Origin of the sequence: Nitrospira sp. (assembly GCA_024760525.1) — a bacterium.
Classification (GTDB): domain Bacteria; phylum Nitrospirota; class Nitrospiria; order Nitrospirales; family Nitrospiraceae; genus Nitrospira_D.
The window spans coordinates 2,190,508-2,248,001 of the sequence record CP060499.1 but is presented as its reverse complement, the minus strand read 5'-3'; the positions used below and the strand labels follow the sequence as shown (position 1 = coordinate 2,248,001).

The following is a 57,494-nucleotide window of genomic DNA, read 5'->3' as shown; positions in this document are numbered from 1 at the left end:
GCAGCGGCTTTCGTGCCGGATCCATTTGGACCGGAGGCGGGAGCGAGGCTGTATCGCACAGGGGACCTTGCCCGCTATCGGCCGGACGGGACGATCGAGTTTATCGGGCGCGTGGATCACCAAGTCAAGATCCGCGGCTACCGCATCGAGCCGGGTGAAATCGAGGCCAGACTGCTGGAGCAGCGGGGCGTTCTAGAAGCCGTGGTGATCCCACGCGAAGACCAGCCTGGACAGCGGCGGCTGGTGGCATACGTAACACCGGATGGTCCGGAGGCGTTGGATATCCAAGACGTTCGGCGCCGACTTCAGGACACCTTGCCGGACTACATGATTCCGAGTTCCTTTGTCGTCCTGGATACCTTGCCGCGGAGCTCGAACGGAAAAATCGACCGAAGAGCGCTGCCGGTGCCGGACCTTGCCGGACAGGTGGAACGTTCCTACACGCCCCCCAGTACTCCTGCGGAGACCGCGCTGGCAAAAATTTGGGAAGAAGTGTTGGGGTTACCGCAAGTCGGCACGCAGGAGAATTTTTTCGAGCTGGGCGGCGATTCCATCGTCAGCTTACAAGTGATTGCCCGGGCTAAACAGGTCGGGCTGCTGCTCAGCCCCCGTCAGATCTTTCAACACCAAACCGTGGCCGAGCTTGCGGCGGTTGCCGGACGAGAAACGGTGGTCGCGCTGGAGGCGGAGCAGGGAGCGGTCATGGGGGAGGCTGCATTGACCCCCATTCAATGCGCGTTCTTCGAATTGCCGCTTGTCAATCCGCATCACTGGAATCAATCGGTCCTGCTGGAAGCAAAAGAACCGCTCGTGGAGTCCGCTCTGGAGACGGCGGTGGCGGCGCTCATTGCTCACCACGATGCACTGCGGCTTCGATTCGAGCAGACGGACGGCGGTTGGCGCCAATCGCACGCGCCGATTCCGCGGGGACCCTTCGTGCGACGCGTGAATCTTGCCGCGCTTTCCGATTCGGAACGCCGCGCGTCGTTCGAAGCACAGGCTACGCAGTGGCAAGGAAGTTTGAATATTTCGGAAGGACCGCTCCTGCACGTGGTCTGGTTCGAGATGGGGGAAGGTTCGTCTGATCGGCTGCTGATCGCGGTACACCATCTCGCGGTGGACGGCGTTTCTTGGAGAATCCTCTTAGAGGACCTGCAGACCGCCTATCGGCAGGCGGTGGAGAGCCGTCCGATCCAATTGCCGCTCAAAACGACTTCGTTTCGCCAATGGGCCGAGCGAGTACGGCGATATGGCGAGACAGAAGTCATGAAAAATCCGTCTTCTGCCGTCTGGCTGACGGTGCAGGGGGAGAGATCGCTTGTGCTGCCTGTGGACGATCCAACCGGCAGTGATCGGGAGGCCGCGGCCGAGACTCTGACCGTGTCAATGGACGAACGGGACACACAGGCGTTGCTACGTGATGTGTCTGCCGCATACGGAACGCAGATCAACGACGCGCTGTTGACGGCCTTGGCGCAGACCCTCGGCCGGTGGACGGGCTTCAATCGTGTGACGATCGATCTTGAAGGGCACGGGCGCGAGGATCTATTCCCCGAACTGGATGTCTCTCGCACGGTTGGGTGGTTCACCAGCGTCTTTCCCGTGACCTTGAACCTGACACGCTCGGCGTCGCCCGGAGAAGCCCTCAAGGCCGTAAAGGAGCAAGTGCGACGGATCCCGGACCGCGGTATCGGCTACGGCATCGTTCGGTATGTGACGAAAGATGGTCTCGACGCAGCTAAGGCGCTTCCTGTGGCACGGGTTCCGGTGGGATTCAACTATCTCGGACAGTTCGACGCGGTCGCCACGGAGGAGTCGGCCTTCATCCTATCCTCGGAATCCGTCGGCAAGGAACATGATCCGCACAATCAGATGGAATACGAGCTGGATATCAATGCATCGGTCATGAATGGACGCTTGGAAGTCATCTGGACGTACAGCCGCGAGCGCTATCGCCTTGAGACCATCACGTCCCTGGCCGAAGCCTATCTAAAAGATTTGCAGGCATTGATCGCGCATTGTTTATCCGCTGACGCAGGCGGCTATACGCCATCCGATTTTCCAAGCGTAGAGCTGGAGCAAGACGCGCTGGACGCGATCCTGGAACAAATGAACTAACCGGACATAGGACTGCCATGAGCAAGAGAAAAGATATCGAGTCAATCCACTATCTCTCTCCGCTTCAGGAGGGACTGCTCTTCCATGCCGTGTCCGACGGGGCCGCGGATCCATATTTCACGCAGACCGGCTTCATCATCGAGGGAGAGCTGGACCTCAACCCCTTCGACCAGGCGTGGCAAAAGATCGTGGTACGTCATCCGATTCTCCGGACCGGCTTCGTCTGGGAAGGCTTCAAGAATCCCATGCAGGTTGCCCGGCGCGACGTGCGGGTTCCGCTGCAACTTCTCGACTGGCGGGCCCATCACAGCCGACAGCGGGAAGAAGCCCTGGCGATGTTTCTGCGCGAAGATCGTCTCAAACCGTTCGATCTGCTGACGCCGCCCATGATGCGGCTCACGCTGATCCGGATCGACGACAATCGCTGGTATTTCATCAATAGCCACCACCATATTCTTTTGGACGGTTGGAGCGTGGCGCTGTTGTTGCGCGAGGTCCTGACCTGTTACGACGCGCTGGCAAACGGACGACAACCGGTGCTCCCGCCTGTCAGGCCCTATGCTGACTATTTGACGTGGCTGAGGAGCCAAAACAATGATGCGGCCGAAAGCTTCTGGCGGTCGAGCCTTGCAGGATTCGAGACGCAGACCGCATTGCCGTTGGAGACGCCACAACGCGTGGCAGCGGAGGACCTGAACTCCTTGCCTTATGCAGAGCAGGAAGTGCGCTTATCGAAGGCGGACGTTGAAACATTGACCGCCTCAGCCAAGCGCCGCCGGCTCACGTTGAACACCTTGGCGCAAGGAGCGTGGTCGATCCTGTTGCACCAGTGTACCGGAGATCGCGAGGTGCTGTTCGGCGCGACGGTCTCGGGCCGACCTGCGGAACTCCCCGAATCGGATGCCATGGTCGGGCTATTCATCAACACGCTGCCGGTTCGTGTCTCCATCCCGCCCGGTGCGAAGTTGGGAGACTGGCTTGCCTCGCTCCAGGAACAGAACAGCCTCTTACGGCAATATGAGTGGACGCCCCTATCCAAGGTCCAGCGCTGGAGCGACGTCCCGGGCGGCCGGCCGTTGTTTGAGAGCATCGTCGTCTTCGAAAGTTACCCGGAAGATGAGAGTGACACGGAGCAGCTCGGGTTGCGGATCAGGCCCATGGCGTCTCACCGGCAGAACGCCGAATACGTCCTGACGGCCGGTCGCAACAACTATCCGTTGTCACTGATGGTCGAGCCGGCTGCGGAGGTGCGGGTGATTCTCTCCTATGCGCGCGAGCGGTTTGCGCATGATGACGTCACGCGTCTGCTCGGTTGGTACCGCACGCTGCTGATGGCGATGGCGGAGCGGCCGGAGATTCGCTTGGCGGAACTGTCGTTGCTCAGCGACGCGGAACAGGGCCGTCTTCTCATGGACTGGAACACCACCGCAGTTCCCGTGGACGGAGCATGCATCCACGAACGGATTGAGCGAGTTACGCGCGAACGACCGGATGCCGTGGCCGTCGTGTATGAGGGGCAGTCCTTGACCTATGGGGAACTGGACGCTCGTGCGGAACTGCTTGCGCGGTACTTGCAGAAACACGGTGTCGGTCCGGACGTGCGGGTCGGCCTGTGTATGGAGCGATCGCTTGACTTGATCGTCGGCTTGCTCGGGGTGCTCAAGGCAGGCGGTACGTATGTGGCGCTCGATCCGAAGCTGCCGAAAGAACGTCTGGCTTTTATGCTGTCGGACAGCGGTGCACGGATGGTCCTCATGCAGGCCGCGTCCGGCGAGCTATCCCACGACACAGCGCTGCACCAAGTCTACCTCGACCGCGATTGGCCGGAAATCTTGGCAGGGGCCGATCAGCCGTTGCGGCGGAATGTGCGGCCGGAGAATTTGGCCTACGTCATCTACACCTCCGGGTCCACCGGACGGCCGAAGGGTGTCGCCGTCGAGCATCGCCAAGTCATCAATTACGTGACTGGGCTGCTGGATCGCCTCGCACTCGACGGCGAGGCCAGTTTCGCGACGGTGTCCACGGTCGCGGCCGATTTGGGCAACACCTCGATCTTTGGGTCCCTCTGTTCCGGTCGCGCGCTTCACGTGCTGTCGGTCGATCGAGGATTCGATCCCGACGCCGTCGCGGAGTACATGGCCGCCAACCGGATCGACGTGTTGAAGATCGTGCCGAGCCACCTGACCGGGTTGCTGGAAGCGGGACGGCCGGAGCAGGTGCTCCCGCGGCGGTGTCTGATTCTCGGCGGTGAAGCCGTTCATAGCAGCCTGGTCGAGCGGATCCGAACGCTCGCGCCTGACTGCGAGATCATCAATCATTACGGGCCCACGGAAACGACGATCGGTGTCCTCACCCATCGAATCGATGTGGCGCTGGACCGGCATGCGGCCATTCCAATTGGGCGACCCTTGGCGAACAGTCAAGTTTTCATTTTGAATTCGGGCGGTCAGCCGACACCGGTGGGAGTCTCCGGCGAATTGTATATCGGCGGGGACGGGCTGGCGAGAGGGTATCTCGATCGACCGGACCTGACTGCCGAACGGTTCGTGCCGAACCCTTTCGGCGGGCGTGCCGGCGGACGGCTGTACCGCACCGGTGATCGTGCACGGTATCGCTCGGACGGCACCGTTGAATTCCACGGCCGCGTGGACAATCAAGTGAAGGTACGAGGGTTTCGGATCGAGTTGGGTGAAATCGAAGCGCAGTTGCGGGCCGACAGCCGAGTGAAGGATGCCGTCGTGATCGTGCGAGAAGCGGCCGACGGCACGAAGCAGCTTGCTGCCTACGTCACCGCCCCGGCCGATCTCGATCTGGATTCGGTGCGATCCCGTCTGGCGAACCATTTGCCGGACTATATGATTCCCTCGACGGTGACTGTGCTGGACGCGCTTCCCCTGACCGCTAACGGCAAGATCGACCGAGCGGTGCTTCCTGATCCGGAACAGGCCCAGCCACCGACGCGTGACGCCTACGTCGCGCCGCGGAACGACGTCGAGACGGCACTTGCACAGATCTGGGCCGACGTTCTTCATCTGGATCGCGTGGGTATTCATGACAACTTCTTTACGATCGGGGGCGATTCGATCCGCAGCCTCCAGGTCGTCGCACGCGCACACAAATCGGGCATCAAGCTGACGCCCAAGCATTTGTTCGAACATCCGACGGTGGCGGCGGTCGCGGCCGTGGCAGCCACTGCGCTCTCGGAGTCGGCCGGCGGCCCCGCAACGCAGGACTTTTCATTGAGCGGGCTTGATTCGGGCGAAATCGATCTCCTCTTCCCGGAGCGGAGCGCGATCGAAGACTTCTATCCGTTGACGCCGATGCAGGAAGGTATGCTGTTCCACACGCTGCTGAATCCCGGCTCCGGCATCTATCTCATGCAACAGCACTATACGTGGAACGGACCTTTGAACCTCGAACGGCTTGTCGAGGCCTGGGGGCGGGTCATCGACCGGCATCCCATTTTGCGCACGGCCTACGTGTGGAAGGATCTGAAGCGGCCGCTCCAGGTCGTGCAGCGCCGAATCGATCTCGCCGAAGCCGTTCACGTGCTGGACTGGCGGGATACTTCCGCTGCCGATCAGAAGGACCGCCTCATCCGCACGCTCGAGACGGAGTTGTCCGAGGGATTCGACATGAGCCGCGCGCCGCTCATGCGGATTCGATTGATCAGGACCGGGGAGGAGTCTTACCACGTCGTCAGAAGCTTCCACCATATCCTGACCGACGACTGGTGCTTCTCGATTCTGATGATGGAAGTGTTGTCGTACTACGAGGCATTGTTGGAAGGCCGTTCGATCGACTTGCCGTCGCCGCGTCCCTATCGTGATTACATCGCCTGGCTCCAGCGTCAAGATCTCGGCTCGGCAGAAGCATTCTGGCGCAAGGAGCTGGAAGGCTTCGGTGCTCCGACCTCCCTTGGCGTCGAGCGTCCGTCGCCGTTGCGTCAGGAGACGGTCTCCGAAGTCGGCGACGAATTCGGTGAACTGTCGGAACAGGTGACCGAGCGGCTGACCACGCTCGCCCAGCAGCAGGGGCTGACGCTGAACACGTTTCTGCAGGGCGCGTGGGCGCTATTGCTCAGCCGGTACAGTGGCTCCGACGATATCGTGATGGGCGTGACTGTTGCCGGACGTCCGACGGAGCTCGAAGGGGTGGAATCCATCGTCGGTCTGTTCATCAATAGCTTGCCGCTGCGGGTTCGACTCACACCGGATGCCTCGGTGCTTGGATGGCTCAAGGGCCTGTTGGCCGACAATTACCGCATCCGGCAATACGAATATCCGCCGCTCGTCCAGATCCAGCAGTGGAGCGAGATTCCCAAAGGACAAGCGCTGTTCAAGAGTCTGGTGGTCTTCGAGAACGCGCCGGTGGATCCGCGGCTTGGGGAGCAAGTCGGGGACGTGAGCCTGGAATTCGACCATGACCGTGTCCACACGAATTACCCGGTGACGGTCGTGGCATATCCCGGTCCGCGATTGGGCATGCGCCTGTCCTACGACCGGCGGTTGTTTGAGCCGGATGCGGTGCGTCGGATGGTACGACACCTCGGCCATCTGCTCGAGGCCATGGCGACACAGCCGGATACGCGTCTTTGTGACCTGTCGCTTTTGAGTGCCGAGGAGCGCCGTCGCTTGCTCGTGGAATGGAATCAGCCGACCGGAACGCGACCGGAGGAAAGAGGATTCGCCGAATTGTTCGAGGCTCAGGTGAGGCGGACTCCGGATGCAATCGCAGCGATCGACGATGAGCGGAGAATGACCTATCTGGACTTGAATCGCGCCGTCAATCGCGCTGCTCACGCATTGCGCCGGCGTGGGATCGGGACGGACCGGATTGTCGGCCTGCTGCATACCCGAGGCATCGACTTATTGATCATGATTCTCGGCGTCCTGAAGGCCGGCGGCGCGTACTTGCCGTTGGATCCTCATCATCCGCCGGCCAGGATGGCGCAGATCCTGGGAACCGGCCGCGCGGCACTGTTGCTGACGGGACGCGAGCACGCAGCATTGGCTGAGGCCGCCATCGCCGGGGCTCCTGAGTCCACGACGCAACTTGTTCTGCTGGATCTCTTGATGAAGGAGACAGGCGCCGACGACGATCCGCCGCGCCTGGGTCCCTCCACCAATCTATCCTATGTGATCTTTACCTCCGGTTCGACCGGCGCTCCGAAGGGTGCGATGGTGGAAGAACGAGGGATGGTCAATCATCTGCTCAGCAAGATTCCCGCGCTGGGCCTGTCCGAATCGGACGTCATCGCGCAGACCGCGTCGCAGTGTTTCGATATCTCGGTGTGGCAGTTTCTGACGGGGCTGCTCTGCGGCGCCTGCATTCGAATCCTGCCTGACGACCTCGTGCGCGATCCACAGCGGCTTCTCCGCGAAATCGAACGTTCCAAGATTACAGTGTGGGAGGCGGTGCCGTCGCTCCTGGTGGCCGGACTCGATGGGCCGGTCGTACCGCTGTCCCCCTTACGATGGCTCCTGGCGACGGGAGAAGCGGTGACGCCGGAGTTATGCCAGCTCTGGTTCAGCCGGTATCCGTCGATTCCGCTGATGAACGCCTACGGACCGGCGGAGTGTTCGGACGATGTCGCGGTGCATGCGGTGACCGGTTCGCTTCCCGAGCGAGCGACTCACGTACCGATCGGCCGACCGATTCCTCATCTCCGGCTCTACGGGTTGGACGGGAACGGAGAACCGGTTCCTCACGACGTGGCGGGTGAACTCTATATCGGCGGAGTGGGCGTCGGGCGGGGTTATCTCAACGATCCCGCGAAGACCGCCGCCGCCTTCGTGCCGGATCCGTTCGCGAACGAACCGGGCCTTCGTCTGTACCGCAGCGGCGATCTCGTGCGGTTCCGCTCCGACGACACGCTGGAGTTTTTGGGACGGCGTGACCATCAGGTCAAAATCCGTGGATATCGCATTGAGTTGGGAGAGATCGAAGCGCGGATGGTACAGCATCCACAGGTACGGGAAGCTGTCGTGGCGGTCAGGGAGGACCGGCCGGGAAACAAGCGTTTGATTGCCTACGTCGTGGGCGAGAGTCCCGCGCGTGATGCCGCAGCCATCCGATCGTTCGCGGCCGACACGCTGCCGGACTACATGGTTCCTACAGCTGTGATGTTTCTGGAGGCGCTGCCGTTGACGCCCAATGGGAAGATCGATCGGAAGGCCTTGCCGGCGCCTGAAGACGATCACCTGTCGTTGCGCGACGGGATTCCCGGTAGCGCAACCCAAGAGATTCTGGCCGGGATCTGGGCCGAGATCCTCGGCCTCAAGCACGTCGGCATCCACGAGAACTTTTTTGAGCTGGGCGGCCATTCGCTCCTCGCGACGCAGGTTGTGTCCAGGATACGGACTTTGTTCCAGATCGAGCTGCCGCTTCGAAGCCTCTTCGAAGCGCCGACAGTCGAGGCTCTGAGTACTGCCATCGAGCAGGCCCGTTCCAGTCGGGAAGAGACACCGTTGGTGCCGCTTGCACCGGCCGAACGGCGCGAACCGCTCCCACTGTCGTTCGCGCAGCAACGGTTGTGGTTCCTGTCGCAGATGGAACCGGAAGGCTGGTCGTACAATCTGCCGTTTGCGCTACGGCTGTCCGGCGCGCTGGATCTCGATGCCTTGTCGCAGAGTTTCGAACTGGTGATCGCCAGACACGAAACGCTGAGGACGACCTTCCACGAGAGCGACGGCGAACCGGTACAAGTTATCGGCTCGGTGGGAGAGTTCGCTTTACCGCTTGATGACCTGAGCGGGTTGCCGGAAGACCGGCACGACGAAGCCGTACGTGAAGCGGCTTCAGTGGAAGTCCGGCGACCGTTCCGGTTGGACGAGGACCGGCCCATTCGCGCAAGGTTACTCCGTCTAGCGGAGCGGGAACATGTCCTGCTCGTCACGCTCCATCATATCGCCGCGGACGCCTGGTCGATGACGCTGTTGGCCAACGAAGTCGGTGTCTTCTATCAGGCCCGGATTGGGCAGTCTGCCGACACCGCCGACGCATTGCCGCCATTGCCGGTGCAGTATGCGGATTTTGCCCATTGGCAGCGGCAGTGGCTGCAGGGACCGGTGTTGGACGCGCATCTGACGTACTGGAAACAGCGGTTGGGCGTCAATCCACCGGTGTTGAAATTGCCGGCGGACCGGCCGCGTCCCACCGTGCAGAGCTTCCGGGGCGCCCGCCACATATTCACGGTTCCTACAGAACATGCCGACCGCCTGCGCGCGTTGAGCCGTAAACAGGGCGTGACGTTGTTCATGACGCTTCTGGCGGCCTTCAACGCGCTGCTCTTCCGCACGACGGGACAGGAAGACATCCTGATCGGCACCGACGTGGCCAACCGCAATCGTGAAGAAACTGAAGGCCTGGTGGGATTCTTCGTCAATCTGCTGCCGCTCCGCAGCGATCTCGGTGGTAATCCCACGTTTCTGGAGTTGCTGGCGCAGGTGCGGCGGACGGCGTTGGAGGCCTATGCGCATCAAGACTTGCCGTTCGAAAAAATCGTGGAGGCATTGAAGCTCAAGCGCGACCTCGGGAGCAACCCGCTGGTGCAGACGCTCCTGGTGCTGCAAAACGTGCCGCCGCCGTCCATGGAATTGCCGGGACTGGAAGTGGGCGTCCTTGAGTTCGAAAGCGAGGTCGCCAGGTTCGACCTCGGGCTGTTCATGGAAGATGCCGAGGAGGGCATGACCGGCCTGTGGAAATACAGCACGGATCTCTTCGACGTCGCCACGATCGCCGCCATGTCGGAACGGTTCGTGACGCTGCTCGGAAGCGTAGCCGCCCATCCGGAGGCAAAACTGTCCGCGCTCGAGATCCTGTCGCATACAGAAAAGGAGTCTGCCATGATCGAATCCAAGCAGCGCGAGGAGAGCAAGTTCAAGCGATTCAAGAGTATTCAGCCAAAAGCTGTCAATATTGCTCAGAGAACGCTGGTCGAAAGAGGGTATCTCGAATCGGATCAGTCTTTGCCGTTTGTCTTGCAGCCTGCGGTTGACGATGTGGATCTGGCCGGGTGGGCGCAAGACAACAGACCGAAGGTCGAACAGGATTTGTTCGCGCACGGAGCCATCCTGTTCCGCGGGTTTGCGCTCAAGAGTCCCGAGGATTTTGAACAGGTCGCTCAGGCGTTATGCCCCGCGCTGTTTGGCGAATACGGCGATTTGCCGCGCGAGAAAGCGGGACGCCACCTTTATGGGTCCACACCTTATCCTGCCGACAAGACCATTCTTTTTCACAACGAAAGCTCACATCTGCATCGATGGCCGTTGAAACAATCTTTTTTCTGCGTGCAGGCGGCGCAGGAGGGCGGCGAGACGCCGATCGTGGACTGTCGGAAAATGTGCGAACGTCTGCGGCCCGAGCTCCGTGAGAAATTTACGAAACGGGCATTGATGTACGTGAGGAATTTCACTCCAGGGTTTGACGTGAGTTGGCAGGAATTTTTTCACACCGAAGACAAGGCCGTGGTGGAAGAGACATGCCGGCAGCACGGTGTCGAATGGGATTGGACGTCGGACGGAGGGTTGCGGACCAGACAGATCTGTCCGGCGATCCTTAAGCACCCGAAGACCGGCGACTTCGTATTCTTCAATCAGATTCAGCTGCATCACATCTCATACTTGGAGCCGGCGGTCCGGAATTCGCTGGTCGATGTGCTGGGCATAGATCGGGTGCCGCGCAACGTCTACTTCGGCGACGGCTCTCCGATCGATGACGAGACGGCGGCGGAAATCGGCGAGCTCTACGAGCGGACATCGGTGCGATTTCCTTGGAGGAACGGAGACCTGCTCATGCTCGATAACATGTTGGTGGCCCACGCCCGTTCACCGTTTGCCGGGCCGCGGAAGATCGTCGTGGCCATGGGAGAGATGATCAATCAACGAGACGTGCAGACGGTGAGCGCCTAGAGGCATCATGCAATCAAGTATAGATGTGCAAGGATTCCGTCTTTCTCCCCAACAAAAACGCCTGTGGGCGCTTCAACAGAAATTCGGAACCTCCTGTGCGCAGGGGATCCTGGTGATTCGGGGCCTGCTGGACGTCGCCCACCTCGAATGGGCTGTGAACGCTACGGTGGCCAGGCACGAAGCGTTTCGGACCATGTTTTGTAAAGAACCAGGCGTAAAAGTACCGCTGCAAGTGATCGTTGAGGACAGCAAACCCGTCTGGGAAACCATCGAGCTGCAGGCTGAGGACGCGGCGACGCAGGCGGCGAAGCGGAAGGAGTTGCTGGAGGACCATCGCCGTCAGACGATCGATTGGGAGCGAGGACCGTTGCTCCGCTGCACCTTGTGCCGGCTGTCGGACCGCGAGCATTGGTTCCTCATGAGTCTGCCGGCCATATGTGCCGATGTCCGTACGCTACACAATCTGGCCGACGGGATCACCGCCGGGTACCGTGAATTTCCACGACAGGAAGCGGATCAGGAATTGGTCCAGTACGCGCAGTTTGCAGAATGGCAGAATGAGTTGCTCGAAGACGAAGATGCGGTCAAAGGCCGGCAGTTCTGGCGAGACATGTTCGCCGACTCGGCTCCGATCATTCTGCCGTTCGAGCATGCGGGAGAAGGAACCGCCGGATGGCTGACTGAGACTCTTGTTTGGGAGCTGGATCAAGAAGTCGTTTCATCGTTGCTGGTTTTGTCTGAACGGCGCGAGACGCCGCTCGCCGCGCTGATATTGGCGGCGTGGCAGACGGTGCTCAGCCGGGTCGGCGGCCGACGGGAATACCTCATGGCCATGCTCGGCGACGGCAGAAAATACGATGAGCTGGAGTCCGGGATGGGACTCTTCGCCAAATGGGTGCCGCTGCGGTGCCGGATCGATCCGGACAAATCGTTTCAGGACCTGGCGGCTGCAGTCGCGTCCGACCAGCACCACGCGCGGGAGTGGCAGGAGTACTTCGTGTGGGGCAGTGGGACGGAAACGGCCGACCCTTCAACGACGGAGTTGGTGGGATTTGAGTTCGAAACGACGAAGCCGCCCGCGGATGTCGCGGATACTGTCTTCTCATTTGAGCCGGAGTCCGTCCGCCTCGAGCCGCTCAAGTTGAGCTTGACCTGTATGAAGCGGAGCCGGTCGATCCAGTTACGTCTGCAGGCAGATGCGGGACTGATTCATGCGGCGATACTTCCGATCCTAAGCGAGGCCTTGACCGCGTTGCTCACCCGCGCTGCGGCGCAGCCGGAAACCAATGTCGGGCTGTTGCCTTTGCTGAGCGATTCCCAACGACACAGAGTGCTGCAAGCAGGCCGTGGTGCCAAGCATCCTGTCTCGGCCGATCGACCCCTTCAGAACCTCTTCGAACGTCAAGCAGAAGCGCGGCCCGATGCGGTTGCCGTCGTGTACGGCGACTGCCGCATGACTTACGCCGAATTGAACGCCAGGGCCAACCAGATTGCGCACGGTCTGAACCGGATGGGAGTCGGACGAGGCGCGCTGGTGGGATTGTGTGTCGAGCGCTCGATCGAAATGGTGGCGGGGTTGTTGGGCGTGCTCAAAGCGGGCGCCGCCTATGTGCCGCTCGATCCGGAGAATTCCCCGGCGCGCCTGACGTTCGAGGTCTCGCAAGCGGGAATCGCAGTGGTCCTGACGCAGGAACAATGGCGGTCGCGGTTGCCTGATTCCGTGGCGCTGCTGCGCTGTCTGGATTTCCATGACTGGACCTTCACGGAGGAGCCGTCAACCAATCCGGATCGGCCGGTTTACCCGATGGAATTGGCCTATGTGATCTATACCTCGGGATCGACCGGCGTCCCGAAAGGGGTGGCCGTCACCCATCTTGGAGTCTTGAACTACACGGATTTCATTTGCCGCGCGGTACGGGCAGAGGCGGATCTGCACTTTGCGACGGTCTCGACACTTGGCGCCGATCTCGGCAACACCGTGATCTTTGCGTCGCTCGCGTCCGGCGGTTGCCTGCATGTGATCGGATACGACACGGCCACGGACGGGCGGAAGTTCGGGGACTATTGCGCGAAGCATCCGATCGACGTGTTGAAAATTGTGCCGGCTCATTTCCAGACGCTGCTCGCCACGTCGGAAGGCGCCAAGGTCTTGCCTCGGCGGCTGCTTGTGCTGGGCGGGGATGTCTTGTCGCACGCGCTTGCCCACCAAGTGACGACTGCCGGCCGCTGCCGCGTGCTGAACCATTACGGACCGACGGAAGCGACGATCGGCTGCCTGACCTTTCCGTTCGAACCACGTCATGAAACGGCAAACCTCTCCGCAACCGTCCCGATCGGCCGTCCGATCGACAACGCGGAAGCCTATATTCTGGACGAGCGGCTCGATCCGATGCCGATCGGTGTACCGGGAGAACTCTACCTCGGCGGGGCGGGGCTGGCGCGCGGGTACCTTGGACGACCTGATCTCACGGCTCAACGATTCGTCCCTCACCCTCTGGCGTCGGAACCGGGAAGCCGTCTCTACAAGTCCGGTGATCTGGCACGAGTTCTACCGGACGGTACGGTTGAGTTTCTCGGGCGAACCGATTTTCAAATCAAGCTCCGCGGGTACCGCATCGAATTGGGCGAGATCGAGGCGCGTCTCACCGAACACTCCGGGATTCAACAAGCGGTCGTGACGGCCCGCGGGAACCAAACCGGCGAGAAGTACTTGGCCGCCTATATTGTGCCCCGTGATTCCTCCGGCGAGCCGGCAGGATGGCGTGAGTTTTTGAAGGAGCGGCTGCCGGACTATATGATTCCCACCGCGCTGGTCTGTCTGCCGGCGCTGCCGTTGAATCAGAACGGAAAAGTCGATCGGGCGCTCCTACCGGATCCTGAGGCGTATCTGGCGTCGAACCGCCGCTACGTAGCGCCGCGCAATCCGACGGAAGAAATGTTGGCGGGCATCTGGGAGACCATTCTGAAGCGGGACCGGATCGGGATTCATGACAACTTCTTCGATCTCGGCGGACATTCGTTGCTGGCGACGCAAGTGATGGCGCGGGTGCGCACGATCTTTCATGTGGAACTGCCGCTACGGACACTCTTCGAGGCGACGTCGGTGTCCCAATTGGCTGAAGCCGTGGAGTCGGCCCGCCTTCAGGCAGGAGGCACGGAAGTGCCGCCCGTTTCCAGAGTGGAGCGTGACGGACCGGTTCCGTTGTCCTTCGCCCAACAGCGTCTCTGGGTGTTGACACAACTGGAGCCGGATGGGGCCTCCTACAACTTGCCGATCGCGCTGCGGCTGTCAGGGACGTTGGATGCGGCGGCTCTGGAACGGAGTGTCAATGAACTGGTCGGTCGGCACGAAGTGCTGCGGACCACGGTCTCGCTGTCGGACGGCCAACCGGTACAAACCGTGACGCTCGCATCGTCGATGTCAGTGCCTCTTCTCGCGCTCGATCATTTGTCTGGATCCGAGCAGGAGGCGGCCGTATTGCGACTCGCAACGGCCGAAGCCCAGCGTCCATTCGAGCTGGCCTATGGCCCCATGCTTCGTGTCACGCTACTGAAACTCGACGCGGAGGAACACGTGCTGCTCTTGACGATGCACCACATCGTGTCCGACGCGTGGTCCTCGCACATTCTGGTGCGGGAAATGACCGAGCTGTATATCGCTCAGGTTCAAGGCAGACCGGCGTCTCTGCCCGAACTGCCGGCTCAATACGCGGATTTTGCGATCTGGCAGCGACAATGGTTGTCCGGCGCGCGATTGGATCGCCAAGTCGAGTACTGGAAAGAACGGCTGGCAAGTGCGCTCGAGCCGCTGAATCTGCCGATGGATCGTGCGCGACCACCGGTTCAGACTTCCCGCGGCGCATCGCTGACTCTCTCGTTGTCTCCTGAATTGTCCGCAGCCATGACCGAGCTCAGCCGGCATGAAGGTGTCACGCTGTTCATGACCCTGCTGACAGGATTCTATGCGTTGTTGTTCAGGTATACGGGTCGGCGGGACCTCATTGTCGGGTCTCCGATCGCCAACCGCACCCGTAGCGAGATCGAAGGGCTCATCGGTTTCTTCGTGAACACGCTGGCGTTGCGGGCTGACCTGTCGGGAACGCAGACGGTCCGCGAGCTCCTCGCGCTGGTTCGGCAGGTATGTCTCGGTGCCTATACACATCAGGACGTGCCGTTCGAAAAACTGGTCGAGGTGCTGCAGCCGGTGCGCGACGTCAGTTACTCGCCGATCTTCCAGGTCATGTTCGAGCTGCAAAACGCCCCCGTATCGGAACTGGACATACCAGGACTTCACATCGATACCGTGGATGTGGAATCGCTGACGGCCAAGTTCGATCTGACCCTGACACTGTGCGAAACCGACAGTGGGCTGACCGCATCGATGGAGTACAACACCGACCTGTTTTCCGCCGACAGCGTCATGCGCATGCTCCAACACTATGAACTGATCCTGCGAGACATGGCCGCGAAACCCGACGCGACAATCGAGGAGTTGCGCCTATTGACCGGTGAGGAAGAGCACCGCTTGTTGACGGACTGGAACGTGGGACCCTGCCTTTCGGTACCGGATCGGTCGTTTGTTCAGTTATTCGAAGCACAAGTGTCGGCGACACCGGACAGCGTGGCGGCCGTCTGGTTGGATCGCCGTGTGACGTATGATGAATTGAATCGCCGGGCCAACCGAGTCGCCCACGCGTTGCTGCTCGAAGGAGTGGGGCCCGAAACGGCCGTGGCGCTCTTGGGCGACCGAGATTTGGATTTTCTCACGATGTTGTTGGGAGTTCTCAAGGCGGGGGGCATTTATGTACCGCTCGACGCAGGGCACCCGGATCTTCGGCTGGTGCATATGCTCGGCGAAAGCCGCGCCCGTGTGCTGTTGGCCACGGAGACCTATCGGCAGCGTGTGAACCCGCTGGTGGAAGAGCTTGCAAAGAACTCAAGGCCGATTCTGCTGACGATGGAGGAGATTCAGTCGTCGGTGAAGCAGGATTGCAATCCCGGTATCCCGTGGCATGCCGCGCAAACCGTCTATGTGATCTATACCTCCGGCTCCACGGGAATGCCCAAGGGCGCGATGGTCGAGCATCGCGGAATGCTCAATCATTTGTGGGGTAAGGTGACGACGCTTCGGTTGACGGCCGCCGACGTGATCGCTCAGACGGCCTCCCAGTGTTTCGACATTTCCGTATGGCAATTTCTCGCGCCGCTCTTGTGCGGGGGACGCGTGTGCATCGTTCCCGACGAGATCGCTCATGACCCGGCGCGGCTCCTGCGCCACGCGGAAGCGGCGGGCGTCACGATCCTCGAAACTGTGCCTGCGCTGCTGCACGGCATGCTCGACATGGAAGCCGATGCGGACAATCGCGAGCCTGAACTCAAACGACTGCGGATGGTGCTGCCGACGGGAGAGGCGCTGTCTGGGCAACTGTGTTGCCGCTGGCTCGCGCGCTATCCGTCGATTCCGCTGGTCAATGCCTATGGCCCGGCGGAATGTGCGGACGATGTGGCTCTGCATCAGATCTTCGAAAGTCCAAACGGGGAGGCCGCCTTTATGCCGGTCGGCAGACCCGTGCCCAACCTCGAGCTCTATGTGCTGTCATCGTCTCTCAAGCCGCTGCCGGTTGGTGTCGCGGGAGAATTATGTGTGGCGGGAGCAGGTGTCGGCAGGGGCTACCTGTTGAATCCGGCCAAGACGGCCGAAGTATTTGTGCCTCACCCCTTCGCGAAAGAGCCAGGCGCCCGCCTGTATCGCACCGGCGACATGGCCCATCATCTGCCGAACGGTGTCATTCAGTTCATCGGCCGGATGGATCATCAGGTCAAAGTGCGTGGGTTTAGAATCGAGCTGGGTGAAATCGAGTCGCAACTCCTTGCGCACCCGGACGTGCATGAGGCTGCAGTCGTGACGAGTGAAGATGCCAGGGGAGACAAACGGCTCGTCGCGTATGCGGCGGGACGCGCGTCCAGCGAAGCCCTGCGCGAGTTTTTACGCGGGCGATTGCCGGAGTATATGGTGCCGTCCGTTATCGTCGTGTTGGAGTCGCTGCCCCGCAACGCCAATGGCAAGCTGGATCGCCGCGCATTGCCGGTCCCGGCTGGCCGGGATCCGCAACAGGCGTTCGTGGCACCCCGCACGGATATGGAAGCAAGGTTTGCACGCGAGTGGGCGGAGGTGCTCGGTCTGCCGCACGTGGGCATTCATGACAACTTTTTCGATCTCGGTGGCCACTCATTGACTGCGGTACAGCTGGTGTCCCGTATCCAACGGATGATCGGGAACCCGATCGCCCTGCTGGATCTGTTCCAAGCTCCAACAGTCGCGGGCTTGGCGCAACGGATCTCCGGTCAAGCCGAAGCGGCGTCTTCTCCGTTCGTGGTGTTTCAAGCCGGACGTGGTGGCGCGCCGCTGTTCTGTTTCGATCCGACGGGGACGCACGTCTCCGCTTATCAACCACTCGCCTATGCGTTGGGTGAAGACCGGCCCGTCTACGGATTGGCCTTGAGCTGGATCTTCTCGGAACCGTGGAATGCCCTGTCGATGGACCTGATCGCGGCGCGCTACACCGCCATCATCCGCGAGCGACAACCGGACGGGCCGTATCATCTTCTCGGATGGTCCAATGGAGGGGCCGTCGCCTTGGCTGTGGGGCGTTTACTCGAGCAGCAGGGGCAGTCCCTCGCATTTCTGGGCATTCTGGATACACAACCACAGGCGGCATCCGAGTCTACGGCCTCGGTTAGTGAGGAGCTGGACCATTATATCCAGGGCGACCGCAGGGAGGCCTTCCTGGTGCTGCCAGAGGCCGAACGGCAGGCGTTGAAGGACGAGCTGGCGCGGTTGAGCGAGGAAGAGCGGGTGGAACATGCGATTCGATGGGCTCAAGACCGCAAGCTGCTGTCCCGGGAAGAGTCCGACGCGTCCATCGACGCGCTGAAGGTCGGCTACGCCTTGGACCGGGAGACAGTCAGAATTCTGAACGCTGTTGTGCAGGATCCCTTACGGGCGCCGATCCATGCCTGGTGGACCAGCGCAACCCTGAGCAAATTCGGAGCAGCGCCGGTCGACTGGTCACGGTGTACCAACGGTCTTGTAGAAATAGGAACGGTTCTCGGCGAACACACGGATGCGGTCCGGAGCGTTCAGGTCCATCAGCAGATCGGTGAAATTCTATCGCGATTCGATGGAGTCCCGCAGCGTCGCTGACGGCAGGTCCGTTGCGTAACGAGGAGCCGCCCGCGAAGATACGATGGCGCCGCGGGCGCACGAAAGGAGCCACATGGAGTACGAGCCCGATACCAACGAGAAATTCAAGATTGTGATGAACACCTACCGGGTATTTGGATTCTATGAAACAGTCAAGGAAGTCATTCTATACCTTCTGAGCCAAAAGCCAGCCGATGATTTTGACCGGAAGTATGGAGTTGCGACCTCGGGGGTTACTGAGTCCTCCGAGGCCGGTATCACCGATGAAACGGCGAGGAGCTTGGCGGTCGGGTATGTGCCGACGAGAGAGGTCGTGATCCGGCATATTCTGGAAAACACGACGAAGGGACTCGATCTCCAGCAGTATTCCTTCGTGGATCTGGGATGCGGGAAAGGCCGCGCGTTGATCGTCGCCGCTCAATTGCCGTTTAAGGAGGTGATCGGCGTCGAGCTGTCTCCATTGCACTGCGAAGTGGCGACGGCCAATGTCGAGGGCTATCTGTCGAACGGGCGACATCCTGTGCAGTGCAGGAATGTCAGGGTGGACTGCATCAATGCGGCGGACTTTAAGTTTCCCGACACCGATCTGCTCATTTACATGTACCGGCCCTTCCTCGGACCCGTGTTCAAAGAGGTCGCCGAGAACATGCGCCGGTTCCAAGCCGTGACGGGGCACCGTGTTCTGATCGCTTACTCCTGTCCGGTCGAAGAACTGATGCTCCAGGAATACGCCGGCTTCGTAAAACGAACCGAGTACCAAGTGATCTCAATGGACTACTCATGGAGTCTGTGGGAGTGCCAAGCCGAAGAGACGCCGGTGCTTTCATTGAGTGAGGCGCATTGATCATTCCTTGCAGGTGAGCGAACTCTAGACCGGGTGCCCGAGCGACGTCCTATCAGGCGACGTCCTTGCGCTTCAGCAAGTTTGCGAGATGGGCGAAGGGTGTGAAGGTCGAAGGCCGTTCCTGCTCACGGCTCGGCGGTGTCTCACCAGGTGTGTCAGCGACCAAATATCGCTGGTGCTCGTTGTCATGACAGTAGAGACACAGCAGCTCCCAGTTGCTGCCGTCGAGCGGATTGTTGTCGTGATTGTGATCCTTGTGATGGACGGTGAGCTGGCTCAGCTTTTTGCCGTCAAATTCTCGTCCGCAGTGCGCGCAAATCCATGGAAAGAGTTTGAGCGCTCGGGCCCGATACGTGTCTTCGTGATGCGGTGAGTGCTTCCGTCCCATGAGAGCCTCCGTAAGAAGGGCGACTCGTCACAGAGGTATTGTACACCAAGGCTGCGAAACCTCGCCATGCCCTGCGGAATCGATTCCTGGCACGGTTTCTTCGTCTCACGTCAAGGTTCAAGGCTCCCCATGGGCCGGGAACCATTTCACTCATTTCAGTGCGGCAACCTGCCTGATGGTGAAGATCCCCACACCTCTCGTAATAGTGATTTGGCCCATTCGGCTCAAGCGGGAGATTTCGGAAAACAGTTCGTTCCAGGTAAATTGCGGCAGGCGAGTCACCAAGGTCTCGAACTCGCATTCAGAGGAACCTTGGAGCGATTCGAGAATCCGGCCGGTAATAGGCTTCTGCTCTCCCATCGCGACTCCTTCCTGTTTGAGTTGACCGATCTAAGACTATCTTGCCGAAGATGCACGGGACGATTCTGACGTTGGAGCAGCGGGGCTTGAACGATCGTTCGCCTAAACGAGGCAGAGATGCGCGAAGATGAACCGACGGCGTAGCAGAAACGCCTTACGTGTATGCTACGCGCCAGTAGGTAACGCCGTCAAGCCGCCAGGAACTGTTGCTCGAGACTGGTTTCCGCAGGAAAGATATCCATAGATATTCCAGAGCCTCTTATCCGTCATATGCAAGGCCGTCCAACCTGTTTCGATCTTGACCTTGGGAGAGACCATAAAAGAAGGTTGGAAACCATTGCCCTGATCGAGTTCCTGAGAGATACTAGCGCCCAATCGAGGAGAGACGGATTTCTCGGGAATGGTCGGAAGCAATGCGGAGGAGCTATGAGAGAGAAGAGAGGGAAGGGAAAGGGAGAAGAAGACGTAGATATGACGGCTGAAGTACATGGGGGAAGCGATCCCTTTCAACGCCTGCTCAGACTGATGTTCAAGGCGCATCCGTGGCACGGCGTATCCATCGGGCAAGAAGCCCCGGATGTAGTCACCGCCTACATCGAAATCGTCCCGACCGACACGGTCAAATATGAAGTGGACAAGAGCAGCGGCTTCCTCAAGGTGGATCGGCCGCAGCGGTTTTCCAACTTCTGCCCGGTCTATTATGGACTGATTCCGCAGACCTATTCCGGAGAGCAGGTGGCCGCCATCTTCGCCAGGCGAGCCCGCCGCAAGGACATGGTGGGAGACGGCGATCCGCTCGATATCTGCGTGTTGTCGGAGAAGAGCATTCCGCACAGCGACATCCTGCTGACGGCGCTCCCGATCGGCGGATTGAGCCTGGCCGACGGCGGCGACGCAGACGACAAGATCATCGCCGTGATGCGGGACGATGCCGTGTACGGCAACTTTACGGACATTTCACAATGTCCGGCGGCGCTCATGGATCGCTTGCAACACTATTTTCTGACGTATAAAAGCGCTCCCGGAACGACACATCACAAGGTGGAAATCACCAGCGTGTACGGACGTGAAGAAGCGTTGAAGGTCATCCGTGCCAGCCACGCCGACTACAGGGCGAAGTATCCTGAACTGAGTTCCTTGTGGCCGAAGAAGTTGTAGTGTGGGAGGATTTCAATGACGCAGCCGTGTGGAGCGTCCCGCTGCATGTGGACTAGCCCGCACTGAATGTGAAAGTCTCGGTCACTCCGGAAGAATCTTGCTCCGGCTGGCGGAAAACGTCGATACCTGTCAATGTGACAACCGCTCGCGGCGCACCAAGCTTGCCAAGCGAAGGTGCATATCGTTGCGCGATTGCAACGGTGCCGCTGTGAAACCGGTTTCTTCTTTGCAAATCAATGCCTGGTTATCCTTGACGGATCAGCATGATCTCGTTGCGACGCGACGGGTCTGAAACTCTTGTCCTCATCCGAGGTTGTGTTCTGCCAAGAGGCACCCATGGTAGACTCATGGTTGCTGTCTCAACGGCATCGATGGCGAGCTGAGAGGCAAGGCCATCGTGAAAAGATGCATCGACATCGCCGTTGAGTCGTCCTCGCAGGCAAGCATCCACAAAACTTCGCATCATGATGTTCAGAGAACTGGGAGCGTCATTACAAGCCTCGCTCGGCAAAGGCAAAACTTCCCAGTGCGGGCTCGAAGGACGTGCCACGCGCAAAATGTCAATGCTGCCCCTGCTGAGCGAGGCCCGTAGCGCTCCTTCATGCCCAATGACCTCGATATGAGACTTCTCTCCACACCATGGCATGACACGGCTGGCGAACCATTGGCCATTGATGCCGTGCTCGTGGGTAAACCATGCCGCCGCAAGATCGTCTGTTTCTATAACCGGAGATTCGCTACGACTGCCCACCTTCCTGCGCGGGACATGCTCGAAAAACCCCATAGCTGACTTGATGGGACCAAACAGGTACCGTGCAAGGTCAAAAAGATGCGGTCCCATATCATAGAGTACTCCGCCACCACCCAGAGCGCGCACACCTCGAAATCCGAGAGAAGAAGCGGAGTGGAGACCGTCCCAGCTGTTATGGTGAGCCCGTAGGTGGTACGGCACGCCGATGTCTCCCCGGTGTATCCGACGCCGCAACTCTTGCACTCCATAGAGATATCGATAGGTGAATCCTACCTGATGAACCTTTCCACTCTTCTCTGCGGTGCGAACCATCTGCTGTGCCTGGGCGACATTCATAGCTATCGGTTTTTCACAGAAGACATGTTTCCCTGAAGCAAATGCAGCTCTCGCTTGTTCGGCATGTTCGCTGTTGGGCGTAACGATCGTTATCGCGTCAAGATCTGGTCGGGCGCACAATTCATGATAATCGGTGTACACTGCGGGAATATTGAACTGGTTTGCGAGGAATCGTAGTCGTTCCTTTCGACGCCCGCAAATTGCCACTACTCTGGCCTGAGGGTGGGATTGAAGCCCTGGGACATGGCACTGCTCAGCAAATGCCCCGGTTCCGATCACACCGATGCGGAGTATTCTTTCTCTTCCTGCCATCATCCATTCGCTATTCTGTGCATTTCGCCATATCCTCAATTAAGCCCATAAGCGCTGCTTCCATCCTGGATGGTGGTGGGAGCACAACCCATACCAGCGCAACATGACAGCGCGGGGATGTTCGCTTCACTAAGTGGTTGATATATTGTCATCAGAATAAAAAAATTGAGTGGTTTTTAGGTAGTAGGATGTAGTCGTCCGTAGTGCATTCCATACACCTTCATCTTCCACTCCAACACTGGCAACAAGGTTGCAACCAGACAGCTTTTCAAACGCCTACAATTGGTTTAGAGATAGTCGATGATGATACGAACTTACAGCCGATCCAGGGCATGACAACAAGAATGGATTGTACGCGCTATGAGAGAGTTGGAAACCTGGGAAGTCTCCTAGTCTCATCTGTTATGCGGGGACATGAGAACAAGCTCCGACTGTTTGTGATTCTGGGTAACAAAAAGGACACTCCGCCGTGCTGACTGCATGCTCGTTTCTCCCGCTATCGGGTTGTGTATGCTCATAAAGGAGGACTTCATGAATCGATGGGTGAAGATGGTGGTCTGTGTTATGGCACTGATTGTTAGTTTCGGGCTTGCCGGAATGCCGACGATGGTGTCGGCGGATGAACCGACCGTGGACTTGAACAGCCCCGATGCCATCAAGTCGGCGCTTGAGCAACAGGTCGGAAAGCGGGTGAAGGTCAAGTTGGAATCAGGCCATGACCTGGACGGTAAAGTCGCGAAGGTCGGCTCCCACGCGGTTCAACTGACGGAGCTGGCGGGGATGGAATTCTTCGACGCCACGGTCAAGCTGGAGGAAATTGCCGCGGTCATCGTGAAGGTCCGCACGAAGTGAGAGAGTAAGTGAAGACGAGCCGTTAAACGGATCGGTCACGGCTGTCGCTAAGCGCTACGCGTCTCTAATTCCCGATTCTTGCGAGCGCTCAGGAACTGGATGAGGGGGATACGCAATGTGCGATTGAGGCGCTGGCGCGATTGCAGCGGCAGCTGCACGAATTCAATCCCGCATTCATTTCCCTGCACCCAGGTTACCCGGCCGAGTTCAATAGGTAATGCGGAGGTCTCATCGGGCAAGAGCAGGCTCACTCTCACGTTGCTGCCGAGGGGCAATTTCCGATCGCATTCCATCGCACAACCGTGCATCGAGAGGTTCCGGACCGTGCCCTCATCGACGAACGACTCGCCGCCGATAATCAGTGAAGCATGGAAGGGATACCGTTGGTAGGTTCTCTTATGAGAAAAGCGCGCCATCATCATCTCCCTATGATGACGCCGATTGTATCCCGTCACGACTCGTCGCGGTATCCTACATTGGGAGGGCGCGGGGCGATAACGATGGAGCACCATGGTCCCGTCGTGTCGGAGCCGTCACCATTCACAATGTGCACGTGAGTATGGTACACTCACCCCAGATAAATTCTAATCCTCGCGCTCTTCCCTCCTGGTTCCGTCCCTGCGCGATTGAAGTGATCGGTGTGCAGTAAGGTCGTCGGGCAAAGGCCTTTGTTGTCAGCCATCACGCCCCGGACCGGTGCGTCGTGTGCGCTCGAGGCTAAGGAGAAAAACCGTGATGAAGCAGAACCCATCTACATCTGAGAACCGTTGGGTCCGAATCCCGGACGGCACGAAAGTGCGTCATCGATCCGAAGCCTATGAAGGCATCATTGACGGGTTGACTGAAATCGTGTCCAATTCGGAGCGCAACCCTGACGGGAAGACGCAGTATCGCGTGAATGTGGGTGACAGCACGCGATTGCTCGTATCGGAGAACCATCTCAATATCCTGCTCGATCAGGATAATTTGATTCTGGTCGGCCGCGAATCCGAAGTGTATCGTCGGTCCGTCACCGACCGGCTGCGGGCGGTCTTCGCGGAAGATCGGTTTGTAAGAATCGGCAGAAAGGGTTCCGTATTACCCAGCGAGTAACGCGATCCCAAAACCTGATCGCGCATTTTCTGCGATTGAGATTGTTGGAATCGGAGAGGAGTCAAGAATATGTCCTGGGGGACCAAAGCCTCACCTAGACGAAAACGGGCCATTCGTAGAACAAGGGTTCACTGGGATCTGCTGGGACTTCAAGACCCGGCGCGCATATCGTCCGCACCCTCGATCGAAGACATTCGCCGTCAGATTATCTCAGCGTCAAGCCACGGTTTAAGTCCCGATACGCTCTCTCGTTCTCATGTGAACGGTCCATCCCGTAAAAAGGTTGTCAAGGCATCCGGATCAACTCGAAAAGGCGGGGCCCTTTCGTAGGTCACTCGCGCGCAGCTACGCCATAGCTGAAGGAGGGCATCATCGGAGGACCAGGTAAAGTTACGCTTGCAAAACGAGACCGTGAAAAAGCCCGTGTTCAGAAGCAGCGTGAAAAAGAAGAGCGCCGCGCGCTGCGCAAAGCCAATAAACGCGACCGACCCGATCAAGAGGGGGAAGACCCGGATCTCGCCGGTTTGCGATGGGGTCCTCAACCTCCGCTTTATTGAAGGTCTCCGGCCGCCGAGAAGGTTGCGTCGGCGTGTGATCCAACGCGAACCGTTCGACAGCAAGTCGATACGAAGCCAATAAGGGTGCCGCTCTCGGTTTGCCGATGGGCATGACGCTCTGTTGTGCCGACAATCTCGACCGCTTCCATTCTTAGAACCCTATTCCAAACAACGCTCCAGCGCCGGCCGTGACGGCCATGGCCAAGGCACCCCAGAGAGTAACTCGCGCGGCACCCCTCATGACCGGCGCGCCGCCTGCCTTTGCGGCCAGCGAGCCGAGTAATGCGAGAAAGAGGAGTGAGCTGCCTGACACGGCCCACAGCATCATCGATCTCGGCGCCGCCGCGACAATCAGGAGAGGAAGGAGTGCGCCAACTGAAAACGTGCCGGCCGACGCGAGCGCCGCTTGAACCGGTCGAGCAGCCGCTGTGTCAGTAAGACCCAGCTCTTCACGGCTATGTGCGCCCAGTGCATCATGGGCCATCAATTGGGTTGTGACAGCGGAAGCGAGGCTGGGATCAAGTCCGCGCGCGACATACATAGCGGCCATTTCCGCGTGTTCCCGCTCTGGATCAGCGGCCAATTCCGTCTGTTCCCGATTCAGATCGGCCCGTTCGGTATCGGCTTGCGAACTGACCGAAATATACTCCCCGGCCGCCATGGACATGGCGCCGGCAACAAGTCCGGCCACACCGGCAATGACGATGCTCTGTGAACTTGCTCCTGCCGCCGCTACGCCCAATACGAGACTGGCTGTGGACACAATGCCGTCATTCGCGCCAAGCACCGCTGCGCGCAGCCAGCCGGCGCGATGAATCCTGTGCGGCTCGAAGTGTTTCACCATGCCGGTTTCTTGGCGTGAAAACATTGGAAAGAGTGCTTTCGGATCAGCACGTGGCCGAGGTTATGGTTTCATGGCAGAAAACCGTAGGCGAATGTAATCTGCATGCCAATCGCCGTCGGCATCGCGGAGCATGGGCATTAATACGGCGGTGACTTCGGAAATGAACTCCGGTCTTTCGTCGATGGGCAATGCCGATACGTAGGGCTGCGCAAATGTCTCAAGCCAGGCGCGAATCCCCTTGGGAAGGTGAGTGCGGCGGGGAATGAGGGCAAGGCTCATGACGACAAAACCCTTCGCTGTAAGCAGTGCTCCGTATTCTTCCGGGCGAGGGAAATACCAAGGATTGAGCGCCTCGATGTTTCGCGAATGGAGCGCAGACTCGAGTGCATTCACAATGGCATTGACGTTGCCGTATCCACCGAACTCACCGACAAAACGCCCACCGCCTTTGAGCGCCTCCCAGGCGCCGCTGATAGCCAGATCGGGTTGTTGCACCCAGTGGAGTGCGGCGTTCGAAAACACGGCGTCAAATTCATTCCTGAAGGACATCATGCGCGCGTCCATCACCTGAGCATCTAGTCCCAGCGATCGGGCCGCAGCGACCATATCCGGGCTTGCATCGATCCCGACCACCGCGCACCCACATTCCACGAATCTACGGGTCAGCACACCATCACCACAGCCGAGATCAAGGACGCGCTCTCCCGGTTTCGGGGACAGTAGCTCCAGCACGGGCATGCCGAGATCCGAGACAAACCGGGCGTTCGCGGCGTATTGAGCGGGATGCCAATCTTGCATATGTGATGAAGGCATGAAACCTCCGAGAAGAATCGGCCTCAGTCAACCATGATCGATCAGTCTACTGAAAAGCCCGAGGTATAGCCATTCAGAAGGCATGATCTTGGTCAAGAAAAGGGTTAGCCCGACCCACAAACCTCTCTTGGTGGTCTCGTACGAGGTCAGCAACACCATCACCATTTTCGAGATTCAAAAGGATGGCGGTGACGACGACAACGACGAGGATGACGAGGACAACGTAGACTAAGACGTCATGTGAGGCTGGGAGGCCTGCGGCGCGAATTGCCGCAGGAATTGGAAATTCCGGCACCTTTATCTTGGCATTAAGCAGTTATGAATGCGGTTCGTCAGCGTCAGCGGCCGGCCAGTAATAGGTGTCGGGTGTAGACCGTGCGCCATAGATCGCCTGACCCACTCGCACGATCGTGGCGCCTTCTTCGAGGGCGATCTCGTAGTCACCGGACATGCCCATCGAGAGTTCGTCCAGCACGATCCCATCCGGCGCTTCCTGGCGTAGCCGGTCGCGCAGTTCGCGCAACAGCACGAAGCATCGGCGCACCCGCACGGCATCGGCGGACAGGAGTGCCAGCGTCATGAAACCGCGTACACGCAGCGACGAGAATGCCGGCAGAGCCTGCAGGAAGGCAGCCACCTCGTCAGGAGGTAGGCCATACTTGCTGGACTCGTCTGAGGTATTGACCTGCACGAACACATCCAGCGCGCGGCCTTCGGCCTGCAATCGCCGATCTAGTGCCTCGGCCACACGTAGGCTGTCGAGTGCCTGAAATTCGGCAGCGAAACGTGCCACCAACTTGGCCTTATTGGTCTGTAAATGACCGATCACCGACCAGCGCAGGTCAGCGAGGTCGGCCATGGCGTTCCATTTGCGATGCGCCTCTTGAACCTTGTTTTCGCCGAGCAGGCGGCAGCCTGCAGCATAGGACATGCGAATGCGCTCCTCATCCACGGTCTTGCTCACGGGCAGCAACCGCACACTCGCAGGATCGCGCCCGGCTCGCTGGCATGCCGCTGCGATGCGTGCATGGACGGCCGCGAGATTGCGACGGAAGTCTTCCACGGATTCAGCCCTCGGCCAGCGGCCGTGTTGTTCGTGTAAGGTCGGCTTGGAGTCGGCATGACCTGCGTTCATAGTATGGGCCTCGCTACGAGATAATTGAGGGCACTCAGAAAATCCAAGGATGTCTGGATTGATGTAACATTGTCTTAACGAGAAAAAAAGAGGACAGCCTGGGCTGTCCTCTTTTTTCTCCCGCCTTTGGTTCGCTCGCAGCCTGGCCGGAGAACGTATTCCAGCAAGAAGTGAAGAGGAGTCTGCTAGAACCTCGATGCCGTCAGCGTCACGTCGGTGTCCGGCCATGCCCGGCGGAAGCGCGCTTCCGCTGTGGCCGCTTCGGCGTCCTTCCCTTGCTTACGGAGCGCCTGCGCGAGGCCGAACAGAGACCAGCCGTTCTCGGGGAAGCGGCGAAGGTCCTCGCGATACACCTTTTCGGCCTCGGCATGTTGGCCCGCCTTGATCAGCGCGACCCCGAGCGAGTGCCGAATCGGGTAGTACCACTTGGGCGGCTCGAAGTACAGTCCTCCGTCCTCGATCCTGGCCGCTTCACGGAAGTGGCTGATGCCGGTATCGAGGTCGCCTCGGCGTGTCGCAATCTCGCCGGACAGCGCATGCACGGCGATCGAAAGCGCAGTCTTGCCTTCGGCGCCTTCGGCCGTCGCGGCATCGGCCGCCGTCACCGTATCGAGCGCGGCTTGCGCCTCGGGCCACTCTCCTTTGGCGGCGTGCGCCACGCCGCGGGCATAAGAGGCCATGGCATATGAAAAGCGGATGTCTTCTGGCGGTAGGGGCGCGGCGAGCACCTCGTCCCATCTCCCGAACGTCGTGAGCGTGAGCGCATGGTACGGCAGCATCTCTTGCAGCATCCCGACCTGGCGCGCAGCGTCGAGGTTCACCTTGGAAGTGAGCGTATTGGACGCCTCAAGCGCCTGCGCACTGCGCCCCGCCATCGTGGAGGCAAAAGCGAGGAAGTGAATGTTATGCGGGTAGTAGGCGAGCGGATAGACGCCCATCGGATGCTGTCCGTCGATGAACACCTCGTCGCTGTGAATGGCATGGTGATTGGCCTGCACGGCGTCGTTCCATCGTCCGACGCGGATATAAATATGCGCGGGCATGTGGACCATGTGTCCTTCACCCGGCATGAGCCGAGCGAGCCGTTCGGCGCACGGCACCGCGGCCTTCGGATTCACGGCTTCGACTGCGTGGATGTAGTAATGACAGGCGCCGGGGTGATTGGGGTTGCCTGAGATCACTCTCTCGAGCTGGCGGACGATTTCCTTCGTGCCGGGGTGGGGAGTCCCGTCGGGTTGCCAGTAGTTCCATGGGCGAAGGTCCATCAGCGATTCCGCATACAGGGTCGCGGCGTCGAGGTCTTTGGGGTAGGTCTTGGTGATCTGCCCCATCGCATGCGAATACGAGGTATCCAACCGGGCGCGATCGGCCGGTGGGTCCGCCTCGTAGCGTTGCGCGAGCGCCTCGATGTATGCGCGCTCAGGCGCTGTTGCGTGGGATTTGAGCGCCAGCGCTTTCTGCACCGCCGCATAGGCGGCGATTCCGCTCGCCGAATCCATGGGTGCGTTGACGTGCGGCCCATAGGCGAGCGCAATCCCCCAGTAGCACATGGCACAGGTGGGATCGAGCTCTGCGGCGCGAGTGAAGGAGCGGATGGCTTCAGCATGATTGAACCCGTACACGAATCGCAGGCCCTGGTCGAAATACTTCTGCGTGGCCGGCACTCGAGTGGAGATACGTTTGTGATGAGAGCCGAGGTCCGTATAAAGGGGGACCGTGCCGGAAGGGTTCGGGGGCGCGGATGCCTCCGTCGGCTCTGTGGCCAAGCTGAGGGCGGCGCCGGCAAGCAAAGTTGCCGCGGCGAATCCACTGATGCAGGCGGACTTCATGACATGCCACCTTCCGCTCCCGGGCGCGGAACGCAATGGGTCGGACCGTCGGATGGCACTTGTGAGATGAGCTATCCTATCGCGGACAGACCCGCAGGTGAAGCCCGACATTCGCTTCATACGCGTCTTCGAATGGTGCACATCGGTTAATGGCTGAGTGGTCGTCATCTTCGTTCTCCTTTGTAGGTTTGATCGCTTCGTTCAGTTCACCACGACAGTTTCCACTATAAAGCGTGTTAGTGTTGCTGTCTTATCCGGGAGTCTGGTTCTCTTAACAGGTGTGCCAGCTTGTTTCCCTTGCTTTAGTGTAGGAACGTGTTTCTCGAAACGCCTGAATGACCCCGGCTGAGTTTCTACAGCAGCATAAAACCGGAACGAGGGAACTATTGAACGTTCAACAACGTAGAATCAGGTGAGCGGAAAGGAATGGCGGAATCACTCGCAGGAGAATAGCTGCTTGCAGCTCGCTTCGCACGTGCTCTTGTGCTCGTCGCACTGAGTCAGGCAGGCGTCGTCACCCAGACACCGACTCCGGCATCTCAGATTATCGGCTGCACATGTGCCCCGGCACTGCCGGCATCGCATGTCCTCTGCGACCATCACGCCGTCGTGGGAGAGCCGTTGCGCGCTCATTCCCTCAACACATTGCTCCACGGACCTTATGACCTGAGACGGGCCTTCGAGGGAGACGATGATCTCCGCATTCTGCTGCGCCCACGCCGCTCCCGCATGACTCACGATCAACAACGCGAGGAGGCAGCCAAAGCGTCCACTAGTCAGTTGCTTCATGATTCGACAGGGGGGTCCAAGTTGGTGATGCTCCATGACGCACAAGTCTGGCGATGTGCCGAGGCCAAATGCTTCCTGGACGTTTAAATATTGAACCAGCCTGAGTATGTCCGCAATAACGCATTGGGATGCGCATTCATGACGTCGAACATGTCGGTCTGCAAACATGCGGTCGAATCATAGCAACACAGCGCAATGAAGGGGTATTCAGCGATGAGGTCCGTGGCTTGGTGCTCATAGACCATAAAAGTCCGGCGTGATGCTTCAGTGAGAAATGGCCCCGGCCCGCCGACAGCACGCACACTCGAAAACCCAAGCTTCCGCGCCATAGGGGATAGGGCGATGAGCCGCCATAAGGAATCGGCCACATCGAATGCGCCATGGGAAAACCAACAGTCTTTCGCGGACAGGATCTGTAACTGCGCAGCGGCTTGCAGCACCCGGCCGTTCAAACCATGATGCCGCAGTTCATCGAGGGCTAACGGAATGGTCAACGGAGGCGGGAGAACCCAAATGCAGAACTCGTTCTCGGTCAAGCCTGCTTTCAGAAAGGAAGCGGTCACTTGTAAAAACTCGTCGGGCCGCCGATAGAATAAACAGAGATGGGATCCTAGGGGAATTTCATGAGTGCCACGAATACCACTGGCAGGCATGGAGGCTACCTCCATATGTCATCGTTCACGACCATCGCACATCTGAGCGCCGACCTTGTCGTTCCTCAATCCTACAGAGAAATGCTATCGGATTTATTCTTCTGATACAAGCAACCGTTTCGAGAGAAACAGTCTCTCGACGGTGATGCGTATTGTGCTCTCACTGCATTTCCGGACAACCGGACGGTATGAATCCGATCGATACATCCTAGGATCATTTTGTATTCACTGAATCAAAGTTGATTCTGCCGATGCCGATGGAACTCCGCGACAATACTGCATTGTCTTTCAGGCGCATTACTTGCCTCTGTGAACGTCAGCACCATATCCGCATTAAGATCCTTTCTGGAACCATGAGAGTTTCTTCAATAATGAAAGCCGCGGGGTGAAGGCCGCCTGTTGGGATACGACCAGCCGGGACAGACGTCATCATCGTCAAGACCTCACTGCAGCGTTACACCATTTCACACTGAAATCGCACATGAGTACGTGTGCGTGCTGCCTCCTTGGAGAGCAGTGTATGAGACCGTTTGATCTGAACTATTGGGTGAACCGATGCTTATCCCTGTAACAACCAGCGCCGAAGTCCATTGGTTTTGCGAAGGGCCGATTCCTGAGAACCTGATGATCTGGTTCAAGCGAAGCAAATTGATGTTCGAGGATTCCAAACACGACCACCTCTATTTGGCATTCAATCACGCAACCCCTGTCGGCTTTGCGCTCCGGGAAGGATCGCTCGATGTGGAGTCGCTTCAGAAATCATCGGATCTTCATCGTTTTACCGAGCGCACCCACGCACGCATACACCTTTGGCTGAAGTGGTCGCATGAGGCCTCGAAGCTGGATGAGGATGTCCGTGCTCTATTCGAAAACGATCGGTGGGTGAAGGTTCGCACGCAACGCCGTCTCAGGAAGTTTTCTCTCGACCAGGGAACGCTGAGTGAAGTGCGTGGAAATGACTCCAGCCCGCAGACGGCCTGTCATATTGAACTCACAAATGTGGAATTGGGCGCCAGAAAGTTTTGGAGCCTCGGATTCGAGTCGTTCGGGCATGCCAACCAGGTTGAAGAAACATTGAGGACCGTTTCTGCCTATTGTTTCTCAGAACGAGATTCACCCCTGAAGCGTTCGTTGAACGGGGCTCAGTCGCTCCCATACCCGGAATGGATTCTCAGTGTACGTCCCAGGCCTTCTCAGCCTTCCAGCAACAGGGATGGAGGTGAGATCAGCACTGGTACCCGGCTTGTCGGCAACGCTCGAAGACAACTGAACGAAATACGAAGCGAATTGCTGGAAGATCTCCCCCACAAGTACGACCGTTCTCTCAGCAAAGAGGAGTTGGGAGCAATAATAGGACGGAAAATTTAGAGGTCGGCCCACTTGTCCCCTCTGCCCGGCGCGAGCCTCATCTTAGATTTGTGCCAGACTTTTACGTGACCCCTTCGACTCGGTGGCAGATTTCGAATCGATTGCCGCTGGGATCCTCGAAGAAGACCGCATAGTATCCCGGACCTTCATCATGGCCCGGCCCTTCGACATTTTGAGCGCCCGCCTGGACCGCGATCTTGGCGAGCCGGTCCACGTCGCCCTTGTTCTCCGTCCAGAACGCAATCCGGCACTCATTCGGCACATGCTGTGCGGATTCGGTGACGCCAAAGAATTCCCCGGTATCAGGAGCTACAAACTGCAACCAGCCTTTGATATCGATCCGGCGAGTGAATCCCAACGCCGGCAAGAGAGTCGTATAAAATTCCCGCACCTCGGTCAGGCTGCGCGCCCGCACATCCATATGATCGTATCGCCGTCCCACAGAGGGACAGTATAACAAAGGAAAGTAGGGTAGAGGGTGAGCGAGCGACGAAGCGGAACCCCATGATGCTTGACTATTGATGAACCAACCCCGAATATCTCACCCCGGTGTGCGTATAAGGTCGATCGGTTATTCCATTGTCATGCGTAAAGGGGATGAATATGGATCCAAGTTTTTGGCACCAACGGTGGGAAAAGAATGAAATCGGCTTCCACGAAAGCAAAGCGAACCCGCTTCTGATCAGACATTTCCATGAGCTGACGTCGGCCAAAGGCCGCCGGGTCTTCGTGCCCTTGTGCGGGAAGACGCTGGATATTTCATGGCTGTTGTCCCGTGGCTGCCGCGTGGCCGGCGTCGAGTTGAGTCAACTCGCGATCGAGCAACTGTTCATCGATCTTGGGATGCAACCGGAGATCGCGACCGTGGGCAACGTCGAGCAGTGGAGCGCGAACAACCTCGATATCTTTGTCGGCGATATCTTTGCGGTGTCTAACAATATGCTCGGCCCAGTCGATGCCGTGTATGACCGGGCGGCGTTGGTGGCGTTCCCTGAAGACATGCGAAAGCGTTATGCCCCCCACCTCACGGAACTCACCGGTAAGGCGCCACACTTACTGATTTCCTACGACTACGATCAGAGTCTCATGGCGGGCCCCCCGTTTGCCGTGAGCAACGAGGAAGTCCACCGGCACTACGCCACGACCTATGATCTCAGCCTGCTTGCGAGCACAGAGGTGGCGGGTGGGTTGAAGGGGAAAGGACCGGCCAAGGAGAATGTCTGGCTGCTGAAAAGAAGATGAGCCTCGAGCGTTCCTTCAACCTGCTCATCTCGAATACGAGCACCAATCGCGGATGGCATGGAATTGATCCATCATACCCATCGGCGAACCGAGCGCGTGTACGCTGTAAAGGCCTCTGGAAATTTGGCACCCAGGGCTCGTTCCTCGGGTAGGATTTGAAAACGATTCAGGTACCATACGAAAAGCGGTAGACCTGCGAAGGCCAGCCAGTTAGAGAGATAAATCGCCCACCCCATCAGAACCAAAAAGAAGCCCAGATACATCGGATTGCGGGTGTAGCGGTAGATGCCCGAGATGACCATCGTCGTAGTCGCCTCCGGCGTAAGTGGATTGACGGTGGTTTTCATCCGGCGAAACGTCAAGACGCCGGCCGCTACGATCGCCGATCCGACTGCAAAACAAAAACATGCAAACGCTGAACGCCATGGCGGTGCGATGGTGAACGTAGGACCGGCGGAAACGAGCCACATCAACGCGCCGAACACGAAAACGAGCGCAAGCGGGGGCACTTTTAGTTCTAAGGCATTCAACATGTGAATCGGGAACGAGCAGGATGGGGCTCAACCGGGGGTTGCGGTCGCCCCGCAGGCCACTTCCCATAGTGCCTGGTTGATACTGCCTGGTTCCACGGGCTGCCCATAGCCTTGCTCGACCGCCACCGCATTTTGAATTCCAGTGCCCATATGCCGGGAGAATTCCGAGGACGCCAATATCCGAACACGGTTGCGCGCGCAATCAAATTCCTTATACGTCTTCGTCGACAAAAACCGATGCGGGCCCATCATGAACGACCCAAACGGCGCATTTCCTTGCATCCATTTATAGTCCGTCAACTGCCACAGCGTCACGCGATCCCCGTCTCGGCGAATCGTCTTGGGATCGTAGTAGACCATTTCTCGAGATGAAGACTGGTATGCCTGATCGACGGCTACCCAAGTTTCGCCGGGGGGCATCACGCCATATCCACCGGATTGACGCGCCTGATGAGTGGGGTCCGCACACGATGCAAGGAGGAGCAGGAGGGCACAGTAAGAAAGGCTGATGCCGATAACGTTTGGCATAGACGCCTCGCTAGAGGTTGCATTCCGGCAAAGAGGCAGAAGGAAGGTGCAAGAGCGGTCCGCTGCATGTTTCTCAGAGGTCTAAGTCATTCAGCAGCGCATCGGCCGCGCGTGCACCGCTGACCATGGCTCCGGCCATTGAGGGCCAGCGTCCGTACCGGTCCCCGCAGAGGTACATGCCATCTGAAACCTTATCAAACTTCTTGCTGATGCCGCCGCAAGGAAGGCCATACTCCCAACGTCTGATACTGGGCGATCCAACCCACTTGTTCGCAACGCCAAGGTTGGTCAACACTTTTCTGCAGCGCTCGATAATTTGGCTGTCGCGCCACTGTGCAAAACGTTGTGCGTCTGGAGTCAGTATCCGGAGCACCCAGGTGTGCTTCTTGCGCTCAACTTCAAGATAGTTCAACAAGGGGTCATCTGTATACAGCCCGTCACTGAGATCAACGTGGGGGTTGTCCGTCAGCGTCGGCTTCGTATGAAAGCCGATGAGAGTGTTAAGGTAGGAATGAAAATGACGCTTGGCCGAAGGACGCCCGACCAAGGCGTCGCCGTTCGGTGAGGCAACGATCACACCTTGGAAATATGACGTGTGAACACCTGTTGCCGTTCTATAGCGGACGGCCACTCCCTTTCTCGGGCTCTTCCGAATCTTCAGGCAATCATGCTCCCGCTGAATACTCTTGGCGACAGGCTTTGATAGCGCCGCGATGAGACATTCTGAGCCATCCCGTATGATGAACCACTTCTCTTTGCCATTCACCGCGGACGCCAGGCACTCAAGGGCATATTGGGCTGAAAGATGTGTCCACGGAGCGCAGGTCTCGCCGGCAAGAACCATCTTAATCATCTTGAGAGAATCTCGAACTTCACGCTGATTCATGCCGGTCGAAAGGTTCTGCTTCACCCAATCTGGAAAGGTGCCCCTCGCGGCCTGTGATGAATTCTGAAGTTGTCGAATGACCCTTGCAGCTCCAGGACAATTCTTCCGCAAATCAAGCCCGGTAGGCGTCAACTTCCTAAATGTACGTGTGCTTAGAATGCAGCAATGCGGCCATTTCTCCCATGTAGAGAGTGCTACCCGACAATCGTCGAAGAGTTCACCGATCGTTGTTCCGTCAGGGAGTGAGTAATCTCGACTGTAATCACCGCCTGGATTGAGATGCAACTCACTGCCCAACACATATCTCGCTCCGTGTTCTCCTGAAGGTCTTCGAGCGGTATAGAGGCGGCCACCCTCGCGTTCCGTTGCTTCAAACAGAGTGATGGGCAGCGTCCTTCTCCATTTCCGGATAAAGTAGGCAGCGGTCAGACCAGCGAGCCCCGCTCCTACAATGGCAATACCCTTTTTGTCCCGCTGCATCAGTTGTTCTCCAGCGCTATGGTAAGGGTAGACCGCCTGCGCTGAGCTGGTTCATGTCTGCCCACACATGTCATGGTGCGACGGAACGCCGACTGACACGTGGGCGGGAGTGTACTCCAAGGGGTGAGGCGCATGCATCGGTCAGGTGCTAGCCTCCGGCGAAGACTGGACGAAATCCTGCCTCGGTGAGAATGCGGGCGACAATGTCGCGTTGATCTCCTTGAATCTCGATTCGTCCCTCTTTAACCGTGCCTCCCGCTCCACAGACCTTCTGCATCTGCTTAGCGAGCTGCTCTTTTTCCGACTGGCCGATCCCCACAAACCCTGTGACCACCGTGACCGTCTTGCCGCCACGATGCGCTGTCTGGCGAATGATATCCACCCGGCCACGATGCTTCTTGGCTGCAACGGGCACCGGGTTCGTTTGATCAGAAACAGGTGGTGTGTATGAAGGCGAGGGGAGGTCCGCCGGCGTCAGTGAGGCGAACGGGCTGGTCCACTTGATCGGTCCACCATCCGTGGGAAGGCGGTTCTTCTTTTTCATGGGGCGGCTGTTCCGGGAACAGGCTACACCGGAACGCCAGATTGAACAAGGGGTCTGCGAACCCAACACAATGTGTTGCCCTGTTAGGATCGTCTTACCCCGCAGCAACCGTCTGGGCTTCCCGGGCAGCCAGGCTCTTCCGGCGATTATTCGAAATGGTGCGGTCGATGATGGCGCCGCAATTGAGGCATTTCCATGCGTAGAAGACCAGAAAGAAATCCGAAAACCGCTCCAGCAGCATCATCCCCCTGCACTTTGGACAATCCATCGATCCCTCCCAGGTGGTCACGTTCACAGCTGATGGCAAAGGGAAGCAAGAGTTGCACCAACATGTGCAATTGCAGAATTGCAATGATTTGGTGGGTACGTAGTTACACGTGGGTAGTGAATGTCCAAAACATTGACGGTGCAAGGAGGATGAACCCGTCAATGTTTTGTCGGTGTGTGTGAAAGAGAAGGGCGGAGCCTTCGTGGTCAGCCCTTCACTCGCTGTAATTCGAGATGGAGGGTCCGGGTACCATCTGCGATCCAGAGATGCCCGTCTTGGATGGTGCATTGTAACTGCATGCTGGGTTTCGCCATCGACGCCAGGGCATGGATGCCCTCCATCGGGAGCAGGGTCACGGAGAGATTCTTCAGCCGGTCGAGCGACGAACTCTGGTTCGCCCACCATATCTCCGCGCTGCGGGCTCCATAGACATAGACGATGACTTGTTTGGAGCGGCCGCTCGCCTGCCGAAGAGTCTTTTCATCCGGCTGACCGATCTCGATCCAGAGATCGATCGAGCCGGTGACATCCCGTTGCCACAGGGCCGGTTCATCTTCGGCGCTCACCCCGCGGCCGAATGACAAGGCCTCGCCTGCGTGGAGCGCGAAGGCAAGCACGCGTACCATCATGCGCTCCTCCGTCTCGGACGGATGGCGCGCCAGCGTCAGCGCATGATCCTGGAAGTACCGGCGATCCAGATCTGCAATCTGCAGCGCGGCTTTGTAGATGGTCGCGTTGGATGCCATTGTGCCAGGAACGTGTTAGGGGAGTTCGGCAATAAACATCTGTTCAACCCGCTTGCGCGCCCACGGCGTCTTGCGCAGAAACGTCAGACTCGAGTTGATCGTGGGGTGATGACGAAAACAGCGGATGGGCACTCGTGCGCCAAGTTTCACCCATCCGTGCCGTGCGACCAAGGTTGTGACAATGGTTTCCAAGGTGATGCCGTGCAAGGGATCGCGGGGATGTGCCATGGAGGGCGGTTGATTCATACCGGGCGCCTAATCGCACTCTTTGAACTGTGACTGCTGACAATGCCGCGCCATTTCGTGCGCCTCCTCGATCTGCGCAGCGGTCATTTGTGAGGTCAAATGGTCTCGACGCTTCAGAGCTGTCTCCTTCTCCTCGCCGGTCAACATGGCGGCGGCGACGGTGTACCACATAAATGCGCGAAGGACGTCTTTCCGGACGCCTCGTCCCCGCTCATACATCAGACCCAAATTGTTTTGGGGGCCGGCGTAGCCCTGCGCCGCTGCCTTGCGAAACCACGCCAGTGCCGTGGAGTGGTCCTGCCGGACGCCGCGTCCCTTTTCATACATCAGACCCAGATAGAACTGGGCCGAGGCCACTCCTTGCTCGGCCAGAGGACTGAAGAGACGGCCTGCTTGTGTATAATCGCCGCGCTCATACGAAAATTCCGCTTCTTCAATGGACTGTGCTGCAACAACGCGTTCGGGGTTCGGCCCTGACGCGCAGGCCAACATCACAAGCATGGCAAACACACAACGCCGCATCGACATCATCCTTTCACCAAGACCAATCGAAACAGAAAAGTATCGCCTCAGGGCCTGGAAGAGAAACAGATCATTGTACTTTGTGGAATCCGGCAGGTCTATGGCTTCATCTCGAAAGACAATGCGTGGCCTTATTCATGTAAGTTGGGAGGCGCCGGCTCTAACTTACGATGCTGAACGAGCACATCACCATACCGGCGCAGCCAGTCGGCAGAAGTCCCTGCTTCACTGACTAACGTGGTCATGCGAAACCACGCCTCCTTGCCGTCCGTGCTTACTGCCATGGTAACGGTGGCAGGGCGCGCCGGCGCAATGGATTTCATGTCCGAATCCGTGGACACGCATCGCAACTCGTAGGGCAACTGCCGCCCATTTACGGCAAAGGCACTCAGCTCACCGAGTTGGGCTGAACTGCAGCGATAGAATCCATCTACCTGAGCCTGTTGAGTCAATTCATACGAGATCATGCGAAGATCCCGTTGACTTCGTTCAAGGGCAATCTGAATCGGTCGCCCGGCCATAGGATGTATGGCACGATGGAAGAACCATCCGTCAGTCAGCAGTGGGGCCATCACGAAATACAGCAAGGTGAGAGCGGGCAACCATAGCCAATGCAGGGTCCTTGAGCGATTCGACAGAATGGCTGCGCTGCCCCATATTCCCACGATTCCCAAGAACACCCACGGAAGACCATCGGAGAGATAAGAATAGGCGACATAGAATTGGTCTGGTTGCCGGGTTTCCCACCACATCACGAGTCTGGCTGTACCGATCAGTAGCTCCAGTAGACAGAGATACAGAAGGAATAGGGCGGATGCCGCGAGCACGGCGCGCTTCAACCATGGCAGCATGCCCCAAGCGTAGCAAGAGGCAGTGGCCTGTCAAGCCGGGATGGTTCAAGAATGTGAGTGCTGAGCTCAATGAAACAGGCCGAGACGAGTCAATACTCATGAGTGCCCTCCATCCGACCTCCGTTGAGATGCATGGTCTTCTGCCCTTATTGAGTTGGCCAGGATTGGATCGGCACGGTGGAGATGGCATTCTGTGGCGAGCCCTCGATCACACGATCGCTATAGGCGAGATACACATAGGTCCGGCGTTTCTTGTCGAAGAATCGGACAACTTGGAGCTTCTTGAAAATCAGGGACCGGCTCTCACTGAAGACCCTTTCCCCTTCTTTCGGCTCGCCCACCACGCGAATAGGACCGACTTGACGACAGGCCAATGAGGCATCCGAGGTTTCCTCCGCCAATCCGACCATCCCTTTCAAGCCGCCTTTTTTGGATCGACTCAGATAACAGGTGATGCCTTCAATCTTTGGGTCGTCAAACGCTTCAACCACGATTTTGTGATCCGGCCCCAACATTTTGAATTCCGTGTCGACACTCCCAATTTCCTCGGCATAACTTGCCGCAACGATCGTCGTGCAACAGAGCAACATGGTCACAAAAATCTTCGCCTTCATCTATGCCTTCTCCTGTCATAGGTGAGCTGTATAGGTAAGGTATAGGTCGGGATAGGCTCAACGCAAGGGCATCGGACTGCCGGCACCGAGGTCTCAGGGGATTGAAGGGAGGAGCATCAATATCACTTACGGAGATCTAAAAAGGGGTCGGATGGTACAAAGAGGTCTGGGTGAACGTTGTTCTTATCCCAGGTTTGATTGACAACCTGAGCCTCGTTGCTACTCTACCCATGAACACTTGGGGGAGGGAGTCATGAAGGCGTAAGGTTCGTACAATTGCGGACTGCGGTCGTAATCCTGATACTTATTCTTAGCTCGGCCTGCAGCAGCGTTTCCTGCAGGCAGCCTCCAGAGGTTCCGCGGGGTTCTGCCGGGCTGCACGGTCGGGGGCAGGTCTATTTCGTTCCGATCGGGTCGTTTCCTCCCGGGATCGTACAGGAACTCGTGGCGTATTATGAGAAGAAATATGGACTCCGCATTTCGGTTCTTCCCGCACCGCTAGAACAGATTGTCGCCCAAGCCTTTAATGAGAAGAGGGGACAGTATGCCGCCGAGGAGATCGCCAAAATTCTCGGGCAGGCAGCCGTGGCGTTCGAGCCCGATTCGACGCTCATCGCCTTGATGGAGGATGATCTCTACATCCGCGAGTACAACTGGCAATATGCACTCGGCTATCGATCGGGTGGGCGAGCCGTCATCTCTTCCGCCCGCATGAGCGACACGCCGGGCGACGATGAACGACGGAAAATGCGGCTACGCAGGATGGTGACGAAGTATATCGGCGTTCTGCACTATCGCTTGCCCATGAGCTCGAATTGCCGGAGCCCCGTATTTAGCCAGATCGGAGGACCGCAGGCATTGGATTTCATGGAAGAGGATCTCTGATTCCTCACATCATCTCCATCCTGTCAAATTCCAAAACAATCGTCTCCATGAGGATGCCGCTATCCATGGCTCGCAAGGGCGAGTACGAGAGACTCACCGGACGAACATTGTCGAAGCGCCAGGTCAGCACCACGGTTGACTGGTCCTCCCCCAGCAGGTCAACCTTCACGGTACGTGGTCGAGGCGCTCTTCCCTTTCGAGCTTCATCCCACCAGGCATAGAGATCCATCGATCCCATCACCCCTCGCTTGAGGACAAGACGATTGGCAGCCGCAGCTTCAGCTCGTTCGACAGGCTGAGGCACCGTGTGAGGACGCTGAGGACCCTCGCGCTGATCAACGATGAAATCCGGGAAGATCACCTCGGCAAAACCGGCAATCAGAGACCTGCTGTCTCCTCGTCCAACATCCACGAGAAAATTCGAATTCCTGTAGGGTCGTTCACTGATGACAGCCATACTGTCCTCACTCCAGGAGAAACACCTGGACGCTACTCCATTTCGAGGCGTTCGTAGGCTAACACCAGTTCTTCCATCGCGACGTCGGTCCCCTTTGCGTTGAGTGGACCGCTCGTGTGCTTGATGATGCGTGCGCGTAAGAGCTTCCAGGTCTGTACCACGTCGGTGCGATTTTCATTCTGCAGCTGGATGGTCACGGTTCTCACGGCGTTCTGGTCGCCGTTGCGGATCTGGTCGAGCCATGCATAGAGATCCAGCGAGCCGATGATCCCGCGTTTCAGTGTGACATCGCTGGTCTTGTTCATGCCCGTCAGCTTCATCACATTGTTTTCCTTGGAGTTGCCGGTGCGGTATTCGACCACCACGGCTTCCATGCCGATGGTGCTCACCTCCTGGAAGCCTGCCTGCGGCCCCTGGGTGTTTCCGTTGCCAAGGTCGATCAGAAAGTTGAACTGGCCATAGGGACGATCGCGCAAAATCGCCATACGTATCTCCTCTCCTTTAGAGCTGCACGTCGGTGCCAATTCCTACGCCGAGCGCAACGGAAAATCAACAGGACAAACCGAAAATGTCAGTAAAAGTTCCGGTAAAATGAATAGTTGAGCCCGCACGTTGCTGCGCGCCGGCAACGTCCTGTGGGTTCCTACGCCCTGACACGAAAACCAAGAAACAGCACAGCGGGTAATTTGCAATCGCTCAACAAAGCCGGTAAGTGTTGCAGTAGTCCCACGCATACTTGTTGTACAGCAAACCCCACTGAAAGGAGACCGACCCCGATATGCCGATCCCGAAGATTCCAATGGCCACGTGTCTCTGGTTCGACAAGAATGCCGAAGAGGCGGCGAAGTTCTACGCCACGACGTTCCCCAACAGCCACGTCACCGCAGTCAACAAGTCCCCAGCCGACTACCACAACGGCAAGGCGGGCGATGTGCTGACGGTGGAGTTCACCGTATTGGGTCAGCCGTTCGTCGGCTTGAACGGTGGTCCCGACTGTGCCTTTAATCAGGCTGTGTCGTTTCAGGTATTTACTGACACCCAGGAGGAGACGGACCGCTACTGGGACGCGATCGTCAACAACGATGGACAAGCCATCGCCTGCAGCTGGTGCAAAGACAAATTTGGGCTCAGCTGGCAAATCGTACCGCGCGTACTCATAGAGGCCATGACCGGCGCGGACAAGGCCGCAGCCAAGCGCGTGATGGAGGCGATGATGGAGATGGTCAAGATCGACATCGCTCAGATCGAGGCCGCCCGGCGCGGATAACGTAGGGGCTTACGCGCGAACGGCGCCGAGCCCACATCCTTTTCTGCGATCAGAAGGGTTTCGGCCTGTACCCGTGATCGTGGCCTGACTCGTCCGCATGGCGGCTCCGCTCGCGCAGTTCCCGTTCGGCCTCCACACGGCGCCGCTCTGCCACAATCATTCGGTCGAGCTCGGCAATGTGCTGCTCGGCGAACGCTTGGACAGTCTGTCGTTCGTCTGTGAGCCAGCGCGTCAGCGACTCCTTCCTAACCCGCCAGGCTTCCGCCAGTCCGAATTCACCGGAGACCACGCCGGTGCTATTGATGCTGGCTCGGACTCCGCTCATTGTGCGATCGTCATCTGAAAAGCGCGACACAATCTCTTTCAGGACGCCGTCGGTGGATGTCGAACCAAGATAATTCTGGAGAAGCGCCAGAGCGAACTCTGCCTCCGTGTCGCCGCCGGCTTTGACCACCTCGCCGAGCGCGGCCGCGAACTCGGGCGTGCAGGTGGGGAACGCTCTGTTGAGCAGGCTCCCGCCTCGAAAGCGGAATTCCGCCCGGTCTTGAGCAAACCACGCCAGTCCCTTGTTGACGGCGAGCGCCGGGTCTTTTGACAGCACGGCTTCCAGCCCTTGGAACTCAAACGGCGCCGGCTCGGCCTGTTCGCCGTCGCCGTCCTCCGACTTCCTTGCGAGCCGAGCGGTCATCACGTCGTCGAGTCGCTGCCGTTCAGTCTCTCTCATTCGCACAAAAGCCAGTCCGGCGGTGTCCTCGTTCGCCCACTGCACATCAGCCCCATCAATCATCAGCGCCCACTCCAAGCCGGGTACCGCGATGCGCAGTTCTAGCGAGAGGCCAGGCAACATCAGGAGCGGGCTCTCCAGCCGGCACCCGCTCGTTGAGAGATCGAGAATGGTGCCTGTCCCTTCGGACTGTACGGAGCCCGACACCATGGCGAGAAAATGCACACCAACCCGGGGCGCAGTCCGCTGATCCTCTGCCTTCAGATTCATAACTGATCGATCCTCCGCTTTCTCACCAATGAGACCCATCACTCACCCCTCAGAAAGAAATAGGGGAGAGGGAACTTGTTCTTGTATCCTGATTGATCCCGTGCGCGTTGTTCGTTCAGGGACACATTATCCCGCGTCGGTAGGTTAACCGGCAACAGCCCTTCGAACGAAATAAGGACGAGGCATGCCGGAGCTTCTCACGAAGTCGATGCATCGCTGTTAAGAAAAGACTCCCGACCCCTTCTCATAAGTCTATAAAATCTCATCAATTTCCATTTTGGTCTGTTCTGGGTCCCAGTGGACCACACAGCAGACGATTGTATGAGTCTGAGGATGACCGCTTGATTACGGATACTCCCTGCTGTAGCTTTGTCGCAAATGCCAGGTGCCCTTACTGCGGCAGATAGGGTTATCATCGACGTACGCGGTCACGGTAAGGAATCAATTACAGATACGGTTGGACAACACGATAAAAAGCTGAAGGTGATCATCAAAGGGCAGTAATCATTATCGACTGGTAACAACAGCTGCGTCTGTGGTGGTTTGAAGACCAACAGAAGGTGTGTGAGTCGCTCAGGAGGCTCGATGGGAAGGCGCATCTTCGTTCTCCGTCCCCTCCGTAGCAGGCGTCCGATAGCGACCCACACTGCCATCCTTTTTCTGCTCACCGCGTCAATACTTCTTGTCAACCTGAGTGAGGCCTCGGCCGGCAGTCTCTTCGAACAGTGCCGTGACAAATTGGCCCAGGCACGACACCTCGGGCTCCTCGCCGATTTTGAGTGGAAGCCCCCCAGAACTCCGAAGGTCGTCGTTGGTAGGGAATTCTTTAGGATTCCGTTCGAGGCAAAGAAAGAACTAGTGGAGACAGTCAACTGTTATGTGGTGAAGGGAAGACGCGGTTACGTCAATTTTCCCATTCTCGAATGGATGAATCACCGCACGATCGGCGAATGGAGAGACGGCCATCTAAGGATTTCGTGACTGCGCGGGAGGCGGGCACGTCACTTTGCCTTCGTTAAAAGTTCTTTCAGTTTGCTATACCCAGGGGCTTCCGGATGGCAATAATATTCGGTCAGAGATCCGTTCCCGTTCCGGATCGAAATGCGGAAGCTCTTGCCGTGGGCCTCGATTCTGACCGCTTCTGAGATGTTCAGGTACAGATCCTGATTCACCTGGACGATGTTATCCACCTACGACATTCCTCTGTAAGAGTTACCGCAAAGCGACACGACGCTTGCGCGTACCGCCCGGCGACTTCGTTCTCCATTTGCGCTGTCCGTTTTTCTCCTGGGAGCGAGCGAGAGTCGCGGAGCTAAAGCCGCAGTTTGAGGCTTCGATGATGAGACGGCGAACCTGCTCAATCGAGAGTGTGGCCGAGGTCATTGCCGGATCGCGCAGTCCCAGAACATCCCAGCGGAGGGTCTTTTTACCATGAACCTTTCTGCGTCTGGGCGAGGCCTTCGTCCACCAGGGTATGCTCATCGGGATTCTCCTTTGCAAAAGGGTTTGATCCGAGCAATGCGCGGCAGCTTAGATACTATATGGACGCTTGGTTACGGGGGAGTTGCGGCAGGGTAAATTCTCGTTCATGTGTATATATAAAAGGTGTCAGGAACCTTTTATTGACACGAGGCGATCAGTCGGCGTACAGTGCTCCATCATGGGCCGTCCGTTACGAGCTGCCGTCGGGGGCATGATCTATCATGTTCTGAATCGAGCGAATGGCCGGCTGCCGCTGTTCGAAAAGCCCGCCGACTATGTGGCCTTCGAGAAGGTGCTTGGGGAAGCGCAGGATCGTTTCCCCATGCGGATGTTGGCCTACTGTCTGATGCCCAACCACTGGCATCTGGTGCTGTGGCCGCGGCGAGACGAAGAGCTTTCACGCTTTATGGCGTGGGTGACGCTGACGCACACCCAGCGCTGGCATGCCCACCGGCATTCTGCTGGCGCAGGCCATGTCTATCAAGGGCGGTTCAAATCCTTTCCTGTGCAGGCGGATGAGCACTTCCTATCGGTGTGTCGGTATGTCGAGCGGAACGCCTTACGAGGCAACCTTGTGACTCGCGTGGAAGAGTGGCGCTGGTCCAGTTTGTGGCAGAGAGGACAGCACAGGGCCAATGCAACAGCCTTCTTGTCCGAATGGCCGGTGGCTCGACCTCGAAGCTGGGTGAAGTGGGTGAATGAGGCGCAGACGGATACGGAACTCGAAGCGCTGCGTCGGTCTGTCTGTCGGGGGCAACCCTTCGGCGCGGAGGATTGGGTGCGACGTACCGCGAACCGGCTGGACTTGGAGGGAACCCTCAGACCGCGCGGGCGGCCAAAGCTCACAAAAGGTTCCTGACACCTTTTAGGCTTTTCCTGACACCTTTTAGGCTTTCCTTTTAGGCTTTTTAGGCTTTCGTGTTGCCTCCAAGCATGGCATCGCAGCAGTTCGCACCCGCGGGCCAGTTCTTCTCGATGACCTTTCCACCGCTCATCCGCAATCGTCCAGTCCAGGAGTTCCGCGGTACGGTCTAAAGCCTGTTCGCCGCGTTGCCGATCTTTTTCATACCAACAGGTGACGTCTGGCACGTCGGTGCCGACATTGGCCAGTTGGTCCACGAGTGAAAGCGTGTGCCATCGTTCCACAGCTAATTGCTTGTGAAGAGGTGTTATCCTGTTTCGCAACCTTGTACCAATTGACCGTGTCAAAGTAAGCGGGTACGGCTCGCAAGATTGCGGTTTGGGCGGGCTTCTGTCAATCCCAAATTTGACCGAATGATGGTTGAGGACGCACGATGCGCTCTCAATCGCGACATAATAAAGACGAGGCTATCTGAGGGATGTATCTAAAGGAGACTCGGCCAGGCTTTGGCCAGGACGAGTGCCGCTGCGGCGGCTAGATGCTCAACGCCAGTTTTTTCTTCCGCGGTAGGGGTGCGGTGGTCGCGGAAATAGGTGCCAAAGGTACCGAGAATGGTTCCAGCCACGGATTTGATCGGCATGCTCCAGGCACCCATGAAGCCCAGCGCCATCGGCAGGTGACGCAGTTCGGCCCACTTGTCATCGGCCCGGAAGTCCGGGGTTTCGATGACGCTTCCCGTCGCCGCTGCGGCCGCGCACGTGCCGACTCCGATGTCAGGTTTCAACCGATCGATTGCGGTGAGATAGTCTGCCGGAAGGCTGGGTGACGCGCCGTTCCGGAGCAAGCCGTCCTTATCAATCACCAAAATCGACACCGACGATCCGGGACCAGCCAAGACTTCTCCGGCCTTCGCGAGACGGGTCAGTATCTCCTGGCTCGGGGTGCCGGCATCCAACATCTGCTGCACCTCTTCGCAGGCCGCCAAGATGAAGGAATTATTTTGCGTTTCGGTGAGGGGAGTAACCATAGATGATTCTTGTGTGGATATCGACTGTCTTCCATCAAACCTGAGTGGACAGGGACATCATTCTACCGCGTGCCCTCCGCGTCCGCAATGGTGAGTATTCAGGCACTTCGGACGAACTGCCAGGCCGCGGCTATCGTGTATTTCAATGGTGAAGACAGGATTCGCAGCCAGCCGAGGGAGCCGGGTTGACTCGTCTTTTCTAGAAATTTATTATTTGCCGTCCATTTCATGCAGACCCGTCTAACCTTCTATAAGAGAGGAGCTCATGATCACTCATCTCACTCAGGCCGCGCGTCGTCCGTTCGCGGAAACCGGCTTTCCCGGCGTGACGTGTTCCACTATCTGGAGCGAAAACGGGAACGGCTCAGACTTTATCGCATTCAAGGCTGGTGCTCGCTTTCCACTTCACGACCATGAGGGTCCGGAAGAGATCGTCATACTATCGGGCAAGATTCGTTTTGGGGACAAGGTGGTTTCGGCAGGGGACTACCTGAAGGCCGGGCCGGGCGATGTACACGATGCCGAAGCGCTCGAGGATTCAGTCTTCTTCATCGCCCATGTGGGCGGTGCAGTAGTCAAAGACTGACTCGATCCCAGCGAAGCAGGCGGCCTCTGCACTGGTATAGCGGATGCATGAGGGCCGTGACTTTTCCGACCCGCTCATCGGCCGGCTCTGGCTGCCATCGCGAAGTGGAAAAAATAGCGGTCGAGGGAGGCTAAGTCACTGCCGTACGTATGCCCTCCAAACATCGCATCGCAGAGCAGTTCGCGCGCGCGGGTTAACTCTTTCCGCCGACCTTTCCACCGCTCATCCGCAATCGTCAAGTCCAGCAGTTCTACGGCACGGTCGAAAGCCTGTTCGCAGTGTTGCCGATCCTTTTCATACCAACGGGCAGCGCGTGCCACGTCGCTCCCGACATTGGCCAGTTGCTCCATGAGTGAAAGCGTGTGCCATCGTCCCGCGGCTAATTGCTCATGAAGTGGTGACATAGTGGCCAGCTAGCCTTGTACTAATCGATTGACGATGGCCGTGACCGCGTCACGGATCTCAGCACGCTCGACGTATCGAGAACGGTTTCCTCCGGATGGACGTACATTGATCATCGAATCGAATTCAATCCACTCTGAAGGCGGCCGTTCAGGATAGAGATTGATGCCCCACAGGTTTCTTTGCAGCGAGCCTTGCTCTAGGAGCATGGCTTCCTCGTCGGAATGCAGTTCCCCACCGATGGCCATAATGCCTTGTTCTACATCCACCACGGCCTTCACCATGTCACCGAACTGTTGTTGCGCCATCGTGCTCAGGTCGGCCTTGGTCACACTTGTGCGGATGACGATAATTTCCATAATGCTCGCAGCATGAATGTATGTGGGTACGGCCCGCAAGATTGCGGATTACGCAGGCTTCTGTCAATCGCAAACTCGACTGACGGAATGCTGAGGACCATACTGCTGGTCCGACAAAGCCAATTTGATTCCGCAGATCTTCTTCTCCGCCTTTCTAGTGGGGTAGTCAGGTGCTTTCCTTCTTGCGCGCATTGAGGGACCACAGTTTCACCGTGAGGCCTCAGCGAGCACAAGGACTATCTGGCCGCTCCGTTCCCACTCTTGCATATCAATCTCGAGCCCCCGTACAATGTATTTTTCGGGCCTAACTCATTGGCTTTCCAGTCTTTTGAGCAATTTGACGAGGGCAGATAGGCCGGGATGAAAGTCGAGTATTCCAAGGGGAACCGGGCGTCGAAGGAGCTGATACAGCTCCACCGCCGGAGCTCTTTCGAGGCCAGCGGACGGAAGATGAAGGTCATGCTGATCTTCCCACCGGACTGGTATCCCTCGGAACCCTATCTCAGCCTTCCCTCGCTCACCTCCGTCCTCCGCCAAGCCGGCCATACGGTCATCCAAAAAGACATCAATTGCGAGATGTGGGACTGGTACTTCAGCGAGGATTTTCTGAAGAAGGTCCTGCGCAAAGTGCCGCAGCAGTTGGATCGGCTCCGCAAGCTGGCGAAAAAGCGCGATCTCGCCGAGTGGGAGATGGATGTGCAGCTCGCGCTCTGCGATGTGACGCGTCCGCGGATGGAAAAGTTGATCCGTGATGCGGCGGAAGCGAAGCACATCGTAAGGAATGATAAGTTCTATGATATTGACAAGTTGGAATGGTCACTTCAAGTCTTTCGAGAAGTTACATCGATCGCATCTTTGGTCTATGCTCCTGCGCGAATCTGCATGCCGCCGATGGAAACGGATCTCTCGTACAAACCGTACGTCTCGGCCGAGGTGATGGATGCGGTGCAGGATGAACAGGTCAACGTGTACCGGGACGTGTTCGACCATTTGGTCAAGCCGGTGATCCAGGCCGAGCAGCCGGACGTGGTCGGCATCTCGATCGTGTTGCAGCAGCAAATGTTTTCGTCGATGACCTTCTGCGCCCTCATCAAACAGCACTTCCCTCACATCCACATCACGATCGGCGGCAATACGGTGACGCGCCTGCGCGATGTGCTGCCGCAGTCACCTCTCTTTCACTATTTCGACAGCGCCGTGGTCTATGAAGGGGAGACGGCGTTCACGCAACTGGTCGAAGCGGTCGGCGCCAAGCAGAGGTTGGCCGATGTGCCGAACGCGATCTATAAAGACGAGACGGGTGTTCATGTGTCCCCGATGAGCTATGCGGAGGATATGGCCGCGCTGCCGCCGCCGGACTTCGACGGATTGCCGCTCGAGAAGTATTTCGTTCCCACCCGTGTGTTGCCCTATCTGGCGACGCGGGGGTGTTACTGGGGCCGTTGCGAGTTCTGCGACCATGGCGAGGGCTACACCGCCGGCTACCGATCGAAGAAGATCCAGGACATTCTCGCCGACATCACCTATCTGCGCGACAAGTACGGCGTCAAACATTTTCATTTTACCGATGAGTCCTATCCGCCCGCGCTGTTTCGCAAGCTCTCGCGAGGATTGGTCGAGAGCAAAATGGACATCTTCTGGACGACGCACATGCGGTTCGAGAAGAGTCTGTTGGAAGACGCTGTCTGGCAGGATGCGAAAGAGTCGGGCTGCCGCTATCTGCACTTCGGCTATGAGTCGGGAGTCGAGCGGGTCTTGCAGCTAATGGACAAGGCGACGACGGCAGAGGTCATGACGAAGCACCTCAAGCTCACGGCGGAGGCGGGGATCTGGAACCACTGCATGGGCTTCTTTGGTTTTCCCGGCGAGACGAAGGAGGAAGCGTGGCAGTCGGTGCAATTCCTCGAACAGAACAAAGACCATGTTCATTCGCTGGGGTTCGGGACGTTCGATCTCGGCCGGCATAATCCGGTGGCCAAGCATCCGGAGAAGTGGGGCGTGACGGCGTACAAGAATCCGGATTGGGATCTCGCGCTGGATTACTACTACACGGTGAAGAACGGGATGAGCATCGAAGAGGCGGAGCGGGTGTTCGAGCAGTTCGAGCGCAACCACAATCCTGGCTGGGATTTGCGCCTCTATATTCGGGAGTACATCTTTCTCTATATCTCAAGGTTTGGTTTAGGAAAGCTCAATGATCTTCAGTATCGAGCGGTCAAGACGATTGGGGTAATACATACGTTAGCGGGGAAGATGTAGGGGCGTGGGCTACACAATGACTGACCTGCTTCAAATAGATAGCCTCGTCCCGTTGGCTAAGGCTGACCAGAAGAAATCCAAGGTCATGCTCATTTTTCCGCCCGAATGGGTGCCGACGGCGCCGTATCTCGCCCTGCCTTCGCTCACCGCTGTTTTGCGCGAGGCCGGGCATACGGTCATCCAACGCGATATCAATATCGGGATGTGGGATCACTTCTTCAGCATGGAGTTTCTGATCTGGGTGAAGGCTCGATTGGGCATGCAACTGAAGGCTCTGCAAGAGAAAGAGAAGGCGGGCGTCCTGGCCGAACGGGACATCAGTCAGATGGCGGTCGTCGAGCAGGCCAATACTATCGACGTTTTTGATCTGGCGGATCGAGCCGAGGATGCCAAGCGAATCGTACGCGGCGAGCGTTTCTATGAGGCCGAGACGCTGGAAGGGGCGCTGAATACGTTCCGCGAGACGATGGCCTATATCTCCGCGGCCTACTATCCCGCCTCGCTCGTGTTTTATCCGATGGAAAGCAATCTCGGCTATCGCCCCGGAGTTTCGAAGGAAGTGTTTGCCTGTTTGGAAGACGAGCAGGTGAACGTCTATCGGGATCTCTGCAATCAGCTGGTCATGCCGGACGTAGCGAGAGAGCAGCCTGATGTGATCGGGATTTCCATCGGAACGCAGATGCAGCTGTTGGCCGGTCTGACCTTCGGCAAGATGATCAAAGAAACCTTTCCGCACGTCCACGTGGTGGTCGGCGGCAACATCATCACCCGGCTGCATGAAGACCTCGTCAATCACGAGAGATTTTTCACTGAAGTCTTTGACTCAGCTATTCTTTATGAAGGTGAGCATGCATTGTTGTGGCTCATCGAAGCGTTGAACGGTCAGCGGCTGCTCGCTTCCGTCCCCAACTTGATCTATCGCGATGCATCGGGTCTCCACCGCAATCCGGAAATCTACACTGAGAAGACGGCTGCGCTTCCCTTGCCGGATTTTGAGGGGATGCCATTGGATCGCTACTTCGTTCCTGAACTCATCATTCCCTACTTGGCGACGCGCGGCTGCTATTGGGGCCGCTGTACGTTCTGCGACCATGGCCAGGGGTATTTCGATCAGTACCGGGGCATGCCGGCCCAACTGGTGATCGATCAGATCAAGGCGCTGCGCGATAAGTACCGTTGCCGGCACTTTTTGTTCAGCGATGAGTCCTATCCGCCGGCCTTGTTCAAGAAGGTCTCACAGCTGTTAGTCGACCAAGACGTCGGAATCAAGTGGACGACGCTCATTCGCTTTGAAGAAACACTTCAAGATCAAGCGACCTGGGACCTCGCGGCCAAGGCCGGTTGCTGCACGCTGTATTATGGGATGGAATCGGCGAACGAGCGGGTCTTGAACCTCATGGACAAGCATGCCAAGAAGAGTGTCATCCAGCGTAATCTCGTGATGGCGGCGCAGGCCGGAATTTGGAACCATGTGATGGCCTTCTATGGATTCCCTGGTGAAACGCTCGAGGAGGCGATGGAAACCCGCGGGTTCGTCCTAGAGAACCAGCCGGTGATCCACTCCCTGGAACTGTTTTACTTCGTCGCCTATCGCCACACGCCGATGGTGCGGCGCCCGGAACAATTCGGCATGACGATTCACAAGCAGGAAGAGTACGATCTCCCGTTGGACTACTACTATACGTTGAATGACCCGAGCACGCTGTCGTGCCTCGACGCGATGCAGCTCTGTGAGGAATTCTATAAGCACGATTTTCATCCCTGGGCCGTGCGCGTGAACTCCCGCGAGCACGTGTTTCTCTATATCTCGAAGTTCGGGACGAACCGGTTGCCGCAAATCTATGCGCGGCAGGCACAACCGGTCGGTTCGCCCGAAGGGGTGTCAGGGTTGATTACTTGGCCGGTGGCCCATTCGCAAGGGGACGAAGGGATGTCGCGCGTCACAAGTCACGAGGTCGGCGGCTGAAGGCTACTGGGCGGTGGGTTCGTCATCCGGGACGAGGACAGCCGAGAGCAACGCGTAGGCGGCTTCAATGGTCCGAGTCATGGCTTCGGCTTTCTGAAACATCTGCATGTAGGTCTTAGGATTGTTGGTGAGGCCGGCATAGCGCGAAGGATTCCAGGTATACAGCTGCACACGTCTCGCCCGCTCCAGGTCTTCGGAGGTGATGGGGAAGGCGAGGTCCAGAACCTCCATGGCGTGGGCGATGTCTTGTTCGGTCATGTGGTCCACGGCGCCGAGTCTGACAAAATTGGATTCGACCTGTCAAATCAGGCCGATGGTTTTTTTGTGTCGTCAGGATATCCGAAATGAACACCAAGGAGGGGAAACAGTGAACGGCTCCCGAAATAATCATGGCTGAAGAGCGGTCTCTCAAATTCTATCAAGCAGACGTCTTTACCGCTCAGCCGTTTGGGGGCAATCCTGTCGCCGTGTTTCCCGATGCGGACGGTCTCACCGACGATGAGCTGCAACAGATCGCACGGGAGATGAACTTGTCGGAAACGGTGTTCGTCTTCCCGCCGACCGACCCTGCCGCGGTTGCGCGGTTGCGCATTTTCACCCCGACGCAGGAGATTCCGTTTGCCGGTCATCCGGTGTTGGGCACGTTTTACGTATTGGCCCAATTAAAACGAATCCCAACGCAAGACGGCATCACGCGCGTGATGCAGGAGTGTAACATCGGGCTGTTTCCCCTCGAATTGCACTCGGAGCAAGGCCGTGTGGTGCGAGTCGTCATGTCGCAACCCAAGCCGGAATTTCTCGACCCCATCGATGCGATCGACGACGTGTATCTGGTCGGAAGAGCCCTTGGCTTACCGAAGCACGTGATTGTCGATACCAAATGGCCGCTCCAAGTCGTATCGACTGGTTTGCCGGTCTTGATCGTGCCGGTGCGGACGTTGACGGCCGTACGGTCGATCAATCCTGACGCGTCGGCCATCATCAACGTCTGCGAGCGCTTCGGCGCCAACGGCATCATGGTCTTCACGACGGTGACGGTCGAATCGTTCGCCTCCGTCCACGCGAGAATGTTTGCCCCGAAGATCGGAATCCTGGAGGACCCCGCCACCGGGAGCGCCGGCGGGGCGCTCGGCGCCTATCTGGTTCAGAACGGCGTGGTGGAGGTCGGACCCACCACGGACCTGCTCATCGAGCAAGGGTACGAGATCGATCGGCCATCCAGGATACTTGTCCAGGTGGAGTCGGATGACGAGGTCATCCAGGGCGTGAGGGTCGGCGGCCAGTGTGTGATGGTGGTGGAGGGGACCTTGAAGTTTTGAAACCGCAGGCCGTGCCTATTTAGAGAGGCCGGTATGGTTGTCCTCCTGCTCGCCGCACGGGGCACACAAGTTCCATTTATATATGTAAGTCAAGGGCGGTGCTCGTTCAACGCGCGCAATCGAGGATCAACCATACCGTCCTCGGTGCGTTCGACCGTCCCGTGGTTTCAAAACTTCATGTACGAGGAGGGTGTGGAGAGATGAAGGCTGTGGTGTTTCGCGAGCATGGTGGAGCGGACAAGCTTGCGTATGACGAGCTGCCGATGCCGCAGGTCGGGCCGCAAGAAGTTTTGGTTCGGGTACAGGCCTGCGCGCTGAATCATCTCGACATCTGGGTGAGACAGGGAAGCCCTGCCTATACCGTTCCCTTCCCACATGTCCTTGGTTCCGATGTCTCCGGAACGGTCGAAGAAATAGGGGCTCAAGTCGAAGGCGTCACTCGCGGGGCGCGGGTTTTTGTGTCACCCGGCGTCAGTTGCTGGAGATGCGAGTATTGCCTGGCAGGCCGTGACAATATGTGCCGGACATATGGGCTTCTTGGAGCCGTGCGGCATGGCGGGTATGCCGAGTATGTCGCGGTTCCGTTCCAGAATGTCCTGCCGATACCTGAGAATCTGTCGTTCCAGCAGGCCGCCGCGTTCCCGCTGGTCTCGGTCACGGCCTCGCATATGCTGTTCGCATTGGCGGGACTTCAGCATGGGGAAACCATTCTCGTGATGGGAGCGGGGAGCGGCGTCGGCATGATGGCCGTGCAGCTGGCGAAGCTGGCGGGGGCGCGCGTACTGACGACGGTCGGGAGCGACGACAAGATTCCCAAGGCCGTCATTTTGGGAGCCGATGCCGTCATCCATCACGGCAAGGAGAATGTAGCGGAGCGAGTCCGGTTGTTGACGGAAGGCCGTGGCGTTGATGTCGTCGTCGAACACATCGGACCGGAGGTCTGGAACACCTGCGTCGAATCCCTCGCCAAAGGCGGGCGATTGGTTACGTGCGGCGCAACGACCGGTGGCGAGGTCTCGTTGAATCTGCGCTATGTCTATTCCCGCCAGTTGACGATCAAGGGCTCCTATATGGGCACGCGGGCGGAGCTGGTGAAAGCCACGGAACTCATGGGGCAAGGGCGGTTGATTTCCGTGATCGATCGAACGTTTCCGCTCCGGGAAGCCCGGGCCGCGCAAGAGCTCATGATCAGCCGGAAGTTTTTCGGCAAGATCGTACTGGTCTGCTAAGTTGGGATGTGGCTTGCTGTGCCTGTCCGTCCGGCGACCGTGCCAGAGTGTGACGAACATTCTGCTATGCGTGTAAACAGCCTCGCAGGTGTCTGACCATTCGTGATAATCTACGTCCGGCCGAACGATGCCGGTGTTCGCACGTCGGCAATCTATCGCGATACTGATACGATGAATCTAATGAGGGAGGAATGAATGGCTACCGTGAGTCAGATTACGAACAAGCGTCCAAAGTCCATCGGGCCGAAGACCTCGATTGCCAGCGCGGCCAAGACGATGCGCCAGGCGCGCGTGGGATCGCTCCTGGTCAAGAAGGGCAAGAAATTGGTGGGGATCGTGACGGATACCGATATCGTGCGGAGGGCCGTCGCGTCAGGAAAGCCGCTCGGAAAATTCACCGTCGAGAAGATCATGACGGCTCCGATTTGCACGATCGAGGGAAGCCAGTCGGTCGATGATGCGCAGGATATGATGGCGGACTTGGGTGTGCGCCATCTCGGCGTCACCAAGAACGGCGAGATCGCCGGCGTGGTCTCCGTGCGGGATCTGCTGCTGCACTACAAGCGCTACGCGCAATCGAAGATTTCGACGGATGTAACGTATGACGAACCGAAGATTACGCAGGACTAGGTAAACGTAAGGCGTGAAGCGTTAGGCGTACGGAGCAAAATTCCGGTGAAGCCGCGCCTCACGTCTTATCCCTTACGTCTCACGGTTATTTCGCGAGTTGCTGGAGCAGGTGGCCCAGTTCCGGTAGGATGAGCTTTTCCATCGCCAGGCGGACGGCATTTTCCGAGCCGGGGACGGAGAAGAGCACGCGGCCCTTGACGATGCCGGCGACGGCTCGGGTCATGATCGCCGGCGAACCGATCTCCTGATACGTCAGATAGCGAAAGATTTCACCGAATCCATCCAACCGCTTCTCCAACATTTCGGCGGCCGCTTCGTAGGTCGAATCACGCCGTGAGATTCCCGTACCGCCGTTGATGATGATCGCCTGGACTGCATCATTCACCGTCCCTTGGGCGATCCGAAACTGAATCTGTCCCGGCTCGTCCTTGACGATGTGATAGGCGACGACGGTATGGCCGTGTCCTTCGAGCAGTTTGTGAATCAGCCGGCCGCTGGTGTCGGTGTCCGGCGTGCGGGTATCGCTGCTCGTGATCACCATGGCCCCGATGGATCCAGGTGCTTGGGCTTTGTGTTCGTGATGGGTGGGTTCACTCATATCGTGTGCTCTCTGATGAACATGCAGGAATGCCGGGTGATAAATCAACCGTCAGTTCCACGAACAAATAGTCTCCTCTGCGCACACTGTCCGATTTAAGGCGTGACTGGTCCCTCCTGCAGTGATTACTTCCACGCCGCGTCGGGATTCAGTCGAGCAACCGGGGTTCCCTTCGCCACATGTTCATCGAGGATCGCGGCGACGTCGGCTTCGGTCACCTTGGAATACCAGGTGTTGTCCGGGTATACGACGACCGTCGGGCCTTGTTCGCAGGGGCCGAGGCAGCCTGTCGCGCTCACCAACACTTGGCCCGGTGGAACCGACCGCTGCATCAGCCCCATATTGAAGGCCATGAGCAGCTGCGCGGCACCCGCCGACCCGCATGATGGCTTGGGATGGCCCGGTGGCCTGGAATTGGTGCAGACGAGAATATGATATTGGGGCTTTGGCATGAGTTCTCCTTCAGCTAATCGAGCGACCGGCTGTCGGCATCAGCCGTCGGCTCAAACGTGAAATTGGTTCGCGAGTCATCGCTGAACGCGATCCTCCGTGCGATCGCGCATCACCGTGGCCGATAGCACTCCCATTGCTGGATCACTTCCTCCGGAAACTTCCACTGCTTGAGGCCCTTGATCACCCAGTCCAGATAGTGATCCTTCGGTTTGAACTTGCCGATCGGATTCGCTGCATAGGTGGTGACCAGTTCTTTTTCTCCGGTCTCGGTCGCAATGGTGACCTGCAGATGCCGGTAGGCGCCCTGAGGAACGTCTTGCTCAAATTGATCCATGATCTTCACGTCTTCATCCGTCAGTTCAAACAGCCCCCCCCAGGTCCTTTCACCTTGGGACGGCACGATACTGGCGAGCCCACATCGCCATTGCGCCGACCAGCGGCAAAATTTGACGGTATGGTCCGGCAGAGTCGCGAGGCCCAGAAATCTGTGTTCCGGGGCCCGCCGTTTAAGTTGTGAGGGATTGAGGAGATCGCCGTACAAGAAAAACTTCATGCATTCGACTCATCTGCCGCCGGCTGTGACAACGTGTGTTGGTACTTGTAACACACCGGCTTTTCACCAAACAAGCGGCCTTCGCCCCGTGCGTCGGGCGCGCATTGACATGATGTCCGAGCCTTCCTAAGATGCTTCAACCTGAGCGCTTCCGAACATGAATCATTTCGACGGAGACAATGCCCGTCATGACTGAGAGTGCCACCATCTCCCGATCGCTCGGCGCGCGTGTCGTCAACTATGCGGTCGTCGTTCTTCTGCTGCTGGCCGGACTGTACTATGCGTGGACCACGTTGCCGTCGGCGGCTCCACCGAGAGGGCAACAAGAGGCTGAAGCCTTGACCTTGGTCCAGAACCATCCTGCGATCGGACATCCCACGATCTTGCAAGC

Annotated in this window: 54 protein-coding genes (2 of these 54 only partly in view); 22 read left to right on the top strand and 32 right to left on the bottom strand. The window is 58.1% G+C overall.

Annotated elements, in window-relative coordinates:
* The 4 genes from H8K04_10570 to H8K04_10555 all read left to right on the top strand — a co-directional run.
* Positions 1 to 2,118: the final stretch of an amino acid adenylation domain-containing protein gene (locus H8K04_10570; protein ID UVT14306.1), read on the top strand. Its footprint begins 5,754 nt before the window's first position; 2,118 of the gene's 7,872 nt are visible here — the last part of the coding sequence; its start codon lies beyond the left edge, outside the window; the stop codon is at positions 2,116 to 2,118.
* Between the two features lie 17 nt (positions 2,119 to 2,135).
* Positions 2,136 to 11,030 carry an amino acid adenylation domain-containing protein gene (locus H8K04_10565; GenBank protein UVT14305.1) on the top strand — a complete coding sequence of 2,965 codons (8,895 nt, stop codon included), beginning with the start codon at positions 2,136 to 2,138 and terminating at the stop codon, positions 11,028 to 11,030.
* 7 nt (positions 11,031 to 11,037) lie between these two features.
* Positions 11,038 to 18,234 (top strand): amino acid adenylation domain-containing protein, encoded by a 7,197-nt coding sequence (locus tag H8K04_10560; GenBank protein UVT14304.1) that lies wholly within the window; start codon positions 11,038 to 11,040, stop codon positions 18,232 to 18,234.
* A gap of 73 nt (positions 18,235 to 18,307) precedes the next feature.
* A complete protein-coding gene (locus H8K04_10555; protein UVT14303.1) occupies positions 18,308 to 19,078 on the top strand; it encodes a class I SAM-dependent methyltransferase in 771 nt (256 codons plus the stop codon).
* A 52-nt stretch (positions 19,079 to 19,130) separates the two neighbouring features.
* Here the strand turns inward: H8K04_10555 and H8K04_10550 are convergent, their stop codons facing one another.
* Positions 19,131 to 19,466 carry an HNH nuclease family protein gene (locus H8K04_10550; GenBank protein UVT14302.1) on the bottom strand — a complete coding sequence of 112 codons (336 nt, stop codon included), beginning with the start codon at positions 19,464 to 19,466 and terminating at the stop codon, positions 19,131 to 19,133.
* Positions 19,467 to 19,616: 150 nt separating this feature from the next.
* On the bottom strand, positions 19,617 to 19,826 hold the full coding sequence (locus tag H8K04_10545; protein ID UVT14301.1) for a hypothetical protein: 210 nt from the start codon (positions 19,824 to 19,826) through the stop codon (positions 19,617 to 19,619).
* A gap of 471 nt (positions 19,827 to 20,297) precedes the next feature.
* Here H8K04_10545 and H8K04_10540 point away from each other — a divergent pair, with 471 nt between their 5' ends.
* Entirely contained in the window at positions 20,298 to 20,984 is a 687-nt protein-coding gene (locus H8K04_10540; protein UVT17948.1) for an inorganic pyrophosphatase, read from the top strand.
* A 244-nt stretch (positions 20,985 to 21,228) separates the two neighbouring features.
* Here the strand turns inward: H8K04_10540 and H8K04_10535 are convergent, their stop codons facing one another.
* On the bottom strand, positions 21,229 to 22,386 hold the full coding sequence (locus H8K04_10535) for a Gfo/Idh/MocA family oxidoreductase (protein UVT14300.1): 1,158 nt from the start codon (positions 22,384 to 22,386) through the stop codon (positions 21,229 to 21,231).
* Positions 22,387 to 22,914: 528 nt separating this feature from the next.
* On the opposite strand from H8K04_10535, the gene H8K04_10530 reads away from it, so the two are divergent.
* Entirely contained in the window at positions 22,915 to 23,235 is a 321-nt protein-coding gene (locus tag H8K04_10530) for a hypothetical protein (protein UVT14299.1), read from the top strand.
* A gap of 47 nt (positions 23,236 to 23,282) precedes the next feature.
* Here the strand turns inward: H8K04_10530 and H8K04_10525 are convergent, their stop codons facing one another.
* Positions 23,283 to 23,690, bottom strand: a complete 408-nt coding sequence (locus H8K04_10525; GenBank protein UVT14298.1) for a PilZ domain-containing protein — start codon at positions 23,688 to 23,690, stop codon at positions 23,283 to 23,285.
* Between the two features lie 280 nt (positions 23,691 to 23,970).
* Here H8K04_10525 and H8K04_10520 point away from each other — a divergent pair, with 280 nt between their 5' ends.
* Positions 23,971 to 24,327: a hypothetical protein gene (locus H8K04_10520; GenBank protein UVT17947.1), complete on the top strand. Its 357-nt coding sequence runs from the start codon at positions 23,971 to 23,973 to the stop codon at positions 24,325 to 24,327.
* A 708-nt stretch (positions 24,328 to 25,035) separates the two neighbouring features.
* Here H8K04_10520 and H8K04_10515 read toward each other — a convergent pair.
* On the bottom strand, positions 25,036 to 25,725 hold the full coding sequence (locus tag H8K04_10515; GenBank protein ID UVT17946.1) for a VIT family protein: 690 nt from the start codon (positions 25,723 to 25,725) through the stop codon (positions 25,036 to 25,038).
* Between the two features lie 63 nt (positions 25,726 to 25,788).
* Entirely contained in the window at positions 25,789 to 26,541 is a 753-nt protein-coding gene (locus H8K04_10510) for a methyltransferase domain-containing protein (protein UVT14297.1), read from the bottom strand.
* An 88-nt stretch (positions 26,542 to 26,629) separates the two neighbouring features.
* On the opposite strand from H8K04_10510, the gene H8K04_10505 reads away from it, so the two are divergent.
* On the top strand, positions 26,630 to 26,773 hold the full coding sequence (locus H8K04_10505) for a hypothetical protein (protein ID UVT14296.1): 144 nt from the start codon (positions 26,630 to 26,632) through the stop codon (positions 26,771 to 26,773).
* A gap of 84 nt (positions 26,774 to 26,857) precedes the next feature.
* On the opposite strand, the gene H8K04_10500 is transcribed toward H8K04_10505, so the two are convergent.
* Both H8K04_10500 and H8K04_10495 read right to left on the bottom strand, forming a co-directional pair.
* Positions 26,858 to 27,676, bottom strand: a complete 819-nt coding sequence (locus H8K04_10500; protein ID UVT14295.1) for a YggS family pyridoxal phosphate-dependent enzyme — start codon at positions 27,674 to 27,676, stop codon at positions 26,858 to 26,860.
* A 185-nt stretch (positions 27,677 to 27,861) separates the two neighbouring features.
* Entirely contained in the window at positions 27,862 to 29,505 is a 1,644-nt protein-coding gene (locus H8K04_10495; protein ID UVT14294.1) for a tetratricopeptide repeat protein, read from the bottom strand.
* Between the two features lie 483 nt (positions 29,506 to 29,988).
* Here H8K04_10495 and H8K04_10490 point away from each other — a divergent pair, with 483 nt between their 5' ends.
* Positions 29,989 to 30,381 (top strand): hypothetical protein, encoded by a 393-nt coding sequence (locus H8K04_10490; GenBank protein ID UVT14293.1) that lies wholly within the window; start codon positions 29,989 to 29,991, stop codon positions 30,379 to 30,381.
* On the opposite strand, the gene H8K04_10485 is transcribed toward H8K04_10490, so the two are convergent.
* On the bottom strand, positions 30,378 to 30,947 hold the full coding sequence (locus H8K04_10485; protein UVT14292.1) for an MEDS domain-containing protein: 570 nt from the start codon (positions 30,945 to 30,947) through the stop codon (positions 30,378 to 30,380). The two genes, H8K04_10490 and H8K04_10485, sit on opposite strands and share 4 nt — an antisense overlap.
* A gap of 555 nt (positions 30,948 to 31,502) precedes the next feature.
* On the opposite strand from H8K04_10485, the gene H8K04_10480 reads away from it, so the two are divergent.
* A complete protein-coding gene (locus H8K04_10480; protein UVT14291.1) occupies positions 31,503 to 32,315 on the top strand; it encodes a hypothetical protein in 813 nt (270 codons plus the stop codon).
* Between the two features lie 61 nt (positions 32,316 to 32,376).
* Here the strand turns inward: H8K04_10480 and H8K04_10475 are convergent, their stop codons facing one another.
* On the bottom strand, positions 32,377 to 32,757 hold the full coding sequence (locus tag H8K04_10475; GenBank protein UVT14290.1) for a VOC family protein: 381 nt from the start codon (positions 32,755 to 32,757) through the stop codon (positions 32,377 to 32,379).
* Positions 32,758 to 32,918: 161 nt separating this feature from the next.
* On the opposite strand from H8K04_10475, the gene tmpT reads away from it, so the two are divergent.
* Positions 32,919 to 33,557 (top strand): thiopurine S-methyltransferase, encoded by a 639-nt coding sequence (gene tmpT, locus H8K04_10470; protein ID UVT14289.1) that lies wholly within the window; start codon positions 32,919 to 32,921, stop codon positions 33,555 to 33,557.
* 71 nt (positions 33,558 to 33,628) lie between these two features.
* Here tmpT and H8K04_10465 read toward each other — a convergent pair whose 3' ends face one another.
* From H8K04_10465 to H8K04_10420, 10 genes are all read right to left on the bottom strand, one after another.
* Positions 33,629 to 34,087, bottom strand: coding sequence for an isoprenylcysteine carboxylmethyltransferase family protein (locus tag H8K04_10465; protein UVT17945.1), 459 nt, complete (start codon positions 34,085 to 34,087; stop codon positions 33,629 to 33,631).
* A 30-nt stretch (positions 34,088 to 34,117) separates the two neighbouring features.
* A complete protein-coding gene (locus H8K04_10460; GenBank protein ID UVT14288.1) occupies positions 34,118 to 34,618 on the bottom strand; it encodes a hypothetical protein in 501 nt (166 codons plus the stop codon).
* Between the two features lie 73 nt (positions 34,619 to 34,691).
* The gene (locus H8K04_10455; GenBank protein ID UVT14287.1) at positions 34,692 to 35,984 is read right to left on the bottom strand and encodes an FAD-dependent oxidoreductase; all 1,293 of its coding nucleotides are present in this window, start codon (positions 35,982 to 35,984) and stop codon (positions 34,692 to 34,694) included.
* Positions 35,985 to 36,132: 148 nt separating this feature from the next.
* A complete protein-coding gene (locus H8K04_10450) occupies positions 36,133 to 36,528 on the bottom strand; it encodes a translation initiation factor (protein ID UVT14286.1) in 396 nt (131 codons plus the stop codon).
* A gap of 94 nt (positions 36,529 to 36,622) precedes the next feature.
* Complete coding sequence (locus H8K04_10445; GenBank protein ID UVT14285.1) at positions 36,623 to 36,796, bottom strand: hypothetical protein; 174 nt, start codon at positions 36,794 to 36,796, stop codon at positions 36,623 to 36,625.
* 206 nt (positions 36,797 to 37,002) lie between these two features.
* Positions 37,003 to 37,542: a YaeQ family protein gene (locus H8K04_10440; GenBank protein ID UVT14284.1), complete on the bottom strand. Its 540-nt coding sequence runs from the start codon at positions 37,540 to 37,542 to the stop codon at positions 37,003 to 37,005.
* A gap of 15 nt (positions 37,543 to 37,557) precedes the next feature.
* Positions 37,558 to 37,770, bottom strand: a complete 213-nt coding sequence (locus H8K04_10435; GenBank protein ID UVT17944.1) for a DUF2132 domain-containing protein — start codon at positions 37,768 to 37,770, stop codon at positions 37,558 to 37,560.
* Positions 37,771 to 37,797: 27 nt separating this feature from the next.
* A complete protein-coding gene (locus tag H8K04_10430; protein ID UVT14283.1) occupies positions 37,798 to 38,310 on the bottom strand; it encodes a sel1 repeat family protein in 513 nt (170 codons plus the stop codon).
* A 131-nt stretch (positions 38,311 to 38,441) separates the two neighbouring features.
* Positions 38,442 to 39,161 (bottom strand): hypothetical protein, encoded by a 720-nt coding sequence (locus tag H8K04_10425; protein UVT14282.1) that lies wholly within the window; start codon positions 39,159 to 39,161, stop codon positions 38,442 to 38,444.
* Positions 39,162 to 39,307: 146 nt separating this feature from the next.
* A complete protein-coding gene (locus H8K04_10420) occupies positions 39,308 to 39,775 on the bottom strand; it encodes a CreA family protein (protein ID UVT14281.1) in 468 nt (155 codons plus the stop codon).
* Between the two features lie 444 nt (positions 39,776 to 40,219).
* Between H8K04_10420 and H8K04_10415 the strand changes: the two genes are divergently transcribed.
* A complete protein-coding gene (locus H8K04_10415) occupies positions 40,220 to 40,660 on the top strand; it encodes a hypothetical protein (GenBank protein ID UVT14280.1) in 441 nt (146 codons plus the stop codon).
* A gap of 4 nt (positions 40,661 to 40,664) precedes the next feature.
* Here H8K04_10415 and H8K04_10410 read toward each other — a convergent pair whose 3' ends face one another.
* Together H8K04_10410 and H8K04_10405 are read right to left on the bottom strand one after the other, a co-directional pair.
* Complete coding sequence (locus tag H8K04_10410; protein UVT14279.1) at positions 40,665 to 41,117, bottom strand: phage tail protein; 453 nt, start codon at positions 41,115 to 41,117, stop codon at positions 40,665 to 40,667.
* Between the two features lie 32 nt (positions 41,118 to 41,149).
* Positions 41,150 to 41,602: a phage tail protein gene (locus H8K04_10405; protein ID UVT14278.1), complete on the bottom strand. Its 453-nt coding sequence runs from the start codon at positions 41,600 to 41,602 to the stop codon at positions 41,150 to 41,152.
* 293 nt (positions 41,603 to 41,895) lie between these two features.
* Here H8K04_10405 and H8K04_10400 point away from each other — a divergent pair, with 293 nt between their 5' ends.
* Complete coding sequence (locus tag H8K04_10400) at positions 41,896 to 42,384, top strand: VOC family protein (protein ID UVT14277.1); 489 nt, start codon at positions 41,896 to 41,898, stop codon at positions 42,382 to 42,384.
* A gap of 49 nt (positions 42,385 to 42,433) precedes the next feature.
* Here H8K04_10400 and H8K04_10395 read toward each other — a convergent pair whose 3' ends face one another.
* A complete protein-coding gene (locus H8K04_10395; GenBank protein UVT14276.1) occupies positions 42,434 to 43,417 on the bottom strand; it encodes a PilZ domain-containing protein in 984 nt (327 codons plus the stop codon).
* Positions 43,418 to 43,963: 546 nt separating this feature from the next.
* On the opposite strand from H8K04_10395, the gene H8K04_10390 reads away from it, so the two are divergent.
* Complete coding sequence (locus H8K04_10390; GenBank protein ID UVT14275.1) at positions 43,964 to 44,359, top strand: hypothetical protein; 396 nt, start codon at positions 43,964 to 43,966, stop codon at positions 44,357 to 44,359.
* Positions 44,360 to 44,379: 20 nt separating this feature from the next.
* On the opposite strand, the gene H8K04_10385 is transcribed toward H8K04_10390, so the two are convergent.
* Both H8K04_10385 and H8K04_10380 read right to left on the bottom strand, forming a co-directional pair.
* Positions 44,380 to 44,568 (bottom strand): hypothetical protein, encoded by a 189-nt coding sequence (locus H8K04_10385; GenBank protein UVT14274.1) that lies wholly within the window; start codon positions 44,566 to 44,568, stop codon positions 44,380 to 44,382.
* 22 nt (positions 44,569 to 44,590) lie between these two features.
* Entirely contained in the window at positions 44,591 to 44,860 is a 270-nt protein-coding gene (locus H8K04_10380; GenBank protein ID UVT14273.1) for a hypothetical protein, read from the bottom strand.
* A gap of 178 nt (positions 44,861 to 45,038) precedes the next feature.
* Here H8K04_10380 and H8K04_10375 point away from each other — a divergent pair, with 178 nt between their 5' ends.
* Entirely contained in the window at positions 45,039 to 45,719 is a 681-nt protein-coding gene (locus tag H8K04_10375) for a transposase (protein UVT14272.1), read from the top strand.
* 487 nt (positions 45,720 to 46,206) lie between these two features.
* Here the strand turns inward: H8K04_10375 and H8K04_10370 are convergent, their stop codons facing one another.
* Positions 46,207 to 46,749 (bottom strand): GAF domain-containing protein, encoded by a 543-nt coding sequence (locus H8K04_10370; GenBank protein ID UVT14271.1) that lies wholly within the window; start codon positions 46,747 to 46,749, stop codon positions 46,207 to 46,209.
* A gap of 265 nt (positions 46,750 to 47,014) precedes the next feature.
* Here H8K04_10370 and H8K04_10365 point away from each other — a divergent pair, with 265 nt between their 5' ends.
* Positions 47,015 to 47,335 carry a cupin domain-containing protein gene (locus H8K04_10365; protein UVT14270.1) on the top strand — a complete coding sequence of 107 codons (321 nt, stop codon included), beginning with the start codon at positions 47,015 to 47,017 and terminating at the stop codon, positions 47,333 to 47,335.
* Positions 47,336 to 47,409: 74 nt separating this feature from the next.
* Here H8K04_10365 and H8K04_10360 read toward each other — a convergent pair whose 3' ends face one another.
* Both H8K04_10360 and H8K04_10355 read right to left on the bottom strand, forming a co-directional pair.
* Positions 47,410 to 47,739, bottom strand: a complete 330-nt coding sequence (locus H8K04_10360) for a hypothetical protein (protein UVT14269.1) — start codon at positions 47,737 to 47,739, stop codon at positions 47,410 to 47,412.
* Positions 47,740 to 47,748: 9 nt separating this feature from the next.
* The gene (locus H8K04_10355) at positions 47,749 to 48,090 is read right to left on the bottom strand and encodes a hypothetical protein (protein ID UVT17943.1); all 342 of its coding nucleotides are present in this window, start codon (positions 48,088 to 48,090) and stop codon (positions 47,749 to 47,751) included.
* A gap of 366 nt (positions 48,091 to 48,456) precedes the next feature.
* Between H8K04_10355 and H8K04_10350 the strand changes: the two genes are divergently transcribed.
* Positions 48,457 to 50,355, top strand: a complete 1,899-nt coding sequence (locus tag H8K04_10350; protein ID UVT14268.1) for a radical SAM protein — start codon at positions 48,457 to 48,459, stop codon at positions 50,353 to 50,355.
* Positions 50,356 to 50,371: 16 nt separating this feature from the next.
* The gene (locus H8K04_10345; GenBank protein ID UVT14267.1) at positions 50,372 to 52,321 is read left to right on the top strand and encodes a radical SAM protein; all 1,950 of its coding nucleotides are present in this window, start codon (positions 50,372 to 50,374) and stop codon (positions 52,319 to 52,321) included.
* A gap of 3 nt (positions 52,322 to 52,324) precedes the next feature.
* Here H8K04_10345 and H8K04_10340 read toward each other — a convergent pair whose 3' ends face one another.
* Complete coding sequence (locus H8K04_10340; protein ID UVT14266.1) at positions 52,325 to 52,579, bottom strand: hypothetical protein; 255 nt, start codon at positions 52,577 to 52,579, stop codon at positions 52,325 to 52,327.
* 131 nt (positions 52,580 to 52,710) lie between these two features.
* On the opposite strand from H8K04_10340, the gene H8K04_10335 reads away from it, so the two are divergent.
* The 3 genes from H8K04_10335 (at position 52,711) to H8K04_10325 (ending at position 55,499) form a co-directional block, all read left to right on the top strand.
* The gene (locus H8K04_10335) at positions 52,711 to 53,640 is read left to right on the top strand and encodes a PhzF family phenazine biosynthesis protein (GenBank protein ID UVT14265.1); all 930 of its coding nucleotides are present in this window, start codon (positions 52,711 to 52,713) and stop codon (positions 53,638 to 53,640) included.
* A gap of 200 nt (positions 53,641 to 53,840) precedes the next feature.
* On the top strand, positions 53,841 to 54,869 hold the full coding sequence (locus H8K04_10330; GenBank protein ID UVT14264.1) for a zinc-binding dehydrogenase: 1,029 nt from the start codon (positions 53,841 to 53,843) through the stop codon (positions 54,867 to 54,869).
* A gap of 195 nt (positions 54,870 to 55,064) precedes the next feature.
* A complete protein-coding gene (locus H8K04_10325) occupies positions 55,065 to 55,499 on the top strand; it encodes a CBS domain-containing protein (protein ID UVT14263.1) in 435 nt (144 codons plus the stop codon).
* 85 nt (positions 55,500 to 55,584) lie between these two features.
* Here H8K04_10325 and H8K04_10320 read toward each other — a convergent pair whose 3' ends face one another.
* From H8K04_10320 to H8K04_10310, 3 genes are all read right to left on the bottom strand, one after another.
* On the bottom strand, positions 55,585 to 56,097 hold the full coding sequence (locus H8K04_10320; GenBank protein ID UVT14262.1) for a MogA/MoaB family molybdenum cofactor biosynthesis protein: 513 nt from the start codon (positions 56,095 to 56,097) through the stop codon (positions 55,585 to 55,587).
* 125 nt (positions 56,098 to 56,222) lie between these two features.
* Positions 56,223 to 56,549, bottom strand: coding sequence for a (2Fe-2S) ferredoxin domain-containing protein (locus H8K04_10315; GenBank protein UVT14261.1), 327 nt, complete (start codon positions 56,547 to 56,549; stop codon positions 56,223 to 56,225).
* A 110-nt stretch (positions 56,550 to 56,659) separates the two neighbouring features.
* Positions 56,660 to 57,103: a gamma-glutamylcyclotransferase gene (locus tag H8K04_10310; protein UVT14260.1), complete on the bottom strand. Its 444-nt coding sequence runs from the start codon at positions 57,101 to 57,103 to the stop codon at positions 56,660 to 56,662.
* Between the two features lie 188 nt (positions 57,104 to 57,291).
* Between H8K04_10310 and H8K04_10305 the strand changes: the two genes are divergently transcribed.
* Positions 57,292 to 57,494 carry the 5' portion of a hypothetical protein gene (locus H8K04_10305; GenBank protein ID UVT14259.1) on the top strand. Its footprint extends 280 nt past the window's final position, so 203 of the gene's 483 nt are visible here — the first part of the coding sequence; it begins with the start codon at positions 57,292 to 57,294; its stop codon lies off the right edge, out of view.

What these genes read in the sequence shown, in the direction of transcription:
- H8K04_10565 (UVT14305.1), top strand. Translation starts at nt 2,136, where the DNA reads ATGAGCAAGAGAAAAGATATCGAGTCAATCCACTATCTCTCTCCGCTT.
- H8K04_10560 (UVT14304.1), top strand. Translation starts at nt 11,038, where the DNA reads ATGCAATCAAGTATAGATGTGCAAGGATTCCGTCTTTCTCCCCAACAA.
- H8K04_10555 (UVT14303.1), top strand. Translation starts at nt 18,308, where the DNA reads ATGGAGTACGAGCCCGATACCAACGAGAAATTCAAGATTGTGATGAAC.
- H8K04_10550 (UVT14302.1), bottom strand. Translation starts at nt 19,466, where the DNA reads ATGGGACGGAAGCACTCACCGCATCACGAAGACACGTATCGGGCCCGA.
- H8K04_10545 (UVT14301.1), bottom strand. Translation starts at nt 19,826, where the DNA reads ATGGGAGAGCAGAAGCCTATTACCGGCCGGATTCTCGAATCGCTCCAA.
- H8K04_10540 (UVT17948.1), top strand. Translation starts at nt 20,298, where the DNA reads ATGACGGCTGAAGTACATGGGGGAAGCGATCCCTTTCAACGCCTGCTC.
- H8K04_10535 (UVT14300.1), bottom strand. Translation starts at nt 22,386, where the DNA reads ATGATGGCAGGAAGAGAAAGAATACTCCGCATCGGTGTGATCGGAACC.
- H8K04_10530 (UVT14299.1), top strand. Translation starts at nt 22,915, where the DNA reads ATGAATCGATGGGTGAAGATGGTGGTCTGTGTTATGGCACTGATTGTT.
- H8K04_10520 (UVT17947.1), top strand. Translation starts at nt 23,971, where the DNA reads ATGAAGCAGAACCCATCTACATCTGAGAACCGTTGGGTCCGAATCCCG.
- H8K04_10510 (UVT14297.1), bottom strand. Translation starts at nt 26,541, where the DNA reads ATGCCTTCATCACATATGCAAGATTGGCATCCCGCTCAATACGCCGCG.
- H8K04_10500 (UVT14295.1), bottom strand. Translation starts at nt 27,676, where the DNA reads ATGAACGCAGGTCATGCCGACTCCAAGCCGACCTTACACGAACAACAC.
- H8K04_10495 (UVT14294.1), bottom strand. Translation starts at nt 29,505, where the DNA reads ATGAAGTCCGCCTGCATCAGTGGATTCGCCGCGGCAACTTTGCTTGCC.
- H8K04_10485 (UVT14292.1), bottom strand. Translation starts at nt 30,947, where the DNA reads ATGCCTGCCAGTGGTATTCGTGGCACTCATGAAATTCCCCTAGGATCC.
- H8K04_10480 (UVT14291.1), top strand. Translation starts at nt 31,503, where the DNA reads ATGCTTATCCCTGTAACAACCAGCGCCGAAGTCCATTGGTTTTGCGAA.
- tmpT (UVT14289.1), top strand. Translation starts at nt 32,919, where the DNA reads ATGGATCCAAGTTTTTGGCACCAACGGTGGGAAAAGAATGAAATCGGC.
- H8K04_10460 (UVT14288.1), bottom strand. Translation starts at nt 34,618, where the DNA reads ATGCCAAACGTTATCGGCATCAGCCTTTCTTACTGTGCCCTCCTGCTC.
- H8K04_10455 (UVT14287.1), bottom strand. Translation starts at nt 35,984, where the DNA reads ATGCAGCGGGACAAAAAGGGTATTGCCATTGTAGGAGCGGGGCTCGCT.
- H8K04_10450 (UVT14286.1), bottom strand. Translation starts at nt 36,528, where the DNA reads ATGAAAAAGAAGAACCGCCTTCCCACGGATGGTGGACCGATCAAGTGG.
- H8K04_10445 (UVT14285.1), bottom strand. Translation starts at nt 36,796, where the DNA reads ATGGATTGTCCAAAGTGCAGGGGGATGATGCTGCTGGAGCGGTTTTCG.
- H8K04_10440 (UVT14284.1), bottom strand. Translation starts at nt 37,542, where the DNA reads ATGGCATCCAACGCGACCATCTACAAAGCCGCGCTGCAGATTGCAGAT.
- H8K04_10435 (UVT17944.1), bottom strand. Translation starts at nt 37,770, where the DNA reads ATGGCACATCCCCGCGATCCCTTGCACGGCATCACCTTGGAAACCATT.
- H8K04_10430 (UVT14283.1), bottom strand. Translation starts at nt 38,310, where the DNA reads ATGCGGCGTTGTGTGTTTGCCATGCTTGTGATGTTGGCCTGCGCGTCA.
- H8K04_10425 (UVT14282.1), bottom strand. Translation starts at nt 39,161, where the DNA reads ATGCTGCCATGGTTGAAGCGCGCCGTGCTCGCGGCATCCGCCCTATTC.
- H8K04_10420 (UVT14281.1), bottom strand. Translation starts at nt 39,775, where the DNA reads ATGAAGGCGAAGATTTTTGTGACCATGTTGCTCTGTTGCACGACGATC.
- H8K04_10410 (UVT14279.1), bottom strand. Translation starts at nt 41,117, where the DNA reads ATGGCTGTCATCAGTGAACGACCCTACAGGAATTCGAATTTTCTCGTG.
- H8K04_10405 (UVT14278.1), bottom strand. Translation starts at nt 41,602, where the DNA reads ATGGCGATTTTGCGCGATCGTCCCTATGGCCAGTTCAACTTTCTGATC.
- H8K04_10400 (UVT14277.1), top strand. Translation starts at nt 41,896, where the DNA reads ATGCCGATCCCGAAGATTCCAATGGCCACGTGTCTCTGGTTCGACAAG.
- H8K04_10395 (UVT14276.1), bottom strand. Translation starts at nt 43,417, where the DNA reads ATGGGTCTCATTGGTGAGAAAGCGGAGGATCGATCAGTTATGAATCTG.
- H8K04_10390 (UVT14275.1), top strand. Translation starts at nt 43,964, where the DNA reads ATGGGAAGGCGCATCTTCGTTCTCCGTCCCCTCCGTAGCAGGCGTCCG.
- H8K04_10380 (UVT14273.1), bottom strand. Translation starts at nt 44,860, where the DNA reads ATGAGCATACCCTGGTGGACGAAGGCCTCGCCCAGACGCAGAAAGGTT.
- H8K04_10375 (UVT14272.1), top strand. Translation starts at nt 45,039, where the DNA reads ATGGGCCGTCCGTTACGAGCTGCCGTCGGGGGCATGATCTATCATGTT.
- H8K04_10370 (UVT14271.1), bottom strand. Translation starts at nt 46,749, where the DNA reads ATGGTTACTCCCCTCACCGAAACGCAAAATAATTCCTTCATCTTGGCG.
- H8K04_10365 (UVT14270.1), top strand. Translation starts at nt 47,015, where the DNA reads ATGATCACTCATCTCACTCAGGCCGCGCGTCGTCCGTTCGCGGAAACC.
- H8K04_10360 (UVT14269.1), bottom strand. Translation starts at nt 47,739, where the DNA reads ATGTCACCACTTCATGAGCAATTAGCCGCGGGACGATGGCACACGCTT.
- H8K04_10350 (UVT14268.1), top strand. Translation starts at nt 48,457, where the DNA reads ATGAAAGTCGAGTATTCCAAGGGGAACCGGGCGTCGAAGGAGCTGATA.
- H8K04_10345 (UVT14267.1), top strand. Translation starts at nt 50,372, where the DNA reads ATGACTGACCTGCTTCAAATAGATAGCCTCGTCCCGTTGGCTAAGGCT.
- H8K04_10340 (UVT14266.1), bottom strand. Translation starts at nt 52,579, where the DNA reads ATGACCGAACAAGACATCGCCCACGCCATGGAGGTTCTGGACCTCGCC.
- H8K04_10335 (UVT14265.1), top strand. Translation starts at nt 52,711, where the DNA reads ATGGCTGAAGAGCGGTCTCTCAAATTCTATCAAGCAGACGTCTTTACC.
- H8K04_10330 (UVT14264.1), top strand. Translation starts at nt 53,841, where the DNA reads ATGAAGGCTGTGGTGTTTCGCGAGCATGGTGGAGCGGACAAGCTTGCG.
- H8K04_10325 (UVT14263.1), top strand. Translation starts at nt 55,065, where the DNA reads ATGGCTACCGTGAGTCAGATTACGAACAAGCGTCCAAAGTCCATCGGG.
- H8K04_10320 (UVT14262.1), bottom strand. Translation starts at nt 56,097, where the DNA reads ATGAGTGAACCCACCCATCACGAACACAAAGCCCAAGCACCTGGATCC.
- H8K04_10315 (UVT14261.1), bottom strand. Translation starts at nt 56,549, where the DNA reads ATGCCAAAGCCCCAATATCATATTCTCGTCTGCACCAATTCCAGGCCA.
- H8K04_10310 (UVT14260.1), bottom strand. Translation starts at nt 57,103, where the DNA reads ATGAAGTTTTTCTTGTACGGCGATCTCCTCAATCCCTCACAACTTAAA.